The sequence below is a fragment of the Bifidobacterium actinocoloniiforme DSM 22766 genome, from assembly GCF_001263395.1.
Lineage (GTDB): Bacteria > Actinomycetota > Actinomycetes > Actinomycetales > Bifidobacteriaceae > Bombiscardovia > Bombiscardovia actinocoloniiformis.
Genome location: NZ_CP011786.1, coordinates 1,672,477 through 1,727,265, shown reverse-complemented (window position 1 = coordinate 1,727,265; position 54,789 = coordinate 1,672,477). Strand labels below are relative to the sequence as shown.

The 54,789-nt window shown below is 63.0% G+C and carries 62 protein-coding genes and 4 tRNA genes (2 of these 66 cut by a window edge); 5 read left to right on the top strand and 61 right to left on the bottom strand.

Going from position 1 to position 54,789, the window contains the following annotated elements; translation table 11 throughout:
* From secY to AB656_RS06940, 27 genes are all read right to left on the bottom strand, one after another.
* Nucleotides 1-265 carry the 5' end (the start) of a preprotein translocase subunit SecY gene (gene secY / locus AB656_RS07070; RefSeq protein WP_033504350.1) on the bottom strand. The gene continues 1,064 nt to the left of window position 1, outside the view, so 265 of the gene's 1,329 nt are visible here — the first part of the coding sequence; the start codon lies at nt 263-265; the stop codon falls past the left edge of the window.
* Nucleotides 266-438: 173 nt separating this feature from the next.
* The gene (gene rplO, locus AB656_RS07065) at nt 439-915 is read right to left on the bottom strand and encodes a 50S ribosomal protein L15 (protein ID WP_034982963.1); all 477 of its coding nucleotides are present in this window, start codon (nt 913-915) and stop codon (nt 439-441) included.
* A gap of 2 nt (nt 916-917) precedes the next feature.
* A complete protein-coding gene (rpmD, locus tag AB656_RS07060; protein WP_033504349.1) occupies nt 918-1,103 on the bottom strand; it encodes a 50S ribosomal protein L30 in 186 nt (61 codons plus the stop codon).
* The gene (gene rpsE, locus AB656_RS07055; RefSeq protein ID WP_033504348.1) at nt 1,103-1,879 is read right to left on the bottom strand and encodes a 30S ribosomal protein S5; all 777 of its coding nucleotides are present in this window, start codon (nt 1,877-1,879) and stop codon (nt 1,103-1,105) included. The genes rpmD and rpsE overlap by 1 nt, the downstream gene beginning before the upstream one ends.
* Nucleotides 1,876-2,247 (bottom strand): 50S ribosomal protein L18, encoded by a 372-nt coding sequence (gene rplR, locus AB656_RS07050; RefSeq protein ID WP_033504346.1) that lies wholly within the window; start codon nt 2,245-2,247, stop codon nt 1,876-1,878. Before rplR ends, rpsE begins: the two co-directional genes overlap by 4 nt.
* 1 nt (nt 2,248) lies before the next feature.
* A complete protein-coding gene (gene rplF / locus AB656_RS07045) occupies nt 2,249-2,788 on the bottom strand; it encodes a 50S ribosomal protein L6 (protein ID WP_033504345.1) in 540 nt (179 codons plus the stop codon).
* A gap of 16 nt (nt 2,789-2,804) precedes the next feature.
* Nucleotides 2,805-3,203, bottom strand: coding sequence for a 30S ribosomal protein S8 (rpsH, locus tag AB656_RS07040; protein ID WP_033504344.1), 399 nt, complete (start codon nt 3,201-3,203; stop codon nt 2,805-2,807).
* Nucleotides 3,204-3,283: 80 nt separating this feature from the next.
* Nucleotides 3,284-3,469 (bottom strand): type Z 30S ribosomal protein S14, encoded by a 186-nt coding sequence (locus tag AB656_RS07035; RefSeq protein WP_033504343.1) that lies wholly within the window; start codon nt 3,467-3,469, stop codon nt 3,284-3,286.
* Between the two features lies 1 nt (nt 3,470).
* Nucleotides 3,471-4,043 carry a 50S ribosomal protein L5 gene (rplE, locus tag AB656_RS07030; RefSeq protein WP_033504341.1) on the bottom strand — a complete coding sequence of 191 codons (573 nt, stop codon included), beginning with the start codon at nt 4,041-4,043 and terminating at the stop codon, nt 3,471-3,473.
* Complete coding sequence (gene rplX, locus AB656_RS07025) at nt 4,040-4,375, bottom strand: 50S ribosomal protein L24 (protein WP_033504340.1); 336 nt, start codon at nt 4,373-4,375, stop codon at nt 4,040-4,042. The genes rplE and rplX overlap by 4 nt, the downstream gene beginning before the upstream one ends.
* Nucleotide 4,376: 1 nt before the next feature.
* The gene (gene rplN / locus AB656_RS07020) at nt 4,377-4,745 is read right to left on the bottom strand and encodes a 50S ribosomal protein L14 (RefSeq protein ID WP_033504339.1); all 369 of its coding nucleotides are present in this window, start codon (nt 4,743-4,745) and stop codon (nt 4,377-4,379) included.
* 83 nt (nt 4,746-4,828) lie between these two features.
* Complete coding sequence (gene rpsQ, locus AB656_RS07015) at nt 4,829-5,095, bottom strand: 30S ribosomal protein S17 (protein ID WP_033504338.1); 267 nt, start codon at nt 5,093-5,095, stop codon at nt 4,829-4,831.
* A 2-nt stretch (nt 5,096-5,097) separates the two neighbouring features.
* The gene (rpmC, locus tag AB656_RS07010; RefSeq protein ID WP_033504337.1) at nt 5,098-5,367 is read right to left on the bottom strand and encodes a 50S ribosomal protein L29; all 270 of its coding nucleotides are present in this window, start codon (nt 5,365-5,367) and stop codon (nt 5,098-5,100) included.
* Complete coding sequence (rplP, locus tag AB656_RS07005; RefSeq protein ID WP_033504336.1) at nt 5,367-5,786, bottom strand: 50S ribosomal protein L16; 420 nt, start codon at nt 5,784-5,786, stop codon at nt 5,367-5,369. The genes rpmC and rplP overlap by 1 nt, the downstream gene beginning before the upstream one ends.
* A 3-nt stretch (nt 5,787-5,789) precedes the next feature.
* On the bottom strand, nt 5,790-6,641 hold the full coding sequence (gene rpsC / locus AB656_RS07000) for a 30S ribosomal protein S3 (RefSeq protein WP_033504335.1): 852 nt from the start codon (nt 6,639-6,641) through the stop codon (nt 5,790-5,792).
* Complete coding sequence (rplV, locus tag AB656_RS06995; protein WP_033504334.1) at nt 6,641-7,000, bottom strand: 50S ribosomal protein L22; 360 nt, start codon at nt 6,998-7,000, stop codon at nt 6,641-6,643. The genes rpsC and rplV overlap by 1 nt, the downstream gene beginning before the upstream one ends.
* Nucleotides 7,001-7,020: 20 nt before the next feature.
* A complete protein-coding gene (gene rpsS, locus AB656_RS06990) occupies nt 7,021-7,299 on the bottom strand; it encodes a 30S ribosomal protein S19 (protein ID WP_033504332.1) in 279 nt (92 codons plus the stop codon).
* A 15-nt stretch (nt 7,300-7,314) separates the two neighbouring features.
* The gene (gene rplB / locus AB656_RS06985; RefSeq protein WP_033504331.1) at nt 7,315-8,145 is read right to left on the bottom strand and encodes a 50S ribosomal protein L2; all 831 of its coding nucleotides are present in this window, start codon (nt 8,143-8,145) and stop codon (nt 7,315-7,317) included.
* 34 nt (nt 8,146-8,179) lie between these two features.
* On the bottom strand, nt 8,180-8,476 hold the full coding sequence (gene rplW, locus AB656_RS06980) for a 50S ribosomal protein L23 (protein WP_033504330.1): 297 nt from the start codon (nt 8,474-8,476) through the stop codon (nt 8,180-8,182).
* 5 nt (nt 8,477-8,481) lie between these two features.
* Nucleotides 8,482-9,156, bottom strand: coding sequence for a 50S ribosomal protein L4 (gene rplD / locus AB656_RS06975; RefSeq protein WP_033504328.1), 675 nt, complete (start codon nt 9,154-9,156; stop codon nt 8,482-8,484).
* A 5-nt stretch (nt 9,157-9,161) separates the two neighbouring features.
* On the bottom strand, nt 9,162-9,815 hold the full coding sequence (rplC, locus tag AB656_RS06970) for a 50S ribosomal protein L3 (RefSeq protein ID WP_033504327.1): 654 nt from the start codon (nt 9,813-9,815) through the stop codon (nt 9,162-9,164).
* Nucleotides 9,816-9,831: 16 nt separating this feature from the next.
* A complete protein-coding gene (gene rpsJ / locus AB656_RS06965; protein ID WP_006295278.1) occupies nt 9,832-10,140 on the bottom strand; it encodes a 30S ribosomal protein S10 in 309 nt (102 codons plus the stop codon).
* A gap of 685 nt (nt 10,141-10,825) precedes the next feature.
* Nucleotides 10,826-13,561 (bottom strand): bifunctional acetaldehyde-CoA/alcohol dehydrogenase, encoded by a 2,736-nt coding sequence (adhE, locus tag AB656_RS06960; protein ID WP_033504325.1) that lies wholly within the window; start codon nt 13,559-13,561, stop codon nt 10,826-10,828.
* Between the two features lie 304 nt (nt 13,562-13,865).
* Nucleotides 13,866-14,615, bottom strand: a complete 750-nt coding sequence (locus AB656_RS06955; protein WP_033504324.1) for a hypothetical protein — start codon at nt 14,613-14,615, stop codon at nt 13,866-13,868.
* A gap of 263 nt (nt 14,616-14,878) precedes the next feature.
* Entirely contained in the window at nt 14,879-15,364 is a 486-nt protein-coding gene (gene rpsI / locus AB656_RS06950; RefSeq protein WP_033504323.1) for a 30S ribosomal protein S9, read from the bottom strand.
* A 20-nt stretch (nt 15,365-15,384) separates the two neighbouring features.
* Nucleotides 15,385-15,834: a 50S ribosomal protein L13 gene (gene rplM, locus AB656_RS06945; RefSeq protein WP_033504322.1), complete on the bottom strand. Its 450-nt coding sequence runs from the start codon at nt 15,832-15,834 to the stop codon at nt 15,385-15,387.
* Nucleotides 15,835-16,084: 250 nt separating this feature from the next.
* The gene (locus AB656_RS06940; protein ID WP_033504321.1) at nt 16,085-16,702 is read right to left on the bottom strand and encodes a hypothetical protein; all 618 of its coding nucleotides are present in this window, start codon (nt 16,700-16,702) and stop codon (nt 16,085-16,087) included.
* Nucleotides 16,703-17,132: 430 nt separating this feature from the next.
* Between AB656_RS06940 and AB656_RS06935 the strand changes: the two genes are divergently transcribed.
* The gene (locus tag AB656_RS06935) at nt 17,133-17,834 is read left to right on the top strand and encodes an IMPACT family protein (protein ID WP_033504319.1); all 702 of its coding nucleotides are present in this window, start codon (nt 17,133-17,135) and stop codon (nt 17,832-17,834) included.
* A gap of 182 nt (nt 17,835-18,016) precedes the next feature.
* On the opposite strand, the gene AB656_RS06930 is transcribed toward AB656_RS06935, so the two are convergent.
* Complete coding sequence (locus AB656_RS06930; protein ID WP_033504318.1) at nt 18,017-18,751, bottom strand: MIP/aquaporin family protein; 735 nt, start codon at nt 18,749-18,751, stop codon at nt 18,017-18,019.
* A 347-nt stretch (nt 18,752-19,098) separates the two neighbouring features.
* Nucleotides 19,099-19,185, bottom strand: a tRNA-Ser gene (locus AB656_RS06925).
* A gap of 177 nt (nt 19,186-19,362) precedes the next feature.
* Here AB656_RS06925 and dinB point away from each other — a divergent pair.
* Nucleotides 19,363-20,637 (top strand): DNA polymerase IV, encoded by a 1,275-nt coding sequence (gene dinB, locus AB656_RS06920; protein ID WP_033504316.1) that lies wholly within the window; start codon nt 19,363-19,365, stop codon nt 20,635-20,637.
* 120 nt (nt 20,638-20,757) lie between these two features.
* Here dinB and fdxA read toward each other — a convergent pair whose 3' ends face one another.
* From fdxA to AB656_RS06805, 24 genes are all read right to left on the bottom strand, one after another.
* Nucleotides 20,758-21,078 carry a ferredoxin gene (gene fdxA / locus AB656_RS06915; RefSeq protein ID WP_033504315.1) on the bottom strand — a complete coding sequence of 107 codons (321 nt, stop codon included), beginning with the start codon at nt 21,076-21,078 and terminating at the stop codon, nt 20,758-20,760.
* Between the two features lie 59 nt (nt 21,079-21,137).
* Nucleotides 21,138-22,661, bottom strand: a complete 1,524-nt coding sequence (locus AB656_RS06910) for an APC family permease (RefSeq protein WP_033504314.1) — start codon at nt 22,659-22,661, stop codon at nt 21,138-21,140.
* A gap of 101 nt (nt 22,662-22,762) precedes the next feature.
* Nucleotides 22,763-23,614: a triphosphoribosyl-dephospho-CoA synthase gene (locus AB656_RS06905; RefSeq protein WP_033504312.1), complete on the bottom strand. Its 852-nt coding sequence runs from the start codon at nt 23,612-23,614 to the stop codon at nt 22,763-22,765.
* Entirely contained in the window at nt 23,607-24,302 is a 696-nt protein-coding gene (locus tag AB656_RS06900) for a GntR family transcriptional regulator (protein ID WP_033504310.1), read from the bottom strand. Before AB656_RS06900 ends, AB656_RS06905 begins: the two co-directional genes overlap by 8 nt.
* A 55-nt stretch (nt 24,303-24,357) precedes the next feature.
* Nucleotides 24,358-24,897 (bottom strand): citrate lyase holo-[acyl-carrier protein] synthase, encoded by a 540-nt coding sequence (gene citX, locus AB656_RS06895; protein WP_033504309.1) that lies wholly within the window; start codon nt 24,895-24,897, stop codon nt 24,358-24,360.
* Nucleotides 24,881-25,918 carry a [citrate (pro-3S)-lyase] ligase gene (locus AB656_RS06890; protein WP_051905486.1) on the bottom strand — a complete coding sequence of 346 codons (1,038 nt, stop codon included), beginning with the start codon at nt 25,916-25,918 and terminating at the stop codon, nt 24,881-24,883. Before AB656_RS06890 ends, citX begins: the two co-directional genes overlap by 17 nt.
* Nucleotides 25,915-26,679, bottom strand: a complete 765-nt coding sequence (locus tag AB656_RS07880; protein WP_051905485.1) for a GntR family transcriptional regulator — start codon at nt 26,677-26,679, stop codon at nt 25,915-25,917. The genes AB656_RS06890 and AB656_RS07880 overlap by 4 nt, the downstream gene beginning before the upstream one ends.
* Before the next feature lie 40 nt (nt 26,680-26,719).
* Complete coding sequence (gene citF, locus AB656_RS06880) at nt 26,720-28,270, bottom strand: citrate lyase subunit alpha (protein ID WP_033504308.1); 1,551 nt, start codon at nt 28,268-28,270, stop codon at nt 26,720-26,722.
* On the bottom strand, nt 28,270-29,148 hold the full coding sequence (locus tag AB656_RS06875; protein WP_033504307.1) for an aldolase/citrate lyase family protein: 879 nt from the start codon (nt 29,146-29,148) through the stop codon (nt 28,270-28,272). Before AB656_RS06875 ends, citF begins: the two co-directional genes overlap by 1 nt.
* Complete coding sequence (citD, locus tag AB656_RS06870) at nt 29,136-29,441, bottom strand: citrate lyase acyl carrier protein (protein WP_033504391.1); 306 nt, start codon at nt 29,439-29,441, stop codon at nt 29,136-29,138. Before citD ends, AB656_RS06875 begins: the two co-directional genes overlap by 13 nt.
* A complete protein-coding gene (locus tag AB656_RS06865; protein ID WP_033504306.1) occupies nt 29,438-30,616 on the bottom strand; it encodes an NAD(P)-dependent malic enzyme in 1,179 nt (392 codons plus the stop codon). Before AB656_RS06865 ends, citD begins: the two co-directional genes overlap by 4 nt.
* Before the next feature lie 69 nt (nt 30,617-30,685).
* Nucleotides 30,686-31,618: an AEC family transporter gene (locus AB656_RS06860; protein ID WP_033504305.1), complete on the bottom strand. Its 933-nt coding sequence runs from the start codon at nt 31,616-31,618 to the stop codon at nt 30,686-30,688.
* Nucleotides 31,619-31,792: 174 nt separating this feature from the next.
* The gene (gene acnA / locus AB656_RS06855) at nt 31,793-34,453 is read right to left on the bottom strand and encodes an aconitate hydratase AcnA (RefSeq protein WP_201777327.1); all 2,661 of its coding nucleotides are present in this window, start codon (nt 34,451-34,453) and stop codon (nt 31,793-31,795) included.
* Nucleotides 34,454-34,619: 166 nt separating this feature from the next.
* Nucleotides 34,620-35,873, bottom strand: coding sequence for an FAD-binding protein (locus tag AB656_RS06850; protein ID WP_051905484.1), 1,254 nt, complete (start codon nt 35,871-35,873; stop codon nt 34,620-34,622).
* Between the two features lie 126 nt (nt 35,874-35,999).
* Nucleotides 36,000-36,167: a 50S ribosomal protein L33 gene (rpmG, locus tag AB656_RS07720; protein ID WP_015022386.1), complete on the bottom strand. Its 168-nt coding sequence runs from the start codon at nt 36,165-36,167 to the stop codon at nt 36,000-36,002.
* Between the two features lie 45 nt (nt 36,168-36,212).
* Nucleotides 36,213-36,286: transfer RNA gene (locus AB656_RS06845), tRNA-Met, on the bottom strand.
* Nucleotides 36,287-36,290: 4 nt separating this feature from the next.
* Nucleotides 36,291-36,362 (bottom strand) — tRNA-Thr (locus AB656_RS06840).
* 1 nt (nt 36,363) lies between these two features.
* A tRNA-Tyr gene (locus tag AB656_RS06835) sits at nt 36,364-36,445 on the bottom strand.
* A gap of 128 nt (nt 36,446-36,573) precedes the next feature.
* Nucleotides 36,574-37,569 (bottom strand): class 1b ribonucleoside-diphosphate reductase subunit beta, encoded by a 996-nt coding sequence (nrdF, locus tag AB656_RS06830; protein WP_033504302.1) that lies wholly within the window; start codon nt 37,567-37,569, stop codon nt 36,574-36,576.
* 90 nt (nt 37,570-37,659) lie between these two features.
* Nucleotides 37,660-39,852, bottom strand: coding sequence for a class 1b ribonucleoside-diphosphate reductase subunit alpha (gene nrdE / locus AB656_RS06825; protein WP_033504301.1), 2,193 nt, complete (start codon nt 39,850-39,852; stop codon nt 37,660-37,662).
* Between the two features lie 89 nt (nt 39,853-39,941).
* The gene (gene nrdI, locus AB656_RS06820) at nt 39,942-40,436 is read right to left on the bottom strand and encodes a class Ib ribonucleoside-diphosphate reductase assembly flavoprotein NrdI (protein ID WP_033504299.1); all 495 of its coding nucleotides are present in this window, start codon (nt 40,434-40,436) and stop codon (nt 39,942-39,944) included.
* A 254-nt stretch (nt 40,437-40,690) separates the two neighbouring features.
* Nucleotides 40,691-40,984, bottom strand: a complete 294-nt coding sequence (groES, locus tag AB656_RS06815) for a co-chaperone GroES (RefSeq protein WP_033504298.1) — start codon at nt 40,982-40,984, stop codon at nt 40,691-40,693.
* 169 nt (nt 40,985-41,153) lie between these two features.
* On the bottom strand, nt 41,154-42,284 hold the full coding sequence (locus tag AB656_RS06810) for a hypothetical protein (protein ID WP_144418962.1): 1,131 nt from the start codon (nt 42,282-42,284) through the stop codon (nt 41,154-41,156).
* A gap of 33 nt (nt 42,285-42,317) precedes the next feature.
* A complete protein-coding gene (locus AB656_RS06805) occupies nt 42,318-43,010 on the bottom strand; it encodes a GNAT family N-acetyltransferase (RefSeq protein ID WP_051905483.1) in 693 nt (230 codons plus the stop codon).
* 147 nt (nt 43,011-43,157) lie between these two features.
* Between AB656_RS06805 and AB656_RS06800 the strand changes: the two genes are divergently transcribed.
* The 3 genes from AB656_RS06800 (at nt 43,158) to mscL (ending at nt 44,819) form a co-directional block, all read left to right on the top strand.
* Complete coding sequence (locus tag AB656_RS06800) at nt 43,158-43,370, top strand: FmdB family zinc ribbon protein (protein ID WP_033504295.1); 213 nt, start codon at nt 43,158-43,160, stop codon at nt 43,368-43,370.
* Nucleotides 43,371-43,469: 99 nt separating this feature from the next.
* Nucleotides 43,470-44,183, top strand: a complete 714-nt coding sequence (locus tag AB656_RS06795) for an SAF domain-containing protein (protein ID WP_033504294.1) — start codon at nt 43,470-43,472, stop codon at nt 44,181-44,183.
* A gap of 117 nt (nt 44,184-44,300) precedes the next feature.
* Nucleotides 44,301-44,819, top strand: coding sequence for a large conductance mechanosensitive channel protein MscL (gene mscL / locus AB656_RS06790; protein ID WP_051905482.1), 519 nt, complete (start codon nt 44,301-44,303; stop codon nt 44,817-44,819).
* On the opposite strand, the gene AB656_RS06785 is transcribed toward mscL, so the two are convergent.
* From AB656_RS06785 to AB656_RS06750, 8 genes are all read right to left on the bottom strand, one after another.
* Nucleotides 44,810-45,058 carry a hypothetical protein gene (locus AB656_RS06785; RefSeq protein ID WP_236681873.1) on the bottom strand — a complete coding sequence of 83 codons (249 nt, stop codon included), beginning with the start codon at nt 45,056-45,058 and terminating at the stop codon, nt 44,810-44,812. The two genes, mscL and AB656_RS06785, sit on opposite strands and share 10 nt — an antisense overlap.
* A complete protein-coding gene (locus tag AB656_RS06780) occupies nt 45,055-48,828 on the bottom strand; it encodes a helicase (protein WP_158336169.1) in 3,774 nt (1,257 codons plus the stop codon). The genes AB656_RS06785 and AB656_RS06780 overlap by 4 nt, the downstream gene beginning before the upstream one ends.
* A 6-nt stretch (nt 48,829-48,834) precedes the next feature.
* Complete coding sequence (locus tag AB656_RS06775) at nt 48,835-49,986, bottom strand: FHA domain-containing protein (protein ID WP_051905481.1); 1,152 nt, start codon at nt 49,984-49,986, stop codon at nt 48,835-48,837.
* 539 nt (nt 49,987-50,525) lie between these two features.
* Complete coding sequence (rplL, locus tag AB656_RS06770; protein WP_033504293.1) at nt 50,526-50,906, bottom strand: 50S ribosomal protein L7/L12; 381 nt, start codon at nt 50,904-50,906, stop codon at nt 50,526-50,528.
* A 110-nt stretch (nt 50,907-51,016) separates the two neighbouring features.
* Nucleotides 51,017-51,538, bottom strand: a complete 522-nt coding sequence (gene rplJ / locus AB656_RS06765) for a 50S ribosomal protein L10 (protein WP_033504292.1) — start codon at nt 51,536-51,538, stop codon at nt 51,017-51,019.
* A 265-nt stretch (nt 51,539-51,803) separates the two neighbouring features.
* Nucleotides 51,804-52,544: a 5'-methylthioadenosine/S-adenosylhomocysteine nucleosidase gene (mtnN, locus tag AB656_RS06760; protein WP_051905480.1), complete on the bottom strand. Its 741-nt coding sequence runs from the start codon at nt 52,542-52,544 to the stop codon at nt 51,804-51,806.
* A 185-nt stretch (nt 52,545-52,729) separates the two neighbouring features.
* Complete coding sequence (locus AB656_RS06755; protein WP_033504290.1) at nt 52,730-54,094, bottom strand: C1 family peptidase; 1,365 nt, start codon at nt 54,092-54,094, stop codon at nt 52,730-52,732.
* 135 nt (nt 54,095-54,229) lie between these two features.
* A protein-coding gene (locus tag AB656_RS06750) for a DivIVA domain-containing protein (RefSeq protein WP_144418961.1) crosses the window boundary here: on the bottom strand, nt 54,230-54,789 show its final stretch. It continues 997 nt past the right edge of the window; the window shows 560 of its 1,557 coding nt (coding positions 998-1,557); its start codon lies off the right edge, out of view; its stop codon occupies nt 54,230-54,232.

Genomic DNA, 54,789 nt, shown 5'->3' with positions numbered 1-54,789 from the left:
GCTGCACCACGATCGACGCGGTGATATAAGGCATGATGCCCAGCGCGAAGATCGACAGCTGGAGCAGCGCGCCTCCCGAGAAAAGGTTGACCAGACCTATGAAGTCCTCGTTACCGGCTGAGGAGACGCACCTCTGCACGGCAGGGTAATCAACCCCAGGCGTGGGTATGAAGGAACCTATCCGGTAAATGATGATCATGCCAAAGACGAAGAGGATCTTCTTCCTCAACTCTTTGGTTTTGAAGGCCTGGATTAACGTCCTCACCTGGATTCCTCCCTATAAGCGCCTCGGCCACCCCTAGCCGCGCCGACAACTTCCCGCCTCATCATAGACGATGGGCAGGTCAATACTTGCGTCCCTATACGAAATCGGCTCCCGCCCGCTGTTGCGGTGGGAGCCGATCATCAGGCCGCATTCCCAAAGCCGCCCCGATCGGTTCAGTCTTCTGAGACCGAACCTCCCGCGGCTTCTACCTTGGTCTTGGCGGAGGCGGAAACCTTCACGCCTTTCAGGACGAAGGCCGCTTTGGCCTCGCCGTCGCCGAGCACCTTGACTGGCTGCCCAGCGCGGACGGCGCCATGTTCAGCCAGGGTCTTGGCGTCAATCTCGCCACCCTGGGGGAAGAGCTCGGAAAGCCGACCCAGGTTGACCACCTGGAACTGCTTCTTGAACGGGCTCTTGAAGCCGCGCAGCTTGGGCAGGCGCATGTAGAGCGGCAGCTGGCCGCCTTCGAAACCAGGACGCACCTGGTAACGCGCCTTCGTGCCCTTCATGCCACGGCCGGAGGTCTTACCCTTGGAGCCTTCACCACGTCCCACGCGGATGCGATCGCGCTTGGCGCCGGGCGCCGGGTGCAAATCGTGCATGCGCAGAATCGTCGGCTGCTCGGTCTGTTCGGAGTTATTGCTAGCCATAATCAGTCTGCCTCCTCAACAGTGACCAGGTGGCGAACCTTGTCGATCATGCCGCGGTAGACCGGTGTGTCGTCGAGGACGACGCTCTGACCGATCTTGTGCAGGCCCAGGGAGCGCGCATTCACCTTCTGACGCTCGGTCTGGTTGGCGAAACCCTTGACCAGGGTAACCTTAATCTGCTTGCTCATCACTCACCGTCCTTCTGGTCGGAAGCGGCCTTGGCCTTAGCTTCCTCACGGGCCTTGCGAGCCTCGGCGATGCCGGCTGCACGGGCCTTCAGCAGGGAGTCGGGAGCGACCTCTTCCAAGGTCAGGCCACGACGGGCCGCGATCTCCTCGGGCTCCTCCAAGGACTTCAGACCAGCCACAGTGGCGCGGACCATGTTGACAGCGGTGGCCGACCCCATGGACTTGGTCAGGATGTCGGTGATGCCAGCGCACTCCATGACGGCGCGAACCGGGCCACCGGCGATAACGCCGGTGCCGGGGGCCGCAGGCCGCAGGAGGACCGTGCCGGCTGCATCGTGGCCAATCACCGGGTGGGTGATTGTGCCGCGAATGCGCGGGACGGTGAACATGTGCTTCTTGGCGTCCAGCTGGCCCTTGGCGATTGCCGCCGGTACCTCGCGGGACTTGCCGTAGCCCACGCCGACCGTGCCCTTGCCGTCGCCCACGACCACCAGGGCAGCGAAGCTGAAGGTACGGCCGCCCTTGTGGACCTTGGACACACGGTTGATCGTTACGACCTTGTCGAGCATGTCGTCGTTGCGGTCGTCGCGGCCACGGCGGCCACGGCGTCCGTCACGCCGACCATCGCCCCTGCGGCCATCGCCACGGGAACCGCCACGGCGGCCTCGACGATCCTCGCCGCCATCCCTGGCTCCAGTCTCACCCGAGCGGGTGGCCTGCGCGGTTTGCGCCTCTCCAGCCACTTGGGTCTCCTTCGTCGTCTCGTTATCGCTCACAGTGCCAAACCTCCCTCACGGGCGCCTTCCGCAACGGCTGCGACGCGACCATGATACTTGTTGCCCCCGCGGTCAAAGACCACGGCGGTAATGCCCGCATCCTTGGCCTTCTGGGCAATCAGCTCTCCGACCTTATGGGCGGCAGCGACCTTGTCGCCCTCGACCTTGGGGAAGTCGCCAGCCAGCGTGGAAGCGCTGACCAGGGTGACGCCCCGGGTGTCGTCCACAATCTGGGCGACCATGTTGCGGTTGGAACGGGTAACCACCAGGCGGGGACGCTCGGCTGTGCCCTGGATGCGCTTGCGCAGGCGGGAGTGACGGCGCAGACGGGCAACCTTCTTGCCTTTTCCGCGAATTGCGACGCTCATATCACTTACCAGCCTTTCCTGCCTTGCGTAGGATGTGCTCATCCGCGTACTTGATACCCTTGCCCTTGTAAGGCTCAGGGGCGCGCAGCTTGCGGATGTTGGCCGCTGCTTGGCCAACCCGCTGCTTGTTGATGCCACGCACGATGATCTCGTTGGCGTTGGGCAGCTCGAAGGTGATGCCTTCGGGCGCGTCGACCGTCACCGTGTGCGAGTAGCCCAGGGAGAGCTCAAGGCCCTTGCCCTTGGCGACCGCGCGGTAGCCGGTGCCGACGATCAGCAGGTGCTTCTCGAAGCCCTTGGAGACGCCTTCTACGATCGAAGCGATGATCGAACGGGACAGGCCGTGGTTGGCCCTGGTGGAGCGCTCGTCGTTCATCGGATCAAGGATGATTTCAGAGCCGTCCACCTTGCCACTGATGCCCGCAGGTAGAGTGAAGGAGTCCGACCCCTTCGGCCCCTTGGCCGAGAAGTCGCGCCCCTGGAACGATACTTCCACGCCAGCCGGAATGGTGACGGGGAGCTTACCAATATGCGATGCCATGTTCAGCTCTCCTCTCTCACCACACGTAGGCGACGATTTCGCCGCCGATGCCCCGGTCGAGGCATTCCTTTTGCGTCATCAGCCCCGAGCTCGTCGAAATGATGGCCACACCCAGGCCTCCGAGAGGCATAGGCAGGGAGTCCGACTTGGCGTAGCGCCGCAGGCCGGGCTTGGACACCCGCTTGATGCCTTCGATGCTCCGCTCGCCGTGGGGGCCGTACTTGAGCGTGATCTGCAAGGTCCGGCCCACGCGGGCCTCCTTGGCCTCAAAGTCGGCGATGTAACCTTCGCGCTTGAGAATCTGCGCGATGGCCGCCTTGAACTTTGAATACGGCATGTCCACGGTCTCATGCTTGGCCGCGCTCGCATTGCGCAGACGAGTCAGCATGTCTGCGATAGGATCTGTCATTGTCATGTGGGCTTATGCCCTTCCTCGCGGTGGTTTCCGCCGCCCGGCAGTTGCCTGCCCGGGCCGCGGACCTTCAGCGTCGATCTTTACCAACTTGACTTCGTAACACCAGGCAGCTCGCCTGCATGAGCCTTGTTGCGAAGGCAGATGCGGCACAGGCCGAACTTACGATACACGGAATGAGGACGACCGCAGACCTGGCAGCGTGTGTAAGCACGCACCTTGAACTTAGGCTTGCGCGCCGCCTTGTTCCTCAGAGCGGTTTTTGCCATATCAGTTCTCCTTGAAGGGGAAACCGAGCTGCTTCAACAACACGCTGGCCTCCTCATCGTTCTTGGTGGTGGTCACCACAGTGATGTCCATGCCACGCTGATGGTCGATCTGATCAGGGTCAATCTCATGGAAGACGGACTGCTCGGTCAGGCCGAAGTTGTAGTTGCCCTGGCCATCGAACTGCTTGCCCGAGATACCGCGGAAATCGCGGATACGGGGCAGGGCGACGGTCAGCAGGCGATCCAGGAACTCCCACATGCGCTCGCCACGCAGGGTGACGTAAGCGCCGATGGCCTGGCCTTCACGCAGGTGGAACTGGGCCACGGACTTCTTGGCCTTGGTCACCTTGGGCTTTTGGCCGGTGATCGCGGAGAGATCCTTGATGGCGCCCTCAATCAGCTTGGAGTCACGAGCGGCGGCACCCACGCCCATGGAGACGACGACCTTTTCGATCTTCGGCACCTGCATGGGGTTCGCGAACTTGAACTGCTTGACCAGCTCGGGCACGATCTGCTCGGTGTACTTCTGCTTCAAACGAGGGACTGCCGGTGCTTCAACGGTTGTATCGCTCATGACAGCTCCTTGCCTGACTTCTTGGCGACGCGAGTACGGACGCGCTTGATGCGGCCGTCACGAGCCTCCTCCTTGACCACCACGCCCACTCGAGTCGGCTGCTTGGTCTCGGGGTCGATCACCATCACGTTGGAACGGTGAATCGGCGCCTCGACCGGCACAATGCCGGACTGCTGGCCCTGCTGGGTGGCCTTCATGTGCTTCTTGACGATTTGCACGCCTTCGACGATCAGACGGTCCTTGGGCAGAATCTTGGTGACCTTGCCCTCCTTGCCGCGATCCTTGCCGCGGATGACCTTGACCTGGTCGCCGGTCTTGATCTTGGCTACCATCTCAGATCACCTCCGGTGCGAGGGACACGATCTTCATGAAGCGCCTGTCGCGCAGCTCACGACCGACCGGTCCGAAGATACGAGTGCCGCGGGGCTCGTTCCCGTTGCCAAGAATGACTGCGGCGTTCTCGTCGAACTTGATGTAGGAGCCGTCGGGACGACGGTGCTCCTTCTTGGTGCGGACGACAACGGCCTTGACGACCTCGCCCTTCTTGACCGACCCGCCGGGGATGGCGTCCTTTACGGAGGCGACGATCACATCGCCGATGCCGGCATAGCGTCGCTTCGACCCGCCGAGCACGCGGATGGCTAGAATCTCCTTAGCACCCGTGTTGTCAGCGACGCGAAGCCGCGATTCCTGCTGAATCATTGATTCTCCTTAGCCGCGCTGGTTCTCCGCAAGCACCATACCCCGGTGAGGGGACGGTGACAAGCGGAGCCTTGCCGAACTTGTTACTTGGCGCGCTCCACGATCTCTTGCAGCCGCCAACGCTTGGTCTTGCTCAGGGGCCGGGTCTCCATGATCGAGACGAAATCGCCCACATGGGCCTCATTCATCTCATCGTGGGCCTTGACCTTGCGGTTCGAGCGGACGACCTTGCCGTACAGGGGGTGGGTCGAGCGCTGCTCGATCGAGACCGTGATGGTCTTGTCCATCCCGTCGGACACGACGTAGCCGCGACGAACCTTGCGGAAGTTGCGCTCCTGCTTGTCAGCCATGCTTACTTCTCCTCAGCTTCGCTCTTGCTGCTGTCAGCACCGTCCGCCGGCGCCTGGCTGATGCCGAGCTCGCGCTCACGCAGGACTGTGTACATCCTGGCGATGTCGTGCTTGACTGCCTTGAGGCGGGAGGTGTTGTCCAGCTGGCCGGTGGCGGACTGGAAGCGCAGGTTGAAGAGCTCCTCCTTGGACTTCTTGAGGAAGTCCTCAATCTCCGCATCGGTCTTCTCGGTCAGGTTCTTGATTGAGTATTCGGCCGTTCCGACTGTCATCAGATGTCACCGCCTTCGCGCGCGATAATCCTGCACTTCATGGGGAGCTTGTCGATCGCGCGGCGCAGGGCCTCACGGGCGACGTCTTCACTCACGCCACCGATCTCGAACAAGACGCGCCCAGGATGGACGTTCGCCACCCAGTACTCAGGCGCTCCCTTACCGGAACCCATTCGGGAACCGAGGGCGTGCTTGGTCAGCGGGCGATCAGGGAAGACCGTGATCCACACACGACCGCCACGCTTGATGTAGCGGGTCATGGCGATACGAGCGGCCTCGATCTGGCGGTTGGTCAGGTAGGTCGGAGCCAATGCCTGGATACCGAAATCGCCGAAGGCAATCTCGTTGCCGCCCTTGGACATGCCCCTACGGGAGGGACGATGCTGCTTGCGGTAGTTAACCCTCTTTGGGATAAGCACAGCTCACTCCTTTGCTTCCGTGGCGACCGGCGCCTCAGCCTCGGTCTGCGCGACCTGGGCGGGAGGCGTGGCGATGCCGCTGTTCTCGTGCTCGGCGGCCTGATGCTGGCGGGCCCGACCCTCGGAGGGGCGGGTGCTGCCACCACGGCGCGGACGGCGGTCGGAACCGCGACGGCCGCGGTTGCCCTGCTGGGCCTGCTGCTCGTCGAACTCACGCTCGGTCATATCGCCCTTGTAGATCCACACCTTGACGCCGATGCGGCCGTAGGTGGTGCGGGCCTCGAAGAAGCCATAGTCAATCAGAGCGCGCAGAGTCTGCAGGGGCACACGGCCCTCGCGGTAGAACTCGGAACGGCTCATCTCGGCGCCTCCCAGGCGACCGGAGAGCTTGATCCTGATGCCCTTGGCCCCCGCGCGCATGGCGTCCTGCTCCGCCTTGCGCATGGCGCGGCGGAAGGTGACTCGGTTGGTCAGCTGCTCGGCGATGCCCTGAGCAACCAGCTGCGCGTCGATCGCGGCGTTCTTGACCTCGAAGATGTTCAGCTGAACCTGCTTGCCGGTAATCTTCTCCAGCTTGGCGCGCACGCGCTCGGCCTCCGCGCCACGGCGGCCGATGACGATGCCCGGCCGGGCGGTGTGGATGTCGACGCGGACGCGGTCGCGCGTGCGCTCGATGATGATCTTGGAGACGCCTGCGCGCTCCAGATCCTTGTTCATCTCCTTGCGGATCTTGTCGTCCTCAAGCACGAAGTCGCTGTAGCGCTCCCCCGGCTTGTGAGAGTCGGAGAACCACTTGCTGCGGTGCTCTTCGGTAATGCCGAGCCGGTAGCCAAACGGGTTGATCTTCTGCCCCATTATCGGGCTCCTTCCTTGTCGGCCACGACAACCGTGATATGGCTGGTGCGCTTGTTGATGCGAGCCGCGCGCCCCTGTGCACGGGGACGGAACCGCTTCATGGTCACGCCCTCATCCACGTAAGTCTCGCGGACAACCAGCTCGTTCTCGCGGAAGGGCTCGTTGGCCCGGTCCGCCTTGACACGCGCGTTGGCGATCGCGGACTCCAGAACCTTACGGACCGGGACGGCCGCGTCCTGGGGCGCGAACTTCAAAATCGTGACGGCTTCACTCGCACGCTTGCCTCGGATGAGGTTGACGACGCGGCGAGCCTTGCGCGGCGTCACGCGGACGTGACGGGCAATTGCTTTAGCTTCCATGTCTATGCTCTTCCTCCGCCTCAGCGGCGTGCTTTCTTGTCATCCTTCACGTGCCCCTTGAAGGTGCGCGTGGGGGCGAACTCCCCGAGCTTGTGGCCCACCATGGCCTCAGTCACGAAAACCGGGACATGCTTGCGACCATCGTGCACGGCGAACGTGTGACCGATGAAGTCGGGGGTGATCATCGAACGGCGCGACCAGGTCTTGATGACCTCATGCGTGCCCTTCTCATTCTGCGCGTCGACTTTCTTCTGCAAGTGGGCGTCGACGAATGGCCCCTTCTTGATGCTACGAGTCATCTTTCCGACACTCCCTTACTTGCGGTTCTTGCCATTGGGCCGACGGCGCACGATCATCTTGTTCGAAGCCTTCTTCGGACGGCGCGTGCGAACTTCGCCCTTGCCCCACGGAGACACCGGCGGCTTGCCACCGCGCGTACGACCGCCATGCGGGTGGTCGACCGGGTTCATGGACTCGCCTCGGGTGATCGGCCTGCGGCCCAGCCAGCGGGCGCGCCCGGCCTTGCCGAGCTGCACGTTGGCGTGCTCCGAATTACCGACCTCACCGACCGTGGCGCGGCAGCGCGCGTCCACGTTGCGAATCTCGCCGGAGGGCATACGCAGCTGGGCGTAAGCACCATCCTTGGCGACCAACTGGACGCCAGCGCCGGCCGAGCGGGCGATCTTTGCGCCGCCGAGGGGGCGGAGCTCAATCGCGTGCACGATGGTACCGGTGGGGATGTTCGCCAGGGGCAGGTTGTTGCCAGGCTTGATATCGGCCTGGGGGCCTGTCTCAATCGCGTCACCCTGCTTGATGCCTTCAGGCGCCACGATGTAGCGCTTCTCGCCGTCCGCGAAGTGCAGGAGGGCGATGCGAGCGGACCGGTTGGGGTCGTACTCGATTTCGGCAACCTTGGCTGGCACGCCGTCCTTGTCCCAACGACGGAAGTCGATCAGGCGGTACTGGCGCTTGTGACCGCCACCCCGGTGACGGCTGGTGATACGGCCGTACGAATTGCGGCCGCCAGTCTTGTTCTTCTTGCGCAGCAGCGACTTCTCGGGCTTGGAGCGCGTGATCTCGGAGAAGTCCGAAACCGAAGCGTTGCGACGGCCCGCGGTCGTCGGCTTGTATGTGCGGATAGCCATAATGTAGTTCTTCCTTAACTTTCTCGGCTAGCCTTCAGTTACCGAAGACATCGATCGACTGACCCTCAGCCACCGTGACGATGGCGCGCTTCTCCGAGACGCGCTGGCCGAAGCCTGCACGGGTGCGGGTGCGCTTGCCCTGGCGGTTGAGCGTGTTGACCGAGGTCACCTTCACCTTGAAGATCTGCTCGATGGCCTGCTTGATCGCAACCTTGTTCGCGGACGGGTCCACCACGAAGGTGTACTGGCCACGGTCGGCGTTCATGTAGCTCTTCTCGGAAACAACCGGCTTAATGATGATGTCATGCGCTGGCTTGTGAATTGCTGCCATGAAAATCAGGCCTCCTTAGCGGTCTCGGCCTCGGCCGGGCTCTTGGCTTCCAGGAAGGCGTTGAAGCCTGCCTTGGTGAAGACCACGTCCTCGGCGGTGACCACATCGTAGGTGTTGAGCTGGTCGGCGAAGAGCGTGTGGACGGTCGGCAGGTTCCTGACGGAGAGCCACTCGTTGACCTCGTCGCGAGAGAAAACAATCGTCGTGAACCGAGCGCCGACGACGGGCATGAGAGCCGCCTTCGCGCCCTTGGTCGTGGGCGTCTCGCCGATGCCGAAATCGACCACATGCGTACGGCCGGCGTTCGTGCGGTCGGACAGGATGTAGCGCAAGGCTGCGGCCTTCATCTTCTTGGGGGTGCGCTGCGAGTAATCGCGGGGCACGGGTCCATGGGCCACAGCGCCGCCGGCCCACTGTGGGGAGCGGATGGAGCCCTGGCGAGCGCGACCGGTGCCCTTTTGCTTCCAAGGCTTCTTGCCGCCGCCGGAGATGCGGGAGCGGTTCTTGACTGCGTGCGTGCCCTGACGAGCCGCCGCCAGCTGGCCGATGACGACTTGGTGAATCAGCGGGATGTGAGCTTGCACGTCTTCCTCAGGGATACCGAAAATCTCGGCCGGGGCTTCGATGGAGCCGGCGGCCTGACCCTTGGCATCGGTGATATTCAAAGTGACGCTTGCCATAAGTATCAAGCTCCCTTCACGGACGAGCGAACCACGACGATCGAGCCGCGGGGGCCGGGAATGGCGCCCTTGACTGCGATGACGCCGTTCTCGATGTCGGCGGAGACGATGGTCAGGTTCTGCACGGTGGACGTGTCGTGCCCCATGCGGCCTGCCATGCGCTTGCCCTTGAGAATGCGGCTAGGCGTGGCGCACGCGCCGACGGAGCCGGGACGACGCTCGTTCTTGTGAGAGCCGTGGGTGCGGCGGTAGGACTTGAAGCCCCAGCGCTTGATGGTGCCGGCGAAACCCTTGCCCTTGGTGGTGCCGGTGACGTCGATGCTGCTGCCTTCGGGCAGCAAGTCGACCGGCAGCTCCTGACCGGGCTCGTACTTGTCGGCGTCCTCGGTGCGCACCTCGACCAAATGACGGCGTGGGGTGACCCCTGCCTTGGCGAAGTGCCCAGCCAGAGGCTTGGTTACCTTGGTCGGATCAATCTGACCGTAACCGATTTGCACGGCGGAATATCCGTCGCTCTCTTCGGTCTTGACGGCGGTCACCACGTTGGTGGAGACGTCGACCAAGGTGACGGGGACGAAGAATCCGTTCTCGTCCCACACCTGCGACATGCCGAGCTTGCGGCCCAGCAAGGCGGTGGTGTTCTTTTGCTCGCGAGTCATGCGGTTCCCTCCTCCCTTACAGCTTGATTTCGATGTTGACGTCCGCAGGCAGGTCGATGTGCATCAGCGAATCCACAGCCTTGGGCGTGGGGTCGACGATGTCGATAAGGCGCTTGTGCGTCCGCATCTCGAAGTGCTCGCGGGAGTCCTTGTACTTGTGAGGAGAACGGATGACGACATACACGTTCTTCTCAGTCGGCAGCGGAACGGGGCCAACAACCGTTGCGCCCGCGTTCGTCACCGTCTCGACGATTTTCTTCGCCGATTGGTCGATGACCTCGTGGTCATAGGACTTAAGCCTGATGCGGATTTTCTGTCCCGCCATTGCCGTCCGCCCTTTCTAGCGATGATTAACTGTTTACCAACCTGCTCTTGAGGGCACCGGCGCTTATGGCCCAGCAGGCATAGCCCGACGAACCAGTCCACATCAATGCGCGACCGCCCGGGCAGCCGTTCAACGGCCCGTGCGCACGCTCGCTATTTTGATTACCAAAGTGCGAGCCCCAAAAGAGGCAACTTTCTTATTTAAGCACGAGGGGGCCCCTAGCATAATCCGGGCGTGTCGTCGATGTACGACCCCACACAACCCGCGCCAATGCTAGTATCGCAGGCTCTGGAATCAACTCGCTGCGGCGCCGGCTCAACTAGCGCCGTTTCCACCTCGCCCCAACAGGTTAGCACGACCAGTCCAATGATTCCACGCAGGACTCAACGCTGGCGGGCGGCCGGCGGCAAACACGGTCCCAGCAGCCGACACGCTCGATGCGCATGTCCACGAAGAGCGGAGGCAGACCAGCGCCCTCGGCGTCAACCAACGCCCGAACCGGCGACTTTTGGCCGGTCGCCGGTTACCGCGATGCAGCGACAGGATCAGCAGGGCCGCCGATATAGAAAAGAGGCCGCCGACCTTTCGCAGCCGGCAGCCTCTCGACCGTCCCTCACGTGGCTCTGAGGCAAGGCCGCCGGTGGTCGCTCGCGCCCGAAGGCAACCAGCCCGGCCTCAACACCCCTCAGCCGACGCGCTGGGAAGCCTCCTCGGTGGCGGCTTCGCCTTCGCGAGCCACCCGCCTCGCATGCCCCTCTTCCTGGGGGACGCCGTAGTAGGCGGCGATGGCGATGTCCTTCATATCCTCGATCTGCGGGACGCGGGGATTGGCGGGAGTGCACTGGTCCTCGTACGCGCGCATGCCGATCTGGTCAAGCACGCTCCAGAAGTACTCCTCATCCACGCCAGCGGACTGGAAGGAAGAGTCCATGCCCAGCTTGTTGTCTCGGTAATCCTCCAGGGCCTGCGCGTACTTCTCCACGGCATCCTGCGGGGATGAGGACTTGATGCCCAGCTCGTTCGCCAGCTCCTGGTAACGCTCGGAGGCCGTGTACTCGCTGTACTTGGGCCAGGACGTGGACTCCTGGGGCACCTGGCCGTTGTAACGCACCACATACGGCAGCAGGATGGCGTTGGTGCGGCCGTGGGCCAGATGGCACAAGGCGCCGATCGTGTGCGACATGCCGTGGCACATGCCCAGGAAAGCCGAGCCGAAAGCCATCCCGGCCATTGTGCCCGCATTATGCATCTTCTCCTGGGCCTGGGTCCGTTCACGGCCAGGAGCCGCGTTGACGGAAATGTCCAGGTTGTCCCAGATGAGTTTGGCCGCGCGCAGGGCCATCGCGTCCGTGTAATCATTGGCATACACGGATACGAACGACTCGGTGGCGTGGGTCAGCGCGTCGAAACCGGAGTCGCAAGCCAGCGTCCTGGGCTGGGTGCGCGCCAGGACCGGGTCGACGATCGCGACGGACGGGGTGAGCGCGTAATCGGTGATCGGGTACTTGTAACCGGTCTTGTGGTCGGTGATGACCGCAAAGGGCGTGACCTCGGAGCCGGTGCCGGACGAGGTGGGGATGCACACGAGCTTGGCTCTGGACCCCAGCGGCGGAATCTTGAAGGCTCGCTTGCGGATGTCGAAGAACTTCTCGCGCACATCGGAGAAGGAGATCTCCGGGTGCTCGTACAGGAGCCACATGATCTTGGCCGCGTCCATCGGGGAGCCGCCGCCCACAGCGATGATGGTGTCGGGCTTGAAATCGTCGCGCATCATCTCCGACCCGCGCTCAACGGTCTCCACGCTCGGCTCAGGCTCGATGTTGTCGATGATGCGGAAGGTGACCGGCTCGCGGCGGGCGCGCAGCTGGTCGATGATCTTGTCCACGATGCCCAGCTGCTCCATCACCTTGTCGCACACAATCACAGCACGACGGATGCCGAACATGTCACGCAGGTACTTGATTGAATTGGGCTCGAAGTAGGTCTTGGCCGGGACCTTGAACCACTGCATGTTGTTATTCCTCCGCGCGATTCGCTTGACGTTGATCAGGTTGACGGCCTGGACGTTGCCCGAGACCGAATTGCCGCCGTAGGAGCCGCAACCCAAGGTGAGCGACGGGGCGATGGAGTTGTAGATGTCGCCGATGCCGCCCAGGGATGAGGGCTGGTTCCAGATGATGCGGCAGGCATGCATCCTCAGGCCGTATTCGCGCACCAGGTCCTGGTCGTCGGTGTGGATGGCCGCGGTGTGCCCGGCGCCGAATTTCAGCATCCGCTCGCACATGTCGAAGGCCTGGTCCTTGTCCTTGGCCTTGAGCACAGCCTGGACCGGAGCCAGCTTCTCCAGGGTCAGCGGCTCCATCTCGCCGACTTCCTTGCACTCGGCGGCGATGATGGTGGCATCCTCGGGAATCTCGAAACCGGCCTCGCGGGCGATGTACTGCGGCGACTTGCCTGGCACAACCGAATTGAGCTTGGGGGCGGGAGCATCCTTACCGGGGTAGGAGGTCACGCCGAACATGTAGCGCTCCAACAGCGCCTTCTCCTCCGGGTTGACGAAGTAGGCCTTGCGGCGCTTCATCTCCTCGACCAGACGCGCGTAAATGTCCTTGTGGGCGATGATGGCCTGCTCGGTGGCGCAGATCATGCCGTAGTCGAAGTGCTTGGACAGGATCAGATCGTTGACCGCGCGGGGCACATTGACCGTCTTGTCCACGTAAGCCGGCGCATTGCCGGCGCCGACGCCAAGTGCGGGCTTACCGGACGAATAAGCGGCCTTGACCATGCCAGGTCCACCGGTGGCCAGGATGGTCGCCACACCCGGGTGCTTCATCAGCGCGCCGGTCGCTTCGACCGAAGGATGCTCGATCCACTGGATGCAGTCGGCAGGAGCCCCGGCCTCGATCGCGGCGTCGCGCACGATCTTGGCCGCGGCCGTGGAGCATCGCTGGGCGAACGGGTGGAAGCCGAACACAATCGGGCAGCGGGTCTTCAGGGCGATCAGCGACTTGAAGATAGCGGTGGAGGTGGGGTTGGTCACGGGGGTGACCCCTGCGACCACACCGACCGGCTCAGCGATCTCGACGATGCCATCCACGTCGTAGTCGTTGATCACTCCAACCGTACGCTGGTGGGCGAGGTGGTTGGTCACATGCTCGCAGGCGAAGATGTTCTTGGTGGCCTTATCCTCCACCAAGCCACGGCCCGTCTCCTCAACGGCCATCTGCGCCAGCTCCAGGTGCTTGTTGAGGGCAGCGATCGAAGCCTTGGCCACGATCCGGTCCACCTGCTCCTGGTCGAGTTTCTCGAACTCGGTCAGGGCGGCCTGCGCTTTGGTAACCAGGGCGTCCACCTCATCCTGGGCACTCTGCGCTTCCTTGATGTCTTGGATCTTCGTTGATGTCTTACGCGCCGAAACCACAGCCCCTCCTTGTGACGGTCTGGCTCGGCACCCCATCCAAGAGCACACACCCCTCGGATGCGGCGCCCTTGTCTATCCTGCTCACTGCTTGGCCAACTAGTGTGACCAGATTCACAATGTAGCGGAAAGGGGCGAGTTCGCGCCACTCGAACGGGTTTCGTGCAATTTGCGGCGTGTCATGTGCGCACAATTCAGCATATACTGTTCATTTTTATATGCAGAATGTGCGCTTTATTGTGCGACTCCCAGACGTGCGGGCCAACCCCCTTAAATCCAGATGCGCTGGCCTGAGCACATCGCGCGGCTACTTGCCCCGCGAATCGTTCACGTCGAGCATGTCTATGTTGTTGGGCACCAGACAGGACTGGGCCTGCGGGCTCATGAAATCAAAGGCCATCTTGGATTCGTCGCCATCCGAACGAGCCCGCTCCCGGTCGAACTGCTCAACCGTATAGCTTTTGGGCACGAACCCGGCCCGCTGCAGGCAATCAATCGCAGCCTGCTGGGTATCCCTATACAGACCCGGATTGCCCAGCTGGGTCTGGTAAATAGGCGAAACGTCCGCGACGTAGCGCTGCTGACACTGGGCGACGGCCTGTCCATAGGAGCTGTTTTCAGTGCGGGCGCCGGACTGGGACTCGTAGGTCAGGCTATAGATGCCGCTAGAGGTTTTATGGGGCGAATACTCAGGATACCCCTGGTCAGCCACGCACTGCCTCATTTTGGACCAGGCATCCTCGTAATCGGCCGCATTCATGGAACCGGACTGGACCGTGCGCCTCAGGATGGCGCCCTGATAATCACCGGCGCCCTGGTCCAAGGCCCGCTGAGCCAGCTCGGCGATCGAGCCGGCCTGCTTGTCTTGGCGGCGCTGGGCCGGATCCTGGTCGTGACTGGCAGCCGGGGACACCGGATCATGCTCCGCGGCCACCGGCTTAGGGTCCGAAGAGGCACCAGCGGAACCGCATGCAGCGGTGGGCAGGGCCACCAGCAGGCCCAAAGCCAAAGCGGTCAAGGCACGAGCGGCACCGCGGGAGTAGGTGTGGTCATTCATGAGGTACCACCTAATCAGGTAGAGCTATGGCCAGCGTAAAGAAAAAAAGAATGGGACCTCCCACCAGAAAAGGAAGGGACGGCCGTGTCGCGAGAGAGGTATCGTTCTTTGAGTATCCCAGTACAGCCGGTTGTTCACAACAAAACTTCACGGTATCTTCACATAATCTTCATCTTCGCACCTTTCCCCAAATATGCGGGACCCCCGCCGTCCAATGAAGGACGAGCGGGGGTTCCAGCCGTAAGCCTTGCGGCCTGGAGCAATTAGCGCTTCGAGAACTGAGGCGCGCGGCGGGCCTTGTGCAGACCGGCCTTCTTGCGCTCGACGACGCGGGCGTCGCGGGTCAGGAAGCCAGCCTTCTTGAGGGCGGCGCGGTTGGCGTCGCGGTCGATGGCGTTCAGCGCACGGGCCACGCCCAGGCGAACAGCGCCTGCCTGGCCGGTCACGCCGCCTCCGTCGACCAGCACCTTGATGTCGAACTTGCCTTCGAGCTTCAGAAGCACGATCGGCGAGTTGACCTCACGCTGGTGCAGACGGGAGGGGAAGTACTCCTCAAGCGAGTGTCCGTTGATGGACCACTGGCCGGTGCCGGGGACCAGGCGCACGCGGGCGACTGCTTCCTTGCGACGACCCGTGCCGTAGCCCGGCGCGATCGCGGAGGTGCCGGTGCCAGCGCCGGAGTTGGTCTCGGAGGTGTACACGGTCTGCTCGGCTTCAAGAACCGCGGAGCTGTTGTTGTTGTCAGCCATAGTATTCATTCCCTTCGGTTCTACTTGGCCTGCTGCGAGACCTGAGTGATCTTGAACTCGGTCGGCTGCTGGCTCTGGTGCTTGTGATCCTCGCCCGCATAGACGTGCAGACGGGTCAGCTGGACCTTGGCCAGCTTGTTCTTAGGCAGCATCCCCTTGACCGCGGTCGTGATAATCCGCTCGGGGTTGTGCTGCATGAGCTCGCCGTAGGAATCGCGACGCAGGCCGCCGGGACGGCCGGAGTGGGCGTACAGGACCTTGCCGTCCTTGTTGCCGGTCAGGGCCACTTTGGACGCATTGATGACGATCACATGGTTGCCGGAGTCGGCGTGGGGCGCGAAAGTGGGCTTGTTCTTGCCGCGCAGCAGGGTCGCGACCTGGGCGGCCAGACGGCCGAGCACCACATCGGAGGCGTCGACGACGTACCAGTCATGACTTAAGTCAGCCGGCTTTGGGGTGAACGTTTTCACAGTTTCAACCTTTTCCTTGCATTGTGTTTCGGGCTCCCCGCCACGCCGTAAGGCAACGCGCGGAAAACCGCATTATCCGTGGGCTCCCTGCAAGTCCTAGACGGCGAGTGGGAAAAGCGCTTTGAGGACCCCTGAGGGAAACACAACAATACACCATTGTAGCCTGGGCCTAGACTTGGCACAAACCCGTCAAGAGCGCGCGTCGGCGTCGGGCCGGCAGCCCTGCTTGCGAGCCCGGACCGACCGTCCGTTAACGGGATGCGGCGGCCTTGGACACCTGCGTTTCGGTATCGGACCTAAGCCGTTCGATTGTGCCCGAACCGGTTGCCGGGTTCAAGGCCACGGCCCGGCGGACCATCGTGGCCAGGACCACTGGCGCGTCAGGCTCCACGCCTACGCCCAGCTGCCCGAGGAAGTCCAAAGTATCGGCATCCGTATCCTCGCTCTGAGCACCCTCCAGGCGCATCTTCCACGAAGTCATCGGATTGGTCAGGGCGGCCGCCCGTACGCTGCCGTCCGGATCCTTGGTCAGGAGGCCCACCAGCCAATTCTTATCGGCCTTATTGGCCGCGACGGCCCGGCGCACAGCTGGCTGCGGGTCCCGGGAGAGCTTGACGAGGATGTTCGGGAAGGGCATGTTCTGGGCCAAGCTCACCCGGTCCTCCACCGGTGTGTGCTCGTTGCCGGCCACCGCCTCCAGCAGAGCCGTTGCTCGCGAGAACGCCGCCTGCTCCGAACGATCAGGGAGAGGCCGGCGGGCCAGGGCGCTCAGCTCGGCCGAATCCTCGGAGTGCCGCAGCCGCTCATACGAGACGGTCAACGCCTCACCGGGCCGGCTCTCCTCCTGCTGCTCTTGCGCATCGCTCATGACCTCAATACTAAGCAAAGCGCCAGATTTAGATGCCGTGGCGGAAAATCGCGAACGCTTGAACCCTGGGAAGAGAGCAGGCGCTTCACCCGGCGGAAATTGCGCGGATAAACGCTAGTGCCCTAGAGTAAAACCATGACGCGGCAACAAGCCACCTGAACGCTCGCAGGACGGAACCGGCGAGCGCGGAAAACAACGGTTATGCTGCTGCATTATGAAATCCTGAATGCTGCGGACAGACCGGTTCTCTGGACCCGCCGGCCTTCCAAGGAGGCAGGACCCAGCGTCCCAGGTGTCCTGCGGGCACCCAAACGCAACCAGCCGAGCTGTTTACCACCCGCCCGCTTCCTCCCGGCCCGCGAAGCAGCTGAAGATTCGTGAGAAGGTTGTTGGTGTCGGTAGAGGGGATTGGGAGTAACGAGGAGGCGGGATGCGGACGGTGTTGGACCTGCCCGGGGAGCCGGCGGTTGGGGAGCTCGAGGACCGTAAATCGGTGTTCATCGGAGCGGTCTGCCATGTAAGCGGGGCGGCCGAAGCGCTTGACTTTCTGGCCGCGCGGCGGAAGGCTGACCCCAAGGCGCGGCATGTGTGCCATTGCGCTATTTGGGGAGGGGATTCGGCCGGCCCAGCCTCACTGACCGGCTCGGACAACGCCGGCAGCGCGCACGCGGGACAGGGCTCAGGAAATCTGTCGGAGCACATGAGCGACGATGGGGAGCCATCGGGGACTGCGGGCAAGCCGATTCTGGAAGTGCTGCGGCGCAACGACATGACCGATTGCATCGTGACCGTGACCCGCTATTTCGGTGGGATTCTGCTGGGCTCAGGCGGCCTTATCCGCGCATACTCGTCCGCCGCCTCGCTGGCTCTCAAAGCGGCCAAGCAGGCGAAGATTACGCCCGCCCGACGGCTGATGGTCAGGGTGGACTACCCACGCTACGAGCGGCTCAAACAACTGGTGGAACACAGCCAGGGCCAGGTGGCCAGCGAGGAGTTCACCGACCGAGTGAGCCTGACCATCGACCTGCCCGCCGACCAACAGGAAGCCTTCACCAGGAGCCTGACCAACCTCTTCAACGGCCAGATAAGCCCCCAAGACCAAGGCCCCACCGCCTTCTACCAGCCCCTCTGAACCAGGCCGAACCCGCCACCCGCGCTCTCGGTCCCGCCCTTGCCAAATCAGGGGAGGCAAAGACGTTCGCGCCATGCCTGCCCCCTTCCTAGCCACAATCGCAGCGCGTAAGCATCGCGATTGTGGCTACGACCGTAAGCGGTGAAAACGCGGACGAATGCGTCGCCAGCTGCCCAAGCCGCTCAGAGAGCGAAGAGGGTTTTGAAGAGGAAGGCGCCTAGGATGGCGCCTAGGATCGGGGCGACGACCGGAATCCAGGCCTCGTCCCAGCGGGAGGAGCCCTTGTGGGGGATGGGGAGGAACTGGTGGAGGATGCGCGGCACCAGGTCCCGGGCCGGGTTCAGACCGGGGCCGGTGGGGCCGCCCAAGGAGGTGACCAGACCCCAGACGATGAAGCCCACCACGATGGCCGCCGAAGCCTTGTTCTTAGAGCCCCAAGCGCCCTCCAGGCAGCACAGGGCGCCCAGCACCAGCAGCAGCGTGCCAACGAACTCGTTAATGAAATAGTTGACCTTGGATTCGGAAGCGTCCGTAGTGGTGAAGGAGGCCAGAATCGCCTGGGGCGAGTCGGTCTGCATGTAGTGGGGATAGTAGACCACGTATACGATCAGCTGTCCGGCGGCCGCGCCCAGCAGCTGCACCAGGATGAACGGGGCCACCTGCGACCAGGGGAACATGCCGTTGACCGCCTGTCCGATCGTCATGGCCGGGTTAATCTGCGCGCCCGAAATACCGCCGAACATGAGCACGGGGAGCATCACGCCGAACCCGTAGCCCATCGCGATGGTGAGCCAGCCGGAATGATAGCCCTTGGTGCCCTTGAGCTCCACGTTCGCCACCGCCCCGTTACCGAAAATCATCAGTATGGCCGTACCTATGAATTCCGCCGCCAATTTGGTCGTGAATGCGATATCCATATCGTTTCCTTTATCACTGCGGCATCGCTGCCGTCGCCTTCCGCACGGCTCCAGTGCCGGCGGACCATGAGTCAAGTCTATCCCAGTTCCCCGCCTCCCCACCCCCTTCGGGAGGAGAAACCAAATGCGACTTCGACAGCGGCGACCTCAGTCACAGTCCCATCGACGACACTACCGGCCGCCGCAAAAACCCGGTAGCGCATCGCCCGCCAAGCGAGCCCATACGCAGCGCCCGATCCAAGGCCCGGCCGCCCCTCACAGCTCACCCGCTTTCTCCGTCCAGCCAGGCATAGCAAGAACCCGGGGACCGTTGGCACCAACGATTCCCAGGTTCTTACCGCTTCTTGCGGAGACGAGGAGATTCGAACTCCTGGACCGTTTGCACAGTCAACACCTTAGCAGGGTGCCCCTTTCGGCCACTCAGGCACGTCTCCGTGGCTTAGCGCAGAGTAAAGCCTGCTTAAGACCACAACAAACAAGACTATCACCTAGGGCGGTCAGACGCGCCGTAGCGTCCGGTTTCCCTTACTGCCGGCAAGCGTGGCAGGGGCTTTCTCCCACCAGGCAAGGGGCGGATATGCTGGGGCGCAGGCGGAGGATAGGATGGAGGCATGAGCACTGCACCGAGACTGGCTGCCGCTAAGCGCGACTGGGGCGGCGACGAGACCGGCTGCACTGTGCTCCATATCGATATGGATGCTTTCTACGCCTCCTGCGAAGTCGCCCGTCACCCCGAATTCAAAGGGCTGCCGCTGATCGTAGGAACCGGCCCGCGCTCAGTGGTCTCCGCCGCGTCCTACGAGGCCCGCCCCTACGGCATCAATTCGGCCATGCCGGTGGCTCGCGCCCGCCACCTATGTCCGAACGGAATCTTCCTACCGGTTGACATGAGTTACTACCGAGCCGTCTCCCGGAGCATCTTCAGCCAGGTCTTCGCCCGGGTGACCGACCAGGTGGAGCAAGTTTCGGTGGACGAATGCTACATGGATGTGTCCGCGGCCTTGCGCCGCTGGGGGCGTCCGACCAACATCGCGCGCTGGATAAGGCAGCGAGTGGCCGCCCTCTTCCATGTGACCTGTTCGGTGGGTGTGGCCTCCAACAAGTTAATCGCCAAGATGGCCTCGACCAACGCCAAACCCGACGGGATGCTGCTGATCCCACGCGCCCGTCAGGCCGAGTTCATCCAACTCATGCCCCTGCGCGCCATCCCCGGCATCGGCCAAGCCCTGGAGAAACGGCTCAAAGACTGGGGAATCGAGGATGTGGCCGCCCTCAGCCGGAGCTCCGAGGCCGAGCTGGTCCAAGCCACCGGCTCGCGCATCAGCGCCCATACGCTGGCTCTGGCCTCACAGGGGATGGACAAGCGGGTGGTGACCCCCTACACCCCAGAAAAGTCGATTGGGGCTGAGCGCACCTTCCTGGAGGACACGGCTTCGCTCAAGGCGGTCTCGGACCTCCTGCGCCAATGCAGTGACGAGGTGGCCTCATCCCTGCGGAAGCGAGGGCTCCTGGCCCGGACCATCACAGTCAAACTGCGCTTCGACGACCTGAAATACATGACGAAATCCCATACTTCCCGTGTGCCCCTCCACGCTGCCTCAGCCATCCACCCCGAGGCAATGCGACTGCTTCAGACCATGCTGAACATGACCGAGGAGCAGGTGGCCAGCGGCGAACTGCCCCGGCTGATCCGCCTGGCGGGTGTGTCCGCCTCCTCGCTGAGCAAGGCCGAGGAGACTCCGGTGCAACCTTCGCTGGATGAAGTCCTGCAAGAGGAGGAGGGCGAAACAGAGAGCCTGAGGCGGGCCCAGTTGGCGACGGCCGAGCGGGCCTTGGATTCGATTCGCGGCCGCTACGGACAGGGAGCCGTAAAGTTCGGGCTGTGAGCGCCGACCCTCCCCCCGGTCGCGGAAATCCGAAGAGCCCCCCAAAGGACCCGTGAGAACAGGCGCAGCCCGGCGCGCGTGAAGCGGGCCGGGCTGCTTGAGAAGACCACTATCGCGGCGTCACTGACCTTGCGGTGGCAGGGCTGCGACTTGGGGGTGGTCGTGGTCGTAGGGGCCGTGGGCCTGGGCGCCGCCCGCGTTGCCGACCTGGTTGAAGAAGTCGACGGCCGCGTCCTTGTACCAGGCCCAATCCTCGGGCAGGTCGTCCTCGTAGAAGATCGCCTCCACCGGGCACACCGGCTCGCACGCCCCGCAATCCACGCACTCGTCAGGATTGATGTACAGGTCACGCGGACCCTCGTAGATGCAATCCACCGGGCACTCATCCACGCAAGCCTTATCCTTCACATCCACACACGGCTGCGCAATCACATACGTCATGAGTCCCTCCTCATCCTAAGTAGTGCCAGACTAACCAGTCCCGAGGACCGTCCGGGCGCTCAGTTCAGGCCTTTGAGCGCCTCAGCGGAGATGGTGTCGCTGAGGAGCTCCTCGCCTAAGCGGGAGTGCCGGTAGGAGTAGCTGAAGTAGATGGCGAAACCGATCAGCAGCCAAATCATGAAGCGGATCCAGGTGAGCACGGTCAGGTTGAGCATGAGCCACAGGCAGGCCAAGGAGATCAGAATCGGGATGACCGGGTTGCCGGGCATCTTGAAAGAGCGCGGCAGGTCAGGGCGCTTACGGCGCATGATCGGGACGGACAGGGCCACCAGCATGAAGGCGGAGAGCGTGCCGATGTTCACCATGTCGGACAAGACGTCGATATTGAAGAAGCAGGCCACGACAGCGACCAGGATGCCGGCCATCAGCTGGATCCGGGAGGGGGTGCCAAAGCGGCCGGTCTGGCTCAGGCCGCGCGGCAGCAGACCGTCACGGCTGAGGGCGAAAACGATCCTGGTCAGCCCCAGCAGGAGGACCATGACCACGGTGGTCAGCCCCACGACGATGCCGAATGAGATCAGCTTGGCCGCCCAGCTGGCGCCCACCAGCTCGAAGCCCGTGGCAAGGGAGGGCGAGGGAGACTTGGCCAGGTCCTTGTAGGAGACCATGCCGGTGGTGACGATGGCAACCAGGACGTAGAGGATGATGACCATGACCATACCCAGGAAGATGCCGCGCGGGACGGTCCTGCGCGGGTCCTTGGCCTCCTCGGAGGTGGTGGCCACCACATCGAAGCCGATGAAGGCGAAGAAGACCAGGGCCGCGCCCGAGAGGATGCCGGGGACGCCGTAGGCTGTGGGGCTCATTCCGGTGACCCACTGCCAGAGGGGCTCGGCCATGGTCGAAGTGACCTCCAGGCCCTTGATTGACGAAGCCGGCTGCTCAGGCGGGATGAAGGGGTGGTAGTTCTCTGCCTTGATGTAGAAGAAGCCGACAATGATGACGAACAGGACGATGCCGATCTTGAGGATGGTCAGCGCGCCGTCGAAGCGGGCCGACATCTTGGTGCCCAGAATCAGCAGGACGGTGAAGAGACCGACGACGAACAGGGGCGCCAGGTCCACGTGGAAGCCGCCGAACGCGACCGTGGTCGAGAACCCCTGCCCGCCCATCAGGTGGATGAAGTCGTTCAGGTAGACACCCCAGTACTTGGAGATGACCGAGGCGGCCATCATCATCTCCAGGATTAAATCCCAGCCAATCACCCAGGCCACGATCTCGCCAATCGTCGTGTAGGTGAAGGTGTAAGCCGAACCGGAGACCGGGATCATCGAGGCGAATTCGGCGTAGCACATGACCGCCGCCCCGCAGACCACGCCGGCGATGATGAAGCTGAGAATGACCGCAGGGCCCGCATGGAAGGCCGCCGCTTGGGCACCCACCGAGAAGATGCCCGCGCCGACCGCGACCGCCACCCCCATGACAGCGAGGTCCCAAGTGGACAGGGTGCGTTTGAGCGTGCGCCCCTCCTCACCGGTCTCGGCCAAGGTCTGCTCGACGGTTTTGGTCCTGAACACATGCATGGGAAAAACTACCTCGTCTCGTACCTTGGGGGATGATCAGACCTCTATCATAGGGCAGGGAGCCGAAAACGCGGGGCGCTGGACCGAAGGAACGGCGGCGGTCAGCAGTCGGCTAATTCAATAAGCCCGTCAAAAAAATATGCCAGCGACAGATAGTCCGCGCTGCCACCCGGGCTCAAATGTCGCTCAATCAATTCCCGGTCAAAGTCCCGGAGGGCTTGAGCCAGGCAGGTGGCGGGTAATGTTTGAAGGGCGCGGGCGTTGGTTTGGACGAATACGAGTCCCGGACGGCCGCCCCGATGAAGCAGGTTGGCGTCTTCCAAGCCAGACATGAGCAGCGTCATGAGGCGCAAGTAACGCGTGTCTGCGTACTCGGGACTGGAGCGCAGATACGGCAGGACCACTAGACGCAACATTGGATACCCAGCGCAGGCTTCGCCACGCACGCCCGCCGCCCCATCGCGCAAATAAACCTCCTGCCCGTGGCTCAAACCGTCTTGCTGGTCGAGGCCGGTCAGTTCTTCCATGGAAGCGGCGGCCAGGCGGGAAACCAGGGGAAAAAGCGGAGCGAAGTCCGCCGCCGCCAGCTGGGACAGGGAGGCGGAAGCCAAGAGCCTGCCCAGGGCGCCCAATAGGAAACCCAAGGAGAAGTTGGCCCCCTTATGCGTGTTAACACCTCCGGTGACGCTCAGCATGCTCGCCTCCGCCTGACGGCCGGTCCGCCTGAGCTGATGGTAGAGATCTTGCTCGCCGGTGGACCGTCGGCCCAATTCGAGATATTCGGGGAAAAAGGGGGCGAGCGCCCCGACGCTGGCCAGGAACGTATCCACATCCATGTCGGAGTGCGCTCCATTGGAGATGGGGTCCACCAAGCCCGGCTTTGGAGCCAGCATAACCTCCGAGACCAAGGCTTGGGAGGCGAGTCGCGCTATCTCGGGTAGTTGGCTACGCAATGTTCCTTGACCTCATGACCTTGAGAATAAAATCGAGCGAATGATCCAGGTGGGTGTGGACTATCCGCTCCACCTGCTCGTGGTCCCCAGCAGCCATGCCCTGGTATATGAGCCAATGCTCCTTGATGGCCAGCTGCCGCCGGTCGTCGCCGTTGACACTGATATCCCGGAAATACACCAGATAGTTTTTGAGGCGGTTGATGATGATTTTAAGGCGTGGCATTTTGCTGGCATCGTAGATGAAATCGTTGAACTCGGTGAATTTACGGGTCACTTCCACCACCTTGCCAGCAGCGTCCAATCGGTCCGTCTGCTCAAGCGCGGCCTTAAGCTCAACGAACTGGGTCGGGCCCATCAGATCCATGGCGCGAACGGTGGCCAACGAATCGAGCTCCTGACGAATCTGAAAGATCTCATGGGCATCCTTAATGGAGATGCCCCTGACGACGACTCCCACACCGCTGCGCCTCTCCACCAGGCCCTCTTGGTCCAGGCGCTCCACCGCATGCCGGATAGGGGTTCGCGAGATGTTCAGGGCTTCGGCCATGATCTTCTCATTAATCCGACAACCCCGGGGAATCTCGCCAAGGACGATGGTTCGGCGCAAGGCCTGGTATATGGTCTCACCTATGGTCCGCTCCCTGGACGGCAGCATGTTCTTGGCGACCATCGCCGCTACAGGGTCCATCCACGCCTCCTGAATTTGATCCATCGCGGATTGAAACCGCGCCGAAACGAACGTCTCACTTCCAGCCCTCATCCACGATGGCCTCAACCACTTGAAGCACCCGCTCCAAGCCATGCCTACGCGAGCGCGAGCAGACTTTGGCATCGCCGCCGCAAATCAGACATGCCCGCGGTCCCAAGCCCAGATCGCGGCGGGACAGCTGGACCAGTCCATCATGTTCCAATTCCATCACGTCGACATCAAGCAAATCGCACAAGTCGTGCTCATTCTCGAAAGTCAGCATCTCGGTTTTGAGTGATTTCAAGTCGCCACGCACGACCATATAGGCCACTGGACCCGTCGGCAGGTGGTTCACTCGCTCATCCAGGAGCCTGTCCGCCTGACTTCGCGCTAGAAAGGCTTCGGCCTGATCAAATACGGCTTCGACCCTAGCGCCTGTCTTGACCGGACCAGGTATACGCATACTCATATGAATGAGAACGGAACCCGGGTGGGCCCGCAAGAGCTCGCGCTCCTTGGCAACGCCAGCGTCCCTAGCGGCCAGCATTTGCCCCAAATCCACCTGTGGGCCATCCAGATTACGCGTTCTTAGCATCGTCCGCCTCCTTCCCATCTTGTCCGGGTCTGGCGCAGCGCCATATCTCATCCGCAAGCCCGGGGCAGACCAGGGACTGCAACTTGTCGCGATTGCCGTCGGCAAGGGCCTGCCGTGCCTGACTGGCGCTGACCGGGACGCCGCCCACAGCCAGCCGCGGCAGCACGACCAGCTCGGGGCTGCCCTGGAGCACACGCCCAAGCTCTTCGTTATACAAGGCCGTGACCGCGCTGTATGGCTCCTGGCCTACGTACCGGTGGGAAATGGAAAGCGCGGGCGCTATGAGATCGCGAAAGATGGTGGCGTCGAGCCGGGCTTGCTCCCGGGCCACTTCCCCGCGAGCTTTGTCTTTGAGGAAATAGCTAGGGAAAGTGGCCGCCGAGACCAGATAATCACCAGTGGGCAGTACGCTCACTCCCGGCCGGTCGCGGCACATGCGTGACACTAGACGCATCCTCTCTTGGGCAGGCAGGAGCGTGTCCCGGGAAGAGAGGACGAACACATAGAGGGCGTCGTTGGCATGAGCGGCCCGTTCGATCAGGTAAGCGTGGCCTAGTGTGGGCGGATCCGCTTTCATCACGATGGCCGCCGCATCGGACCCCGGCAGCCGGCGCTCGTCCAGAGAGCGCAGGTAATCCTGGATATTGGGGTACCCCTGTTCCAACAGCACGGCCTTGTCGGTGCCAGCGACTTGGCGGAATCCCAAAGAGCGGAAAAACCCGGCGGTTTCCGGTTTGGTATAGACGAAACTATGAGTCAAGCCCTGTTCAGCCAGCCGGTCCAGGAGCGCCTGCACCACTGACGAGAGCAGGTTACCGCCCTGAGACTGGGGAGATACGGCCACTTCCTTGATGATATTTCCCAGGAGTGAGCCAGTGGCGACCAGCCGCCCCCCCTCGAACACGCCAACCGTGTAGTCCACCTGCAGGTCGGGATGAAGACCCGACTGGGTCAGCAGCCGCCTCCAGGCGGTTTCCGAGACAGGATCGAGATCCAGCCACATGCGTTGCGGAAGCGTCATTGGTGCGCCTCCCCCGGTCGTGCGGCGGTGCGCCTAGCCTGCATGAGGGAGAGCAGGTACCGCTCGGAATGCGCCAAGTGATCGCTGACCGCGTCGTTGACCTGGCGCTCGTCGCCGGCGGACATGGCCTCGTAGATGCGCCGGTGCTCCTGGATGGCCTGACTCAGCCGCTCGGTTCGGGAGAGCGCCAGCAGGCGGAAATGGCGCAGATAGTCCTCAAGCTCAAGGACTATATCCGCCAGCCGAGGCAGCTCACTCGCCCGATAGATGAAGCGGTCGAACTCGCCTATGCAATCTATGGCCTGATCGAACTGACCTCGCTCGTAACAATGCTCGGTGTGCCCGAGTAAGGTCCTGAGCTCCTGAAACTGGCTGGAATCCATGCGGCGCATCGCGGTGCGGGTGGCCAGAGCCTCCAGACGCTCGCGGATGTCGAACACCTCGCGGACGTCATCAGCGCTGACGCCCTTGACGATGACCCCCATCCTGGGACGGGAGACCAGGAGCCCTTCGTCCGCCAGGCGGTTCAAGGCGTACCGCACCGGCGTGCGGGAAACGTTGAGCTCCTGGGCCAACCAGGATTCGCTGATCCAGGCGCCATCCTCTATATCTCCCTGGATGACAGCCTTGCGCAGCGCTTCATAGAGGTTCTCTCGAACCGTACTGTGCTTGTTGATGTCCACGTTACTCTTGATGGCCTCGGCCACGTCATCGGTGAGAGCGCCGGTGGCATCCAGATGCACGCCTTTGATTACCTCCATGACCCACCTCGTTCCAGGCGTTTGGGGGGTATCCCCCACCCTAGCAAGTTGCGGACTCACCCACCTGCCGCACCGCGTCAATGAAGCTGCCATCACGATACTCGACCACAGCCACCACTTTGTCGCCATAGCGGATGGGGTCGGGCCGGCCCGTGATGGAATAGGCCTTGTCGCGCAGCTCCTGAATGGTCAGGCACGGCACGTCCAGGCGCTTGGCCATATCCTGCAAATCGGGACGAGCGGGATTGATGGCGACGCCATACTCGGTGACGACCACATCCACCGAATCACCGGGGGTGACCACCGTGTTGACCCGGTCGACCACCGTGGGGATGCGACCGCGGACCAGTGGGGCCACGATCATGCTCATCTTGCAGGCCGCAGCGGTATCGCAATGGCCGCCGGAGGCCCCGCGGATCACACCATCCGAACCTGTCAGCACGTTCACGTTGAAGTCGGTGTCGACTTCCAAAGCGGACAGGATGGCGATGTCCAGCTGGTTGATGGCCGCCCCCTTGGACAGGGCGCTGGCGTACATCTCCGCGTCTATCTCATAATGCTGGGGGTTCCTGGCCAGAGAGAGAGCGCTGGGGTGGTCGAAGTCCTGGACATCCAGAATCTTATCCACCAACCCCTCCTCCATCATCTCGACCATGGAGTTGGTGATGCCGCCCAAGGCGAAGCTGGCATGGACGTCCCTCTCCTTCATGGCCTGGCGCAGGTAGCGGCTGACCGCCAGAGACGCGCCGCCGGTGCCGGTCTGGAAGGAGAACCCCGGTCGGAAGTACTTGGAGGCGGTGATGACCTTGGCCGCGTACTCGGCGATCAGGAGCTCCTTGGGGTTCTTGGTCAGGCGGGTGGCGCCTTTGGCGATGCCGGCGGGGTCTCCGATGGAATCCACCTGGACCACATAATCCACATCCGTCTGAGGGATGGAGATCGGCGTGTTGGGATAGGGAACCAGGCTGTCGGTGATGGCCACCACCTGGTCGGCGTACTTGGCGTCGATTTTGGCGTAACCCAATGAACCGCAGGTGGCCTTGCCTTCAGTGCCGTTGATGTTGCCGTACTCGTCGCAGGAGGGGGCACCGATGAACGCCACGTCGATATGGATCTCGCCGGAAACGATGGCCCGGGCGCGGCCACCGTGGGAGCGGATGATCACCGGCTCGTCCATGATGCCGTGGGAGATGGCGGCGCCCAGCTTATCCCGCAATCCTGAGGAGGTGATTGAGGTCACCACCCCCCGCTTGATGTAGTCGATCAGGGGCTCGTGCACGTTGGCGATGGAGGAAGGGGCGATCGAGAGGTTCTTGATGCCCATCCGGTCTATCTCCTCCATGACCAGGTTCATCACGCGGTCGCCCTCGCGGAAGTGGTGGTGGAAGGAGATGGTCATCCCGTCCTTGAGACCGGTGCGCACAATCGCCTCATGGATGGAATCCAGGAGCTTGGAATCGCCAGGCTTACGGGGATGGACCCCAGGAGCGGCCCGGTGGTAATCATTGATGTGCGCGAACTGCCCCTCGTACACCCCGCAGGAGGAGGAGTAGGGCTCGGGAATTTCCCTGTTCAGTGCATTGCGCGTCATTATTCCACCTTCATTCCTGAAGCCTGGGCCAGAGCCAGCGTGCGCTGGGCCCGCTCCACCACCGGCTTATCAACCATCTGACCATTGACCGCCACGACCCCGGAACCCCGGGATTCGGCCTCTTTAAGCCCCTCGACAATGCCCCGCGCCTTGGCCACCTGCTCGGGTGAGGGCGCAAAAATCCCGTCAATGACAGGAATCTGCCTAGGGTTGATGACAGATTTGCCGTCAAATCCCAACTGCTTGATCAGTTTGGTCTCCCGGACAAGCCCTTCTTCATCGTCGATGTCACTGAAAACCGTGTCAATCGCGGCGATGCCGGCCTCACGTGCAGCGTGAAGGATGAAGTTGCGGGCGAAGAACAGTTCAGCCCCATCAGGATAGCGGTAAGTCTTCTGAGAAGTCACATAATCCTCGGCGCCCAAGGCTATGGCCATCATGCGCGGTGAGGCGTGGGCTATCTCGCGGCTGTTCAGCACACCAGCAGCCCCCTCGATGGCGGCCATCATACGGGTCCTGCCAGGCTCGATGCCGTACTTGCGCTCCACGGCGGTAATGATCTCATCCACGTCGCGGATGTCTTGGGCGGTCTCGGTCTTGGGCAGTCGAATCACGTCGATGCCGCCCAGGACCATAGCCTCCACATCCTGGGCTCCCCCGGCCTCAAGGGAATTGATCCGGGCAACAGTCTCCACGCCGCCGTAGTCAAAGGTCTTCAGCGCCGAATACACCAGAAGCCTGGCCGTGTCCTTCTGGCTGAGCGAGACTGCGTCCTCCAGGTCGAACATGATGGAATCCGCGCCGTACAGCGTGCAGTCGCGCAGCATAGCTGCATTGGAGCCCGGCACGAACATCATCGTGCGTCTCAGTCTATCCATGAGTTAATCTCCTCCCAATCCACATCCTGCCGGTCGGCGGCGCGGTAGACGGCCGCAATAGTGCGGGCCTTGATCGTGCAATCCAGCGCCCCCTGGTCCTGAGCCCGGACCTGGGCCGCGGTGACACCCAGCCTGTCCAGGGTCCGACGGATCTCCTCCTCAATCCGGACCCCAAACTGGTCCTTGACGCTGCTTTCCAAGTCGATGGAAATACCTTCCTGGGCCGGCAGGAGCGTGACGATGATGTCACAGGACTCCAAACTGCCCGCCGATGCGTCGTGATTGATATTCACTCTGCTTGCTCCTTCGTGCGAATCGTATGTTCCCTGGCAAAATTCTCCACCGCCGCGCAGACCGCGTCCACCACACCCGGGTCGAAGACCCCCGGTATCACCTTGTCCGCCCTCGGTTGGGCCACGAGCTGGGCGAGACTGCGGGCGGCGGCCACCTCCAAGTCCAGGCTGACCCGTTTGACGCCGGCCCGCAAGAGGCCCTTGAACAAACCCGGATAGGCCAACACGTTATTGACCTGGTTGGGGTACTGGCTGGAACCTGTGGCGAAGACGGCCGTATCCGTGCCCCCCAACAGCTGGGGGTCGATCTCGGGCTTAGGATTCGACAGGGCGAAGACGATGGGGCGCTGGTTCATACGACCGATATCCTCTGGGGTCAGCGCGTCGGCTACGGACAGCCCGATGAAAGCGTCGCATCCCTCGATGACCTCGCTCAACGGCGAGCGCGCGGGCAGACCATCGGGATTGTCGGCCTCCGCGCGCTGGTAGGGGTTGTATCCCTCATCTTGCGCCGTCACCAACCCCTCCTTGTCGACCAGGAGTATACGGCTCAGGCCCGCCGCGTGCAGGAGCTTGGCGGTCGCGATGCCCGAAGCGCCGGCGCCGTTGATGACCAGCTTGAGCTGGGAGAACTCCTTGCCCACCACCTTGGCCGCGTTCATCAGGGCCGCGAGCACCACGATCGCAGTGCCTTCCTGGTCATCGTGGTAGACCGGGATATCCAGACGGCGGGCGAGCTTGTCCTCAATCTCAAAACAGCGGGGTGCCGCGATGTCCTCCAGGTGGATGCCCGCGAAACTGTCAGCGATATTGGCGACCGTATCGACGAACTCGTCCACGGGCAGCTGGGCAATGGCCATGGGCAGGGCGTCGACCCCGGCCATGTCCTTGTAGAGCAGGGCCTTGCCTTCCACGACGGGCAGGCCGGCGGACGGGCCAATGTCTCCCAAACCAAGCACAGCCGAACCATCCGTAATCAGAGCCACCAGCTTGCCGCTCATCGTGTAGCGGTGCCGCAGTTCGGGATCCTTGGCGATGGCCCGGGAAATCAGCGCCACGCCAGGCGTATAGAGCTTGCCAAGTTCCTCCTTGCCGCGCACGTCATATTCCGCTTCGATACCAAGAACCCCCCGATGGCGTTCATGCATCTCAAATATCTCTTGCTCATTGCCCATTGCTTCCTCGTTTCTACCTACCGCGCGTTCATGGATCGGGTTTGGTCGTTCTTATCCCTCATAGGCGGGCTAGCTCAACAGCAACATGGCCGCGCTCAGCGTGATGAAGGAAAGAATAGTGCTCAAGAACTGGGTGGAGGCCATTTCCGACTCATTGATCTGGTACTCGATGGCCAGGTTCGTGGGCATGGTCGCGGTGGGAATCGACATGGTGACCACGACGATGCGGGTGAGATCCCCGGGCATCCCAGTGGCGGCCATCAGGCCCCAGATGACGAGCGGGAAGGCCAGGTTCTTGAGGAACACGGTGATGAAGACATTCTTGTTGAAGGAGATCTTGCGTGTCACCAGGACGATGCCCGTAGCGAACATGGCCACGCCCCCTGCGGTCTTACCTAGGACCGTGAAGGTGCTGTCAAGCTGCTTGGGCATCTGCAGCCCGGCCAAGGCGAGCGCGAAACCCAGGAAGGCGGCGATGACCAGCGGCTTGGTCAGGGACTTCTTCAAGCGCTGACCGATGTTGATCTTCGGCGCGTTCGTATCTTCCTTGTCCGCCAGAGCGGTGAACACGAAGGGCAAGAGAATCACGTTGATGATCAGGCTGGCGATGCCGATGACGATGGCGCTTTCGCTGGCGCTGAACAGCAGCGGGAGGACCGCCGAGCCGATGAAAGGAATGGATGGGTCCGCCACCGAAAGGGCGCGCAGGGTGGATACAGCCCTGTCGGCCTTGAGCACCATGACGTAGATGACCGTCAGCACGATGAAGCACACGAACATGCTGCCAAGCATCCACAGAGCCAGCGGGATGTCCTCTATGATGAGCTTCCTTGGAGTCTTCCAGATGCCGCCGAACACGTGCATAGGCAGCGCATAGGTCATCACGAACTTGATGAGCATACTGCTGTCTTTATCACTGAAGTGCCCGCGCTTCGCGGCGAACATGCCCAACATTATCGCCACCAAGATGGGCAACAGGGCGAAAATAACGGTAATTAACATAATCGTTCTCTCCTTGTACGAATACCGCCCGCGCTCTTTCGACCTACTAGGCTCCCCTGCCAGAGGAAGTCCGAAAACGGGCAACCATGCGGATCGGGAACTCTCCGCTTTATGAGTACGGCCCGCCGCGGCCGGGACCGCAACGTCCCGGCCAACGAACCATGTGACTGCGTGTTATCGCTTGCTTTCAAGCACCTTATTGAGAATCCCGCCGACACCCAGGTAGGAAATCTCAGCCTGCGAGTCCAACCGCATGACGGCCTGGATGACCTTCTCCTTGCCATGCTCCCCGTGGATGACCACATCGACGAGCTGGCGCGGCTCTGGCCGTTCCGGGAGCCTCACGTCGAAACTCTCAGTGCCGTCCAGCCCCAGGGTCTGCGCATTCTCCCCCGGCTGGAACTGCAGGGGGACCACGCCCATCATGGCCAGATTGGACCGGTGGATGCGCTCGAAAGACTCGGCCAGGACCGCCTTGACCCCCAGGAGCTTGACCCCCTTGGCGGCCCAGTCACGGGAGGAACCCATCCCGTAATCCTTGCCCGCCACGATCATCAGCCCGGTGCCATCCTGCCGGTATCGCTCGCAGGCGTCGAATATGGGCAGGACCTCACCGGTGGGGAGGTACTTGGTGTACCCTCCCTGCTTGCCGTCAGCCAGCTGATTATGCAACTGGGTGTTAGCCAGGGTTCCACGCATCATCACCTTGTGGTTGCCGCGTCGGGAGCCATAGGAGTTGAAATCCCGCACCTGCACGCCATGCTCGCGCAAGTATTGGCCCGCGGGCGAGAGGCTGGGGATGACCCCGGCCGGGGAGATATGGTCGGTGGTCACCGAATCGCCCAGCTTCGCCAGAACGGTGAGCCCAGTCAGGTCCGGCTTGCTGGAGACTCCAGCGATCTGCTGGTCGAAGTAGGGCGGATTGGCCACATACGTGGACTTAGGGTCCCAGGCGAAGGTCTCTGATTCCTCCACCTGCAGCTGGTCCCACTCCCGACGACCGTCGAAGATGTTCCTGTAGGCGTCCCGGTAGGACTCGGAGGTGACGTAACGACGGACGTAGTCGTCAATCTCCTCGCTTGAAGGCCAGATGTCCTTGAGGAACACCGGCCGGCCTTCCTGGTCCTGCCCCAATGGTTCCTCGCTCAGATTCACCCGCATGTTCCCGGCCAGCGCGTAAGCGACGACCAGTATGGGGGAGGCCAGGTAATTGCCCTTGATCAGCGGGTGGATACGGCTTTCGAAGTTGCGGTTGCCGCTCAGCACGGCTGCCGTGGCTATGCCGCTCTCTTTGAGGGCCCGCTCGATCGAGGGATGGAGGGGGCCGGAGTTGCCGATGCAGGTCGTGCAGCCATACGCCACTATCTCAAAGCCAAGCTTGTCCAGGTAGGGCATGAGTCCAGTGGCTTCCATATAGCGCGTCACGGCCTGGGAGCCCGGCGCGAAGGAGGTCTTGACCTTGGGCGAGACGGTGAGCCCTTTCTCCACGGCTTTCTTGGCCAGCAGCCCAGCCCCGATGAGCACCGTAGGGTTGGAAGTGTTGGTGCAGGAGGTGAGGGCGGCGATCATGACATCCCCGGCCCGTATCGTCTCTTCGCGCCCGTCGATGTCCACGTCGACGCTCTGGTCGAGCGCGGCCTCATCCATGCCGAATCCGTGGTTGCCCAGCGGAGCGGTCACTTCCTGCGCGAAATCCCGGCTCATATCCGGCAGGGCTATCAGATCCTGCGGCCGCTTAGGACCAGCCAAGGAGGTGGTCACCGTGGACAGGTCGAACTCAATCACCTCGCTGTAGTCCACCTGGTCGGCCGCCTGCGGATCGTAGAACAAGTGGTTGGCGCGCATGTAGGACGCGGCCCGGTCCACGCTTTCGGCGCTGCGGCCAGTGAGCTCCATGTACTTGATCGACTCCTGGTCGAAAGGCGAATACCCGCAGGTCGAGCCATACTCGGGCGCCATGTTGGCCAGGGTGGCGCGGTCAGCCACGCCCAACTGCTGATAGCCGGGCCCGAAGTACTCCACGAACTTGCCGACCACATTATGCTGGCGCAGCAGGTTGGTGATGGCGAGGGTCATGTCGGTGGCTACCGTGCCGGAGGGCAGGCTGCCCGTGAGCCGCACACCCACCACCTCAGGCACCGAGAAGATGGATGGGGCGCCCAACATGCAGGCTTCCGCCTCAAGGCCGCCTACGCCCCAACCCAGCACGGCCAGGCCATTGATCATGGTGGTGTGGGAATCCGTCCCGAAGACGGTGTCCGGGTAGAGCATGCCGAGCTGGTCGTCGTACTGCACCACCGGCGACAGGTGCTCGATGTTGATCTGGTGGATGATGCCCGTGTCGGGCGGAATGGCGCGGAAGTTGGAAAACGACTTCTGCGCCCATTTCAGCAGCTTATAGCGCTCCGCGTTGCGCTCATACTCACGCTTGACGTTGAACGCCATCGCTCCCGGATTGCCGGCCTCATCCACCTGGACCGAGTGGTCTATGACCAGGTCCACGGGAATCTCGGGGTTGACGGCTTTCGGGTCAATGCCCATCCGCATGGCGGCGTCACGCATCGAGGCCAAATCGACCACGCAGGGGACTCCCGTGTAGTCCTGCAGAATCACCCTCGCAGGATAGAAGGAGACGGCCTCCCCTATATGACGCTTCCAGTCCAGCACCCGACGTACGTTCTCGTCATCCACATCGCCTTGGGCTTTGCGCACCACGTTTTCCAGCAGGATGCGCATTGTGTATGGCATCCTATCCACATCAGCACCAGTCTGCTTGGCAACGGCCCCAAGGTCAATGAACTTGGCACCCGCCACCGAGCCAATGCATCCTTGCATATCCATGCTAATCCTCCCCAAAGCCTACTGGCCGTTCATCTCTGAGCGGTTCTTTACTTGGTATGGCCTCAGTCTATTCAGAGGAAAAATGTGGCGTAGCTCACAACTGTTTTTAAATTGTCTTTCCCTTTAACACTTGTGGGAGCGGCGCGGATGACGCCGTCCGCTAGTCCAGACGCAGGCCCACCAAGACCGGCTCGGGGACAAGAGCGACACCGTAGGCGGCGAGCACGCCGGCCTGGATGGAATGGGCGAGTTCGGCCAATTCGACGGCGCTCGCTCCGCCCCTGTTGGTCAGGGCCAGGGTGTGCGCGCTGGACAGCGCGGCTCGTGAGCCGGGAAGGCCGTAACCTTTATGGAAGCCGGCATGGTCAATCAGCCAGGCTGCGGAGGTCTTGACCGCGCCCTCCCCCGCTGTGGCGGGCGCCGGGAAGCGCGGGGCCTCCTCAGGCAGGCGGGCGGCTTGATCCGCAGGCAGGATTGGGTTGGTGAAGAAGGATCCGCAGGAATGCCGGTCGAGCAGGAGATCGCTCGGCCCACCGCCGGTTGTTTCCCCGGCTTCCATCTGCCGCTCGGACAAGGCCCCGATGGCCGAGGCCAGGTTGGACGACTCCCGGCAACCCCTCATCCAGGGATTCGTGTAGCGGCCCGGATCCTCAAGCATCCCCTTGCGGGCGCGGATGTCCAGCACGGCCTCGCGAATACGGGCGGCCGGCATCGAAGCGCCGACCTCGACCCCCAAGGCCCGAGCCAACTGGTCGGAGTCCACCCGGCCCTGCTCGCTGTGGCTCAGGACCAGCGTGACCGACAACACCACGTAACGGGGGGTGGGGAAAAAGCTGCCGTCGGGCCGGCCCGGGGCCCGGTACATGGAAGACTTCAACAAAGAATCCCGGTAGCCGAACTCCATTTGGTCCGCGCCAAACGTGCGAATGGCCTTATCCTGCCGATCCCACACCTCGACGCTCTCAACTGAGTCAGCGGCCTCTTGCCCGTAAGCGCCGATGTTCTGCACGACCGAAGCTCCGACAGTGCCTGGGATGCCCGAGAGCCCCTCGATGCCCGACAGGCCCATCCGCAAGCAGTAGGCCACCAGGTCGTCCCAGTTGGTCCCAGCCGTGGCACCCACATGGACCGTGCGCTCGGCCGACTCGACCGGGGCGGCTTCGTCCAGAATGTGGATCTCCTGGCGCGCGTCTCGCACGACCAAGCCTTCGAAGGGCTCGTCCGCAGCCAAGAGGTTGGAGCCGCCGCCAATCACGCACAGGGGCAATCCGCGCGAGTCGGCGCCCTCCACAGCTTCGATCATGCCCACGCGGTCCCGGGGGCTCGCGAAGGAGGCGATAGCCCCGCCCACGCCAATCGTGGTCAAATCCGCGAAGGTGGGCGTGGCGGTGGGCTTGGACGTGGCATCTGGCATAGGAGCCAGTCTAGCCTCCTCCCTGGTCGGGGCCCGTCCCGCGAAACCCTCCGAATACAAGGAAAGCCCGGCACAAAGCCGGGCTTTCAAGACCATACCAGTACGGGCTGGTGGTAGGGACCGCTTTCAGCGGGTCTCACGGTGAAGAGTATGCTTACCGCAACGGGGGCAGAACTTCTTGAGCTCAAGGCGGTCGGGAGTGTTACGACGGTTCTTCGTCGTGATGTAGTTACGTTCCTTGCACACGGTGCACGCCAGCGTAATGCCAGGACGAATATCTGCGGCTTTTGCCATGGTTCACCCTCTATAGTCGTGTACGCAGACTTCTGTCTGCGTTCGTAGCGAGGAAGAGACTCGAACTCTTGACCTTACGATTATGAGTCGTACGCTCTAGCCAGCTGAGCTACCCCGCCAGAGAGCCTCGGGTGAGAATCGGACTCACGACCTCTTCCTTACCAAGGAAGTGCTCTGCCACTGAGCTACCGAGGCGTGGCGGATAGTGGATTCGAACCACTGAAGCATTACGCGGCTGATTTACAGTCAGCTCCCTTTGACCGCTTGGGAAATCCGCCTTACTGCGCGTAACATAAGCTCCGCACAGCAACTTGCTTATATTGCCACGTTTTCCCCCGCCGCGCAAGTTCGCTCTGAGCCGTGTCGCGAAAAACACGGCCCTGGGCGGACCGCGCGGCGAGTCGCGCTAGAAGTCCCAGTCGTCGTCGTCGGTCTCGACGGCCTTGCCCATCACATACGAAGAGCCGGAACCGGAGAAGAAATCGTGGTTCTCGTCCGCGTTGGGGCTCAGCGAGGCGATGATGGCCGGGTTCACATCGGTGGTGTCCGAGGGGAAGAGGGCGGGATAGCCCAGGTTCATCAGGGCCTTGTTGCCGTTGTAGCGCAGGAACTTCTTGACATCGTCCACCAAACCGACACCCGAGTACAGGGATTCGGTGTACTCCACCTCGTTGTCGTACAGGTCGTTCAAGAGGTCGTAGGTGTAATCGCTCATGGACTGGCGTTCGCTCTCGGAGACCTTCGCCAGGCCTTTCTGGTACTTGTAGCCGATGTAGTAGCCGTGCACAGCCTCGTCGCGGATGATCAGGCGGATCAGGTCAGCGGTATTGGTCAACTTGGCGTGGCTGGAGAAGTACATGGGCAGGTAGAAGCCCGAGTAGAAGAGGAAGGACTCCAGCAGGGTGGAGGCGACCTTCCGCTTCAAGGGGTTGTCGCCCTCGTAGTAGTCCAGCACGATCTGCGCTTTCTTCTGCAGGAACTTGTTATGCTCCGACCAGTCGAAGGCGGCGTCTATCTCAGGCGTGTTCGACAGGGTGGAGAAAATCGAGGAGTAGGATTTGGCGTGCACCGACTCCATGAAGGAGATGTTGGTGTAGACGGCCTCCTCGTGGGGGGTCAGGGCGTCCGGGATCAGCGAGACCGCGCCCACGGTGCCCTGGATGGTGTCGAGCAGGGTGAGCCCGGTGAACACGCGCATGGTCAGCGTGTGCTCCTCCTCGCTCATGGCCTGCCAGGAGGGGATGTCGTTCGAGACGGGCACCTTCTCCGGTAGCCAGAAGTTGCCTGTCAGCCTGTCCCAGACCTCCAGGTCCTTCTCGTCCTCCAGGCGGTTCCAATTGATGGCTGAGACCCGGTCAATCAGTTTGAGCGGTTGACGGGGTATCGAAATCGGTGGGACCATGCGGTCTGCTCCTTCATTGCTTGTGCTTGGGTTCATTCCTATGCCGCCCGTCCGCGTGAGGGTGGCCTGGCTCGCTGAGGGCCTGTCAGCCTACAACATGCAGGAGACGCAGTCCTTGACCTCAGTGCCCTCCAGGGCCTGCTGGCGGATTCGGATGTAGTACAGGGTCTTGATGCCCTTGCGCCAGGCGTAGATCTGCGCCTTGTTCACCTCGCGGGTGGTGGTCGTGTCAGGGAAGAAGAGGGTCAGGGACAGGCCCTGGTCCACGTGCTGGGTGGCCTCGGCGTAAGTGTCGATGATCTTCTTCCAGCCGATCTCGTAGGCGTCCTCATAGTAGTCCAGGTTGTCGTTGGTCATGAAGGGCGCTGGGTAGTAGACGCGGCCGATCTTGCCCTCCTTGCGGATCTCGATCTTGGAGGGGATCGGCAGGATGGAGGAAGTGGAATGGTTGATGTAGGAGATCGAACCGGTGGGCGGGATGGCCTGGAGGTTCTGGTTGTAGATGCCGTCGCGGATGATCGCCGCCTGGAGCTCCCGCCAATCCTCGCGCGTTGGGATATCGATGCCGTACTTGGCGAAGGTGGAGCGCACCTTGGCGGTCTTGGGCTCCAGGGAGCGGCTGCCGTCGGTGTACTTGTCGAAGTAGTTGCCAGCGCCGGCGGGCTTGGCATAGGCGGACTTGGGGAAGGTCGCGAACGCGCTGCCACGGTCCACGGCGATCTGATGCGAGGCCCGGTAGGCGTGGTAGGCCACCGTCATGAAGTACATGTCGGTGAAGTCCAAGCCCTCCTCGGAGCCGTAGTGGATGCCTTCGCGGGCCAGGAAGCCGTGCAGGTTCATCTGCCCCAGGCCGATGGCGTGGCCCTCGTCGTTGCCGCGTTTGATGGAGGGCACGGCCTCGATGTTGGTGTGGTCGGAGACGGAGGTCAGGGCGCGGATGGCGGTCTCGACCGTGTCCGCCAGGCCACCGTCGATGGCCTTCGCGATGTTGAGCGAGCCCAGATTGCAGGAGATGTCGCGGCCGATGTGCTTGTAGTTCAGGTTCTCATCGTAGGTGGAAGGCTCCTGGACCTGCAGGATCTCCGAGCACAGGTTGCTCATCGTGATGCGGCCGTCGATCGGGTTGGCCCTGTTGACCGTGTCCTCGAAGAGGATGTAGGGGTAGCCGGACTCGAACTGGATCTCGGCCAGGGTCATGAAGAAGTCGCGCGCGTCGATGTACTTCTTGTGGATACGCGAATCCTTGACCATCTCCTCGTAGTGCTCGGAGACGGAAATATCAGCGAAAGGCTTGCCGTAGACCCGTTCCACGTCGTAGGGGGAGAAGAGGGCCATCGGCTCTTTCCTCTTCGCCAGCTCGAAGGTGATATCAGGGACGACCACGCCCAGGGCGAGCGACTTGATGCGGATCTTCTCGTCCGCGTTCTCGCGCTTGGTGTCCAGGAAGCGCAGGATGTCCGGGTGGTGGGCGTTCAGGTAGACCGCGCCGGCGCCCTGGCGGGCACCGAGCTGGTTGGCGTAGGAGAAGGAATCCTCCAACAGTTTCATGACCGGGACGACGCCCGAGGACTGGTTCTCGATGTGCTTGATGGGAGCGCCCAGCTCGCGCAGGTTGCTGAGCAGCAGGGCCACGCCGCCGCCACGCTTGGACAGCTGCAGGGCCGCGTTGATGCCTCGGGAGATGGACTCCATGTTGTCCTCGATGCGCACCAGGAAGCAGGAGACAGGCTCGCCACGCTGGGCCTTGCCCAGGTTCAGGAAGGTCGGCGTGGCCGGCTGGAAGCGGCCGGAGATGATTTCATCGGTGTACTTGATGGCCGCGTCCTCGTCGCCGTCCGCCAGCTCCAGGGCCACGGCGACCGAACGCTGGGGGAAGTCCTCCAGGTACTCCTTGCCATCGAAAGTCTTGAGCGCGTAGGAGGTGTAGAACTTGAACGCGCCCAGGAAGGTCTCGAACTCGAAATCGGCGTCTGCGGCGTGCTGGTAGATGCGGTCCAGGAACTCCGGGCTGTACTTGGCGAAGACCGCCTTGTCGTAGTACAGGTTGTCGATCAGGAACTTCAGCCGCTCGGCCGTGGAGGCGAAGGCTTTCGTGTGGGCCGCCACGTGCAGGCTCATGTACTGGCGCTCGGCCTCCCTGTCCTTGTCGAACTGGATACGGCCGTCCTTGTCGTACAGGTTGAGCATGGCGTTGAGGGCATGATAGTCGCGCGCGGGGTCATAGGTCTCCCCCGCTTCCGCCGTCCTGTCCAAAGCCAATGAAGTGTCGTCCTGCGCTGCCATCTGGCATCCTTTCATCAGTGTTGTCCCGAGCTCTGCCGCTCGGAGCGTTCTCGCTCGCCGCCCCCTGCCCCGGCCCCGCCTGGGTTCGTTTATTCGGGGTGGTTGCGGAAGAAGTCCACGACCCCCTGCCTCACCTTGCGCTCGTCGTCCTTGGTGCCCATCAGCTCGAAGTAATAGAGGAAGGGGACCTTGCATTTGCGTGAGACGATGTCGCCGGCCATGCAGAAGGCTTCGCCGAAATTAGTGTTGCCCGAGGCTATGACCCCTCGGATACCGGCCCGGTTCGCCGGGTCGTTCAGGAAGCGCTTGATTTGCGGCAGGACCGCCTTGCGCGCCGACCCTCCCCCGTAGGTGGGGAGCATCAGGATATAGGGCTCACGCACGTTCAGCGGCGGGTCATGAGGCTTAATTGGGATGCGGAAGACGTCCACGCCCTCGTCCTGAAGCTTGCAGTTAGCCACGAATCGGGCGGTGTTCTGGGATTGGGACGAAAAATAAACCAGAGCGCCGATCCGCTCCCCCATCGCCGGGTATTCAGGCGAACTTGTCGCCTCCGCCTGATCAATTGGCGCTGTCTGCTCCATCGAAACCTCCCGTTCAGCTTGTCACATGTCGGAGCTCTGCAGGCGGTCCTGGCCGCCTCAAGCAAGCACAGTAAACACTATATCTAGTTATTCAACGAAAGGCGAGTGCCATATTTAGTTATTCATGTGCACAATGTCACACTGGCTACCCATGGAGGCGGGAGGTCCTCGCCGGGCCGCGCGAAGACAACGAAAGCCCCCGGGCGGTTGACCCGCCCAAGGGGCTTTGCAAACGAAGGAAGAGGGGAAAGGTTTTACTTGAGAATGGCCAGCACGTCGCGCGCGGAGACGATCAAGTAGTCCTCACCCTGGTAGTTGACCTCGGTGCCGCCGTACTTGGAGTAGAGCACCTTGTCGCCGACCTTGATGTCGACGGGAATCAGCTCGCCCTTGTCATCGCGACGACCGGGGCCTACCGCCAGGACCTCGCCCTGCTGGGGCTTCTCCTTGGCGGAATCCGGGATGACCAGGCCGGACGCGGTCGTGGTCTCGGCGGGAGCCTGCTTGATGACGATTTTGTCTTCCAACGGTGTGAGTGAGATCGACACTGTGGACCTCCTCTTTCTGTGAGTACGCTCAATGGTTTACCCGCACCAGAAAGCCGATGAGAGGCTGACGAACACCCACCGAGGCATTCCGCTGCGCTAGTGATTATGGTAGCGCGAAATTAGCACTCTGCCAACTTGAGTGCTAACGCTGAGGGTGAACGCTCGTCGATCAGGACTTGCTGCGCCGGGCCAGAATAGCCTCGACACCCACCTTGCCCAGGGAGTCCTCGCTGAGCTCAGGGGCATCCACATCGGCCTGAACCTCCCGCTGGTGGAAGTCAGCCGGACGGCTGGGCTTACCCGCGCGGCTGGGCTGAGCGGCCTGGGCCCGCAGGGGCTCGTGGTCTTTGACCGGGACGGCCTTGGACACCTGCTTGGTGGATTTGATCTCCCGGCTCAAGAGTTCCGGCCCACGGGGCACAACACCCTCACGTGGGCTGCCCATCGAGAAAGACAAGAGGTTGTGGTCATGGCTCTCACCTGGCTTCGCCTCCGGCTCCAGGGTCTTCGATTTCGCCTGGGTCCGCGCCTGCGCAGCCTGCTTCGGCAGGTCCGTGGAGGAGAGAGCGCTTCCCCGGGTCTCAGCCTTCTGCGCGGCAGCCTTCGCCCGCTCAGCGGAAGCGGCGGGGCGCAGACGGGCCTGGGCCTGGGCTCGCGCCTCAAGCGCCTGAACCTGAGCTTGACGCGACTGAATGATGGCTGCGCGGATGTCTTGCTGGCTGAGCGCGTCCGTGGTTTCGCCCCTGATTGGCTGCTGGGTTGAGACGACCTCCTGGGCAGGCGCCTGGGCGCGAGGGCGAGGCTTGGCCTTCCTGCGCCGCTGACGCTCAGCCAACCGCGCCTCCCACTGGCGGGCCTGGGTGGCCGCGCGCGCGCCGGAAACCAGGACCAGGATCAATAAGGCCAGAGGAATCGCCGTGTACAGGGGACTGAAGACGAGCACTTGCGACAAGACCGCTACGCCAATTGACGCGACCAGTAGGGAGGCGGACAGGATACGCCGCCGCCGAGCCGCGGCCCGGCGCATGAGACGGACTCTCTTGACGCGCTCAGCCTCCTGACGGTCCCCTCCGTCCTCCCGCTGTGGCTGCATAACCAACCCTTTCGCCCTATGAGGCCCAGTGTCGCCGAACCGTCGCCCGCTGCTTTCGTCAACCAAATGGAGCGAGGCGGAGATGCGGTCCTGCCTGTGCTGGGAGGCGCGTTTCATGCCCCGCATCGTCCGACCAGGCAACCAGCCGAGCACAAGTATCGCCGCAATCAGCAGCAGAAGCAGGCTGGACAACGACTCGTAAACCATACCTCTTACGATAGATGACGGCATGCCCCGTATTCAAACATTCCGCGGCGCGTCGCCCATCGAAGCCCCTAGACGGTCGACAAGCGGACCGTCAAGGTCCTCCGCCAACAGGCTGAAAGTCATGTGGTCCCGCCAACGCCCACCCACGTACATGTAGCCCTTGCGCAGGCCCTCCGGCCTCATGCCCAGCTTGGCGACCACCCGCAGGGAGCGAGCATTCTCCGGCAAGATGGCCACTTCCATCCTGTGCAGGCGGGGACCATCCGGCGAGCGCAGGGCCCAGTCGCCCAAGAGGGCCAGAGCCAGGGGCGCGAAACCGTGGCCTATGCGGGCATGATCCACCCAGTAGCCAGCCAAGCCGGTGCGCATGGCCCCGTAGCGGATGGCGCCCAAGGAGATTTGACCGACGATGGCGGTCTGGAAAACCATCGCGAAGACGACCCCGGACCCGTCGGCCTCGCTGCGCCGCATGGCCTCCACCCACTGGGCGTAGGTCAGTCCCGGTTGCCCCTGGGGGTCGCCGGACTGCCAGGGCTCCAGCCAGTCATTGTTGCTCCAACGCACCCGGCTCCACTCGGCCTCGTCCTCCAGGGTCAAGGGCCGCAAGGCGAAGTCGCCGCGTCCCGCAGGCGCCTTCAAACGCGCAGGCACGGCCAGGGGCGGGTCGGGCGCGCTCGGAGCCGCCGCCTGATGCAGGGCGTCAAACAGGCTGTGGAAGACGGACATACGGTCATTGTAAGGCTTCGGGAAGGGCCTTCCGGGCCTGGCGCCGAAGCGGCGGGCGGCGAACAAGGCGCCAAGGACCCGCCGGGGGGCTAGGATATGAGGTTGTCGAACAAACGTTATAGCGCGAACTTTCGGAGGGAACGAACGGTGCCTACCTATCATTACCGGTGCAAGAACTGCGGGTATGACTTCACCCAGGAGCAATCCTTCAGCGACGACCCCATCACGCTCTGCCCCCACTGCGGCAAGGAGCAGGTGCGCAAGGTCTACTCCGCAGTGCCGATTGAGTTCAAAGGGCACGGTTTCTACCGTACCGACCGTGCCTCCTCCAGCGCCTCGGACTCCTCGAAGAAGGACTGAGCGCGCGGCCAGTGGGCTGATTCGCGCCGCTCGCCCACATTCGACCACATAGGTGGCCCCAGCTTGCCCGTAGATGCCCAACAGGGTCAAGCTGGGGCCATGTCTCATTCACTGTCCTTGAACAAAGGCCTAGGGCACAAGCCCGGGCTGGCTGGCCGCCGACAGGCCACGCGCGTGCGTCGGCTGGCGGCATGCCTGTGCGCAGGGTTGGCCGTCCTGTGCGCCCTGCAAACCGTGACCGGGGCCGTGGCGCGCACGCCGGTCCTGGTCGCCTCCCGTCGGGTGGAGCGAGGGGAGCGCATCGAGGCCGGCATGGTCCGTCTAGAGCAAGTGCCCGCCTCCCCGCTCGCCGCAAAACTCCTGAACCGTCGGGAGCAGGCTTTGGGCAAGTTGGCGCTTATCGACCTAGAGCCCGGCCAACCGATCGCCGGCACGGCCCTGGGCCGCTCTCCGGTCCAGCCCCAAGGGACGACGACCATCCGCCTGGCACTGGCCTCGGCCCCGGAATCCATCCAACCCGGGCAAAGGGTCCGTCTGGTCTCCTCGACCGGCTGCGAGGGGGCTGAGAGCCCACCCGCGCAATCGGGTCAGGAGGAGGGCCAGGGCTGGGTCAAGGGCCGCTGCCTCATCGCTCAGGAGGCTGTGACGATGGCCCTGCCCCAAGACCGGAGCAAGACGGGGACCTTAGGGCCAGGAGACAAAGGGCAGGAAGCTGAACTCACCGCTTTCGCCTTGAAGCCCGAGGATGCCATCAAAGCCCTGAGCCTGCCGGAGGGGGCGCCGATCATCGCCCTGGCCGCAGGCGGAGGGTGATCAGCTGGGCCTAAGCGGGCGCAGCCACAATCGCGGGTCTGTCGAGGGGTCCATAATGGAAAGCGACAGGCCGGTCGATAGGAAGGGCACGGCCTGGCGCGGAGGGAAGGACACACCATGGCATCCGGCGACAACCCTGTGACCGCACAAGCAGTCCACGCGGCCCACGAACTGGCCAACATCAGCGACAAAGGCCCCCTGGCGGGGTTCAAGCAATTCATCTCACGCGGTTCCATGGTCGACATGGCGGTCGGCGTGGTCATGGGCTCAGCGGTGACGGCGGTGGTCAACTCAATCGTCAAGAACCTCTTAAGCCCACTGATCGCGATGATCTTCGGCAAGCCGGACCTGTCGGGACTGCTGACGATCAGCAACGGCAAGGCGACGATCTCCTTCGGCGCCATCCTGGGCGATCTCCTGAACTTCCTGCTGGTGGCCGCCGCCATCTACTTCTGCATCATCCTACCGATGAACAAGCTGCGGAACCTCGCGCACGCCGCCTCGTCCGCCAAGGACGACAAGCCGGCCACCCCGAGCGCCGACGAGCAAACCGTCCAGCTCCTTCAGTCCATCCTCAACCAGATGAAAGCGGACCAATGGCAGGGACGGCCCGGGCAGGCCGGGCCTCAGGCTTGAGTCCAGCCCCTCTCCGCAGGGAACATCCCCCAGTGCGGAGGCAGCTCGCCTAGGATGCGGCGGTCGTCGTCAGCCTGCTTGCTTCCAGGGGCTTCAGGCTCGCGCCCATCCAGCCGGTTATCGTCCAGCCCGTCGCCTTCGAAGCGTTCGGTTCCACGGCGCACCACCCTTCGGTGGGCTCTCGGCTTGCGTGAGCCTCCTCCCATGACCTCGGAGTCCGCTACTGGGCCTGCGCTCATGCCGTCTCCTCGGAGGCCTGCGGGGATGCCGGCTGGCTGGGCCCAGCCAACTTGCGCACCTGCTGCTCTATCCGGTCGGCTTCTTTGTCGGGGTTGACGAAAGCGGCCACGCTCCAGACGGTCATAGCCGACCAGCCCAGGCGTTCCAGGTCTTCCATCCTGAACCGATGGCGCTCGCGGGTGGATTGGGTATGCATGAAGTCGGCATCATCAGTGACGACAGCCAGGCTGAACGGCCGCCCCTCCAGGCCCACGACCATCGGGATGCGCATCCCCTCGTCGAATCCGTAGTCCAAGGCCACGCTCAAACCACGTTCGCGCAAGCGCAGGGCCAAATCGGCGAACAGAACGTTGCCACCCTCCTGAGCCTCGTCAGGGGACGGAACATCCTCGTCAAGGCCCTCAGCCCAGGCCAGGAGCTCCTTGAGCAGCTGAGGACCGCTCTGGTGGAGCCGGTCCTCCTCCATGTCATCCGAACTGAACGCGCAGACGATATCGACCCGACGCTGAGCCAAGGCCAGGGCGTCCAGGAGCATCCCGGCGCCGCCCTCACCCTCCAGTTTGCCGAACTGTTGAAGGAGACGGCCGTGGGAGGTCTTGGCGAAACCGACGGAAATAATCGAATCCGTGCAGGCCGTGCCCGCCACTTCGTCGATGTCGACGATGCGGACATGGCGCAGGAAACGGCCGAAGGCCGGATCCTTGGCGGCCAAGGCCTTGAGCTCGGCACCCAAGCGGACCCGGTGGGCGTCGGAAAGGGTCACGATTGAAAGGATGTACGAGTTGGGCACGTTGCCGAAACCGGCGGCCCGGGTCCGTAGGATCGCAACGACCGCGTTGATCTCCTGCTGGCTGGATTCGACCAGCCCAGTGGAGAGCACTGGCACGCCACTGCCGCTGACACCTGTGTAGGACACCCTCCCCTGGGCGCCTGCTTGCGCTGGAGCCGGGGCGATAGGGCCGTAGCCGTGCTCTTGGAGGAAATCGGTGATCTGCGGGGGGCGGCGTGAGGGGTGACCGGCGGATACAACCGGGACCAGCATATCGGCCACATGGGCCAAGCCGTCGGAGGTCATGGTCTGCCGATGGGCCACGATCACTACCTGCCGGGCCCGCGCCAGGATGGTAAGGACCTGAATGGATGGCATGTGGGCTCCGGCGTCGATGATGGCCACGTCCGCTATCTGCTCAGGCTTGGTCTGCGAGGCCAGGGTGGCTGGTGTGGCGAGCATGATCGGCTTGGCTGCCGCCAGGAGCATGGGGAAGGAGTCGATGACATCGTTCAGGCTCGAACGCGCACGGCCAGCCAGGGCCGCGTGGAGCTGGTTGGCCTCCTGCTTGTGACCGAACAAGAGCTCAGCCAGCCGGCGCTGGCTCTCCTGATCGACCATGGGCCCCACACTCAGCACGTGCTCCAAATCCACCTGGTTGAAGCGCTCCGCCGCCGCGGAGAGGGCCGAGCCATCCTGGTTGGAGATGATCCGGGAAGAGTGCATGATGTCGTCGAAGACCGTGGTCCACCAGGCCAGGGCGAGCTCGCCGCGCACGGCGTCCTGGGGCACCTGCCGATTGCGCAGGTCCTGAACCAGCTCGGTCAGCCCGGCGGCCTTGAACTCGCGTTCCAAGCTGCACCGCTCAGGCAGGGTGCCCAGAGCCATGTGGTCGTCGAAGAGGGCGCGCAGCCGTTCCTCCACTGATTCGAAGGTGGCTGTCTCCAGGTCGCCGCCGGCCGGGGTGGAGGCCAGAATCGTATCCAAGGCGGTCATGTCGCGAATTAGGGCTTCGTGGGTGTCGAGGATGGCATCGAGCTTGGCGGGCAGGATCGGCCAGCCGCCATGGGGGACGAAAGTGCGCCATTGCTTGGCCTGCCTGGCGACAATCAGCAGGGCATCGTGCAGGTTGTCGACCCGTGTGCCCACCCGCACAAGCCCCTTGGCTTCCTTGACCAGGCGGCGGCGCTCCCAGAAGCCCATCGAACCGCCTGATGATTTGCGATCGTCCTTGGACTCGGTCGCTTTGATCATGGCGGGGATGTCACGCTCGAAAATCGCTGGTTGGAAGACGTCCAACACCCGGCGCAGGTTCTTGAGCATGGCGATCTGCCGCCCCCACTCCTGGGCGGTCTGCGGCACAGGGAGCCCGCAGGTCTCGACCGTAGAGGCCACCTGGTTGCGAGTGGCTGGCAGGAGCTTCTCGAGCAGGCGGACCACGCGCCCGTAAGCGGCGACGGCCTCCTCGCCAGTGAAGATGGCGGCACCGTACCAGGGGGTGTCTTGAGGCCCGATCGTGAACTCGCCCAGGGCGGCGGCCCGCTCCAGCTTAGCGCCCCACTCGTCCATCCGGTCGCGCATGTTCCCGGCCGTCTGCACGCTGAAGCGCACTCGGGTGGCCGGGTGCGTGGACAGGTTGACCGCCTGGGCAAGGTTCTGAATGGTCTGATAGGCGGACACGCCCCAGGTCTTCGAAACACCGTGCAGGTCGCCCAGGTAGCGGGTCAGGCGGGTGCGTACACCTACCAGCTCGTCAGCCAGCTGGTCGAAGCGGGTCGTGGCCTTGCCGGGTTTGAAGGAGACCGCCTCAATCAACTGCCGATCAATGGCTTTTTTGCTCTGATTGGACTTCAGATCCAGAACCAGGTCGTCCATCCGGTAGGAGTGCATGTAGCGCTCGAATCGCCGCTTCTGCTCCACCACGCAGGGCACGTATAAGACGGTGCGGCCGTTCATCACGCAGCAGGAGGCGATGGCCGCCGCGCTGGAGACGCCGTTACGGCCCGAGGCCTCGTCCAGGAAGACCGAATGACCGCCTGCAGCCAGGGCTGCGGCGTAGCGCACGGTGTTGTCCACATCGCCGACCTCGAACTCCGCATGAGGGTCCGCGTCGAAAGGACTGTACTGGGGCAGGGGGTCGCCCTGCACTTGGTCCAAGGCATCCTCGTCGCCTGCCAGGGCGTCCAGCAGGACATTGCCGGTCGGCCCGGCCGCCATCTGATCGATGAGGTCCTGGCTCTCGCTCAGGATCAGGGCCGAAGGCTCGATGAAGCAGCCTAGGATCACCTGCTGCTCAATAGAGAATTCGCTGATGTGAGGGGTGACCAGACCTGTGATGGCCTTGAAGAGGGCGGAGGTTTCCATCGAACCACCCTGGTAACGCGAGGCGTCGAAAAGCGAAGCTGTGTCGAGCCTGATGCCCCGCCCCCGAAGCACGGACACGAACGAAGCGTTCAGTTGGGCCCGGCCAGTGAAACGAATCAAGGCCTTACTGCCCGTCCCCTGGCTGGAATCGACCTCCACCGGGTAAAGCAGGACCGGCATGGCGGCGCCCTGCCAGCTGGCGACACCGACGACTATGGAGAGCTGGGCCGAACCGCTTTGGCGCTCCTTGGCCGACCGGTCGTCTAAGACGCGCTCCAAGCGGCGGTGGGCCGCCCTAAGCATGGCGTTGTCACGGAAGAGGGCATCAAGGTGAACCTGGCCGGAGGCGAAGAGCTGGGCGATGCCCGAGGGATGGGCATGGGTCAGGTCGAGCTGCGCGGACAGTTGCCCTATATCCCCCAAAGGGGTGGTGCCCGAAATGTTCTGGTAGGCCTGCCGCCAGCCTCGGATGCGGTCCAGGGGGTTCAGCGCGTCAGCTGAGCTCTGCTCATCACCCCCGGCTTGCTCGGATTCTTGAGCGTCTGCCTCGGCAGCCGCTGCGACTTCATCGGTCTGAGCAGGCGTGGGCTGGTCGCGCAGCCCCTCATCGTCATGCTTCGATGACCGTTCGCTCATCCTCGCTCACTCCTGCGTCGCTGCTAGATACTCGCGGTATCCCTCGTTCTTCTCCAGCGCCGCGTCAATGTCTTCGTCACCTTGCGCCGACAACCATGCGTACAGGTCGTCGTACAAGGAAGGATTCATGGCCAGGAAAGGCAGCAGCTGAGTGTGCTTCGCCATCTCGAACTGCAAGGAGAAATCAGTGGAGTTCTTAGCATCGTCGCTGGTCATCCCATCGACTTCAACGACCTGATCATCCTGGGGGAAGTCGCCCCTGGAGACTTTTTCGAAGACGGAACCAGGCTCGAAAGCGGGCTTATAAGCCTGACCTTCCTCGGTCCCGTCCGCGGCCGCGGCCTGCTGCTGGTCGGCCGCCTGACTCTCGCGCTCCTGGCGCTCCTGGTTCAACTGGGCCGCGCCCAAAGGCTGGAAGCGCAGCTCATCGCTTTCGGCTGGCTCGGCCTGTGCGGAGGCGTCCACATACCGGGACTCAGGCTCGCTCTCCTCGACAGGCGCCTCTTCAGGTTGGGCCTGGACCGGCTGGGCCTGATGCCCCTGCTCCTGGGCAGGCTGCTGGCGCTGACTGACCGCCTGATCGTGCAGGGCGTCAATCCGGGAGCGCGCTCCCTCCGCCTGGAAAATGCCGGTGGGCTCGCCCGCGCGCAGGTCAAGGATGTCGTCCACCGACAGGTTCGATTCGTCAGGCATCTGGCTGTTGCGGCTCTCATCCTGAGCGTAAGAGAAAAGATCGGGCACCTGGGAGCCGGCCGGGGCCTGCCCCTCCTCCTGCTGCTCGGGCGCGGGATCGGCGATCTGCGCGAAGTCAACCAGCACGTCGCCGAACTGGAAGCGCTCCGCCGAATGCTGAAGGGTGTAGTCGCTGTCCTCCGGCACGCGAATCAGGTCACCGTCATCCTGGACGACGTAGGAGCCATTCGTGGACCCCAGGTCGCGCAGGCTGGCGCTCCCATCATCGCCCACCATGAATGAGGCGTGGCGCTTGGACATGGACTTAGTCTTATCCTGAACCTCCAAGCGGACCATGCCGTCATCCGGCAGGGGGCGCAGGGGCTTGCGCCCAATCTCGATGCTCTGCCCTGGGCTCAGGCGGATTTTCTCTACGCCGTTGATAGTGACCGCCCATTGCCGTATCGGCCGTTGACCGTCGCTCACCGTGCTCGACCTCCCGTTTTCCCAAAGCAAAATACGCATGCGTATTTATTACACTACCTACTATTGTGCCATGAATCCCTGAAATTCGGAGGCGGCACCGCTCGAATCGCCCTTATAGCTCCACACGACGACCACCCGTAGGCAGCTTTACAGCCCTATATTACCCCACCCAACTACCGTACGCGCTCCTTGGGGCGCGGCCCCGGAGCCCTACTCCCCCAACCCCAGCGCAGGGCCGCCTCCTATGAGTTCCAACGCCCAACCCCGCCACCAGAGCGCTGCGGCGCGAGCCAGCGAGAATAACGGGAATATGCGATAGGGAGACGAAATCACGGCTGCGTATACGCCAGGCGGCACCCATAAATCCACAAGCAGGGTCGAATCGGCGCAGGCCCCGGTCAGAGCCGGACGCAAGCGAAGTCAGCCGCACCCGTCAGCATTGCTGTTCCTGAGCCCCATATCGGCGCGCCACTATAAGCGAAACCCCGCGCCTGGAGGACCAGGGGCGGGGTTTCTTCGCTGTAAGAAGCGGCCAGGAGCTACTTGAGCTCGACGGTGGCGCCAGCCTCTTCGAGCTGGGACTTGGCGGACTCGGCGTCTTCCTTGGAGGCACCCTCCAGGACGGGCTTGGGGGCGCCGTCCACCAGGGCCTTGGCCTCAGCCAGACCGAGCTTGGTGATGGCGCGGACAGCCTTGATGACCTGGATCTTCTTGTCGCCAACGGCGGAGAGGACCACGTCGAACTCGGTCTGCTCCTCGGCGGCCGGAGCGGCGGCACCGGGGGCGGCAGCGACGGCGGCGACCGGAGCGGCGGCCTCGACGTCGAACTCCTCCTCGAACTTCTTGACGAAGTCAGAGAGCTCAACCAGGGTCATTTCCTTGAACGCGTCAAGGAGCTCATCAGCAGAGAGCTTAGCCATTATGGCTTCCTTTCAATCATGGCTGCCTTCGCAGGCGCGAGCGGCGGCCGTACAACTTTATTCGGTTTTGCTTCCTATGCGTCTGAATCGCGCGGCCAGGGGCCTGGGATTCAGGCTGCCTTCTCTTGCTTCTCGCGCAGGGCGTCGATCGTGCGCACAGCCTTTGTAGGCAGCGCGACGAAGGCGTAAGCGGCCTTGGACATGGTGCCCTTGAGGGCGCCAGCCATCTTGGAGAGCAGGACCTCGCGAGACTCGAGGCTCGCGATTTTCTGCATCTCTTCGGCGTCGACGACGGCCCCATCGATGAAACCGCCCTTGACGACGAGCTGCTTATTGTCCGCGGCGAAGTCACGCAGGGTCTTGGCGGCCTCAACGTAATCGCCCTTGACGAAAGCGACGGCGCAAGGACCGGAGATAAGGTCGTCCAGACCCTCGATGCCCGCCTCCTTGGCCGCAATGCGGGCCAGGGTGTTCTTGGTCACAGCATAGGAAGACTCGCGGCCTAGCTTGTCCCGCAGGTCGGAGATCTGCGGAACGGTGAGCCCGCGGTACTCGGTGAGGATGACCGCGTCCGCCTCACGGAACTTGTCCGTGAACTCGGCGACCACCTTTTCCTTTTCGGGCCTTTTCATGGCGTTCCTTCCCTGAATCGACCGAAGGACCCGCCCGGAACCCCTTACCAGCAGGCAATAAAAAAGCCCTGCGCACAGGCAGAGCATACAAAATCCGAAGATTTCAGCGGCAGCAGACCGTAGCCTACTGCTTATCTCAACCTGTGCTGGCTCAGTGAACCGAACTTCGGGAGGCCTTGCGACCCCCAACCAACAGTCTGTGGTTTACAACGCTTCAGTATACACCAAGCCACGACCTTGCGCGACAACGAGGTCGCGCACGGCCTCAGACGCGGGCGGCGATGCTCAGGACCAGCTTGGCGGCGGTGTCCGCGTACTCGGAGATGTCAAACTCCTTGAAGACCTCATAGTCGGTGTCGGCGTTGTCGCTCAGGGCGCGTATGACCAGCGCGGGCACACCGTTGCGGGCGGCCACATGGCAGACCGCTGCCCCCTCCATCTCGACCGCGTCGGCTCCTGTCTGGGCCTTGACCTCGGCCGTTTTCTCGGGCGTATCGACGAAATAATTGCCAGTGGCGATCGTGCCGGTGATGTGCGTGACGCCCATGTCGTCCAGGGCTTGGTCGGCCAGTTGGAGCAGGTAGGGGTCGGAGTGGAAGACTTCGGTCTTGGGGGCGAACTGGGCGATCATGCGCATGTCAGAGTCCAGGTAGCGCAAGGTGCCGCCTAGGACCACATCGTTGATGTGGAGGGACTTGTTCAGACTGCCGGCGATCCCGGAGAAAATCAGGGCCTTGGGATGGTAGGCGTCAATCAAGTACTGGGCCGAGGCGGCGATGTTGACCGTGCCCATGCCACCGACCGTAGCCGCAAGCTCCACGTGCCCACCGTCCGCCTTCGGCAGACGCCCGCGCACCACATCCAGGCCAGCGGACCGGGAGGCGGGGTCGTGGACGACGCCATCCAAGCCCTGGGCTACCAGGGCCACCTCCTCGTCCATCGCGCCGAGCACGGCCACGAGATCCTGGTTGCCGACGGTGGTGACTGACTGGGTTGCGCTCTGCATGGTTGCTCCTGACTGAATCATCCGGTTCACGCCGGGGAGTTGACGCCCTGCCGGCGACACCCATCCTAGGCCAAGGCCTGCTCAGCGGACCAGGAGTCACCCCACTCATGACGAACGTCCGCTGACCCCAGCTGGAGTCAGCGGACGTCGCTGGCGTTCACGGCCTCATAGGCCGGCGTAGAGGCTCAGGCCAGGGTGCCCATGGGATCCCAGGCCGGCAGCATGATGGCCGGCTCCTCGAAGGCCTTCTGGTACTCAGCGGGGAGCATGGACTTGGGCACAGCCACCTCGAAGACGTACTCGGTGAACCAGTCGTCGCTCATGGCGAAGTAACCGTCGTTGGCGATCTTGTCGCCCCAGGAGTTCTCCACCCGCCAGCGGTTGGTGGTCTTGCCGTCATCGGCCACATCCACGCCCACGAAGGCCATGGCGTGGTTCATGGCGGAGTCGCCGAAGCGGACACGCTGTTCCTTGTCCATGTCGAAGTCGAAACCGTAGACCCGCCCGTACTCGAACAGGTCGGTGGCCCACTGCCCGCCGTCGCGGTCCATCATTGGACCACAGTCGGCGCCGAACCACACCGGCAGCCCCTGCTCGCTCAGGATGGTGCGGGCGCAGTCCTTCATGAACTGGTTGGGCACGTTCAGGTACTCGGTAGCGTCGCCGCCCGCTACGTTGCCCAGGTGCTCGATGCCGATCTTCTTACCCTTGGGGTGCTCGGAACGCGGGTCGTCGACCAGGCAGACGTAGTCCTCCAGGCCAGCGTTGATGTACTTCTTCCAGAACTCCTGCGGGGTGATGCGCCCGTCGCGGTGGAAGTTGCCGTCCTTGTCGGTCCACTCCCAGTCGAAGGAGGTGGGAGGAGTGCCCAGATGGATGGTCAGGATGCGGTGGCAGGCGGCCAAGGAATCCTTGACGATCTGGTCGATCGAGGCTGGGTCGGCGGCCATGTGCGCCACGGCCTGGTGCAGGACGGAGCGCAGCTGGGTGTTCATCGGGCCAGTGTTCTGCGAGGAGGCGGTCTCCGGGTAGTACTGCTTGGGGACCGCGCCGTACTTCTTGTACAGGTTCATGGCCATGATCCACTGGCCGCCGTCGCCCATCACATCGGACAGGAGGAACTGCATGAGCTGGGAGTCGGTCTTCTCGCCGGCGCGGACCAGGTTGGCGGCGTCGTTCAGGAAGTAGTTGGAACGTTCCAGCTTGTCGTAGTACATGGCGTAAGCCTGGGAGAGCTCGAAATCGCCGGACGGGTTGGAGGTCGAGGCGGTGTCGATGTTCAGGGCGCGACGGGCCACGAAACGAGCCACGTTCAGGGAGCTGAAAAGCCAGCAGCGTCCTGAGTGGGCCTGAGTGGTGACCTTGCCGTTGTCGACGGTCACCGAGAAGCGGTGCTGGAGGAGCCGGGCGCGGTCGTAATTATGGGCCACGGGGGCGATGCCCGAGGAGGTGACCGCATTCATGGCCAGTCGGTTGTCAGCGCGCTGGTCAAACTCGGTGCGCAGGCCCTCCAGGGCCGATGCGGATAAGGGTGTCAAATCTGTGGTCATATCTTCGTTTTCCTCTGTGCTATTTGGAATTGCTATCCGGGCTCAAGACATCGTATCGCGCCTCGTGAGAGCACGAGATGACCCTGCCCGTGTGAGGGCGCCTTTGTGGGCTCCCTGAGTGCTGTGCCGCTCGGCTCAGGACTCCCTTTGGCTGCGCTGGAGGACCTGGGTGGGGGCGGACTGAGATGCCCCGGCCTCCGGCGTATGGCCCTGGCCTTCCCGGGGGGGCAATGGGGTGGAAGGGCGTGGAGCGGGCGCTGGTACGGCCTGCTTGGAAGCCGCCGGACCGCCTTGGTCGCTGTGGTTGCCGCTGGTTTCTGAAGCGGACGGACGAGGGACGGTTACGACCGACGGCAGGGCCGGAACCTGTTGGGAGGAGGCTTCCTCCTCGCCCAGGTCCGTGGCCGGGCCGGCCTGCGAAGCGGCGGGCATGGCGCCGAGCTGGTCGAAAGCGCCAAAGGATTTGGAGAAGATGGAGCGCAAATCGTCCACACGGGCGGTGATCGTGGCCTCCCGGTGCTGGAGCTTGGCGATTTGGTCCTTAAGACCGCTCAACTCCTTCTGCGCAGCCGCGCGCCGCTCCTCAATCTCCGCCTTGGCCTGTTCGTGGCCCTCCTGGAGGATCTGAGCCGCCTTGGTCTCGGCCTCCTGACGTTTGGATGCGGAGAAGGCATCGGCGTCCTTGCGGGCCTGCC

Excerpts from the sequence above, each read along its gene's own strand:
- rplO (WP_034982963.1), bottom strand. The coding sequence starts at position 915 with ATGGCTAGCAATAACTCCGAACAGACCGAGCAGCCGACGATTCTGCGC.
- rpmD (WP_033504349.1), bottom strand. The coding sequence starts at position 1,103 with ATGAGCAAGCAGATTAAGGTTACCCTGGTCAAGGGTTTCGCCAACCAG.
- rplR (WP_033504346.1), bottom strand. The coding sequence starts at position 2,247 with ATGAGCGTCGCAATTCGCGGAAAAGGCAAGAAGGTTGCCCGTCTGCGC.
- rplF (WP_033504345.1), bottom strand. The coding sequence starts at position 2,788 with ATGGCATCGCATATTGGTAAGCTCCCCGTCACCATTCCGGCTGGCGTG.
- rpsH (WP_033504344.1), bottom strand. The coding sequence starts at position 3,203 with ATGACAATGACAGATCCTATCGCAGACATGCTGACTCGTCTGCGCAAT.
- AB656_RS07035 (WP_033504343.1), bottom strand. The coding sequence starts at position 3,469 with ATGGCAAAAACCGCTCTGAGGAACAAGGCGGCGCGCAAGCCTAAGTTC.
- rplE (WP_033504341.1), bottom strand. The coding sequence starts at position 4,043 with ATGAGCGATACAACCGTTGAAGCACCGGCAGTCCCTCGTTTGAAGCAG.
- rplX (WP_033504340.1), bottom strand. The coding sequence starts at position 4,375 with ATGGTAGCCAAGATCAAGACCGGCGACCAGGTCAAGGTCATCCGCGGC.
- rplN (WP_033504339.1), bottom strand. The coding sequence starts at position 4,745 with ATGATTCAGCAGGAATCGCGGCTTCGCGTCGCTGACAACACGGGTGCT.
- rpsQ (WP_033504338.1), bottom strand. The coding sequence starts at position 5,095 with ATGGCTGACAAGCAGGAGCGCAACTTCCGCAAGGTTCGTCGCGGCTAC.
- rpmC (WP_033504337.1), bottom strand. The coding sequence starts at position 5,367 with ATGACAGTCGGAACGGCCGAATACTCAATCAAGAACCTGACCGAGAAG.
- rpsC (WP_033504335.1), bottom strand. The coding sequence starts at position 6,641 with ATGGGGCAGAAGATCAACCCGTTTGGCTACCGGCTCGGCATTACCGAA.
- rplV (WP_033504334.1), bottom strand. The coding sequence starts at position 7,000 with ATGGAAGCTAAAGCAATTGCCCGTCACGTCCGCGTGACGCCGCGCAAG.
- rpsS (WP_033504332.1), bottom strand. The coding sequence starts at position 7,299 with ATGACTCGTAGCATCAAGAAGGGGCCATTCGTCGACGCCCACTTGCAG.
- rplB (WP_033504331.1), bottom strand. The coding sequence starts at position 8,145 with ATGGCTATCCGCACATACAAGCCGACGACCGCGGGCCGTCGCAACGCT.
- rplW (WP_033504330.1), bottom strand. The coding sequence starts at position 8,476 with ATGGCAGCAATTCACAAGCCAGCGCATGACATCATCATTAAGCCGGTT.
- rplD (WP_033504328.1), bottom strand. The coding sequence starts at position 9,156 with ATGGCAAGCGTCACTTTGAATATCACCGATGCCAAGGGTCAGGCCGCC.
- rplC (WP_033504327.1), bottom strand. The coding sequence starts at position 9,815 with ATGACTCGCGAGCAAAAGAACACCACCGCCTTGCTGGGCCGCAAGCTC.
- rpsJ (WP_006295278.1), bottom strand. The coding sequence starts at position 10,140 with ATGGCGGGACAGAAAATCCGCATCAGGCTTAAGTCCTATGACCACGAG.
- AB656_RS06955 (WP_033504324.1), bottom strand. The coding sequence starts at position 14,615 with ATGAATGACCACACCTACTCCCGCGGTGCCGCTCGTGCCTTGACCGCT.
- rpsI (WP_033504323.1), bottom strand. The coding sequence starts at position 15,364 with ATGGCTGACAACAACAACAGCTCCGCGGTTCTTGAAGCCGAGCAGACC.
- AB656_RS06940 (WP_033504321.1), bottom strand. The coding sequence starts at position 16,702 with ATGAGCGATGCGCAAGAGCAGCAGGAGGAGAGCCGGCCCGGTGAGGCG.
- AB656_RS06935 (WP_033504319.1), top strand. The coding sequence starts at position 17,133 with ATGCGGACGGTGTTGGACCTGCCCGGGGAGCCGGCGGTTGGGGAGCTC.
- AB656_RS06930 (WP_033504318.1), bottom strand. The coding sequence starts at position 18,751 with ATGGATATCGCATTCACGACCAAATTGGCGGCGGAATTCATAGGTACG.
- dinB (WP_033504316.1), top strand. The coding sequence starts at position 19,363 with ATGAGCACTGCACCGAGACTGGCTGCCGCTAAGCGCGACTGGGGCGGC.
- fdxA (WP_033504315.1), bottom strand. The coding sequence starts at position 21,078 with ATGACGTATGTGATTGCGCAGCCGTGTGTGGATGTGAAGGATAAGGCT.
- AB656_RS06910 (WP_033504314.1), bottom strand. The coding sequence starts at position 22,661 with ATGCATGTGTTCAGGACCAAAACCGTCGAGCAGACCTTGGCCGAGACC.
- AB656_RS06900 (WP_033504310.1), bottom strand. The coding sequence starts at position 24,302 with ATGGACCCTGTAGCGGCGATGGTCGCCAAGAACATGCTGCCGTCCAGG.
- citX (WP_033504309.1), bottom strand. The coding sequence starts at position 24,897 with ATGCTAAGAACGCGTAATCTGGATGGCCCACAGGTGGATTTGGGGCAA.
- AB656_RS06890 (WP_051905486.1), bottom strand. The coding sequence starts at position 25,918 with ATGACGCTTCCGCAACGCATGTGGCTGGATCTCGATCCTGTCTCGGAA.
- AB656_RS07880 (WP_051905485.1), bottom strand. The coding sequence starts at position 26,679 with ATGGAGGTAATCAAAGGCGTGCATCTGGATGCCACCGGCGCTCTCACC.
- citF (WP_033504308.1), bottom strand. The coding sequence starts at position 28,270 with ATGACGCGCAATGCACTGAACAGGGAAATTCCCGAGCCCTACTCCTCC.
- AB656_RS06875 (WP_033504307.1), bottom strand. The coding sequence starts at position 29,148 with ATGGATAGACTGAGACGCACGATGATGTTCGTGCCGGGCTCCAATGCA.
- AB656_RS06865 (WP_033504306.1), bottom strand. The coding sequence starts at position 30,616 with ATGGGCAATGAGCAAGAGATATTTGAGATGCATGAACGCCATCGGGGG.
- AB656_RS06860 (WP_033504305.1), bottom strand. The coding sequence starts at position 31,618 with ATGTTAATTACCGTTATTTTCGCCCTGTTGCCCATCTTGGTGGCGATA.
- acnA (WP_201777327.1), bottom strand. The coding sequence starts at position 34,453 with ATGCAAGGATGCATTGGCTCGGTGGCGGGTGCCAAGTTCATTGACCTT.
- AB656_RS06850 (WP_051905484.1), bottom strand. The coding sequence starts at position 35,873 with ATGCCAGATGCCACGTCCAAGCCCACCGCCACGCCCACCTTCGCGGAT.
- rpmG (WP_015022386.1), bottom strand. The coding sequence starts at position 36,167 with ATGGCAAAAGCCGCAGATATTCGTCCTGGCATTACGCTGGCGTGCACC.
- nrdF (WP_033504302.1), bottom strand. The coding sequence starts at position 37,569 with ATGGTCCCACCGATTTCGATACCCCGTCAACCGCTCAAACTGATTGAC.
- nrdE (WP_033504301.1), bottom strand. The coding sequence starts at position 39,852 with ATGGCAGCGCAGGACGACACTTCATTGGCTTTGGACAGGACGGCGGAA.
- nrdI (WP_033504299.1), bottom strand. The coding sequence starts at position 40,436 with ATGGAGCAGACAGCGCCAATTGATCAGGCGGAGGCGACAAGTTCGCCT.
- AB656_RS06810 (WP_144418962.1), bottom strand. The coding sequence starts at position 42,284 with ATGGTTTACGAGTCGTTGTCCAGCCTGCTTCTGCTGCTGATTGCGGCG.
- AB656_RS06805 (WP_051905483.1), bottom strand. The coding sequence starts at position 43,010 with ATGTCCGTCTTCCACAGCCTGTTTGACGCCCTGCATCAGGCGGCGGCT.
- AB656_RS06795 (WP_033504294.1), top strand. The coding sequence starts at position 43,470 with ATGTCTCATTCACTGTCCTTGAACAAAGGCCTAGGGCACAAGCCCGGG.
- mscL (WP_051905482.1), top strand. The coding sequence starts at position 44,301 with ATGGCATCCGGCGACAACCCTGTGACCGCACAAGCAGTCCACGCGGCC.
- AB656_RS06785 (WP_236681873.1), bottom strand. The coding sequence starts at position 45,058 with ATGAGCGCAGGCCCAGTAGCGGACTCCGAGGTCATGGGAGGAGGCTCA.
- AB656_RS06780 (WP_158336169.1), bottom strand. The coding sequence starts at position 48,828 with ATGAGCGAACGGTCATCGAAGCATGACGATGAGGGGCTGCGCGACCAG.
- rplL (WP_033504293.1), bottom strand. The coding sequence starts at position 50,906 with ATGGCTAAGCTCTCTGCTGATGAGCTCCTTGACGCGTTCAAGGAAATG.
- rplJ (WP_033504292.1), bottom strand. The coding sequence starts at position 51,538 with ATGAAAAGGCCCGAAAAGGAAAAGGTGGTCGCCGAGTTCACGGACAAG.
- mtnN (WP_051905480.1), bottom strand. The coding sequence starts at position 52,544 with ATGCAGAGCGCAACCCAGTCAGTCACCACCGTCGGCAACCAGGATCTC.
- AB656_RS06755 (WP_033504290.1), bottom strand. The coding sequence starts at position 54,094 with ATGACCACAGATTTGACACCCTTATCCGCATCGGCCCTGGAGGGCCTG.